Source organism: Blautia sp. MCC269, from assembly GCF_018785655.1.
Classification (GTDB): Bacteria; Bacillota; Clostridia; order Lachnospirales; family Lachnospiraceae; genus Blautia_A.
In genome coordinates this window covers 1-57671 of the sequence record NZ_WQQE01000026.1, presented here as the reverse complement: position 1 = coordinate 57671, position 57671 = coordinate 1, and the positions used below count along the sequence as shown (strand labels likewise).

52 protein-coding genes, 1 tRNA gene and 1 riboswitch (1 of these 54 running past the window's edge) are annotated in these 57671 nt (G+C 43.6%); of the genes, 52 read left to right on the top strand and 1 reads right to left on the bottom strand.

The features are described from left to right. The 40 genes from GPK88_RS09825 to GPK88_RS09630 form a co-directional block, all read left to right on the top strand. A protein-coding gene (locus GPK88_RS09825) for a zinc ribbon domain-containing protein (protein WP_215707751.1) crosses the window boundary here: on the top strand, window positions 1–449 show its 3' portion. It extends 319 nt beyond the left edge of the window; only the last 449 of its 768 coding nucleotides appear in the window; the start codon falls outside the window, past its left edge; its stop codon occupies window positions 447–449. A gap of 119 nt (window positions 450–568) precedes the next feature. Then, a riboswitch (FMN riboswitch) is annotated at window positions 569–683 on the top strand. 275 nt (window positions 684–958) lie between these two features. Next, window positions 959–2086: a bifunctional diaminohydroxyphosphoribosylaminopyrimidine deaminase/5-amino-6-(5-phosphoribosylamino)uracil reductase RibD gene (ribD, locus tag GPK88_RS09820; RefSeq protein ID WP_195656010.1), complete on the top strand. Its 1128-nt coding sequence runs from the start codon at window positions 959–961 to the stop codon at window positions 2084–2086. Continuing rightward, window positions 2068–2721, top strand: coding sequence for a riboflavin synthase (ribE, locus tag GPK88_RS09815; RefSeq protein WP_021977315.1), 654 nt, complete (start codon window positions 2068–2070; stop codon window positions 2719–2721). Before ribD ends, ribE begins: the two co-directional genes overlap by 19 nt. An 18-nt stretch (window positions 2722–2739) precedes the next feature. Continuing rightward, window positions 2740–3957 (top strand): bifunctional 3,4-dihydroxy-2-butanone-4-phosphate synthase/GTP cyclohydrolase II, encoded by a 1218-nt coding sequence (locus tag GPK88_RS09810; RefSeq protein WP_021977316.1) that lies wholly within the window; start codon window positions 2740–2742, stop codon window positions 3955–3957. A gap of 29 nt (window positions 3958–3986) precedes the next feature. Further along, window positions 3987–4460, top strand: coding sequence for a 6,7-dimethyl-8-ribityllumazine synthase (gene ribH, locus GPK88_RS09805; protein ID WP_006427673.1), 474 nt, complete (start codon window positions 3987–3989; stop codon window positions 4458–4460). Between the two features lie 15 nt (window positions 4461–4475). Continuing rightward, on the top strand, window positions 4476–5126 hold the full coding sequence (locus tag GPK88_RS09800; RefSeq protein WP_252197741.1) for an HAD family hydrolase: 651 nt from the start codon (window positions 4476–4478) through the stop codon (window positions 5124–5126). Between the two features lie 104 nt (window positions 5127–5230). Beyond that, complete coding sequence (locus GPK88_RS09795) at window positions 5231–6310, top strand: tetratricopeptide repeat-containing glycosyltransferase family 2 protein (protein ID WP_215707750.1); 1080 nt, start codon at window positions 5231–5233, stop codon at window positions 6308–6310. A gap of 122 nt (window positions 6311–6432) precedes the next feature. Further along, window positions 6433–6939 carry a collagen-like protein gene (locus tag GPK88_RS19770; RefSeq protein WP_215707749.1) on the top strand — a complete coding sequence of 169 codons (507 nt, stop codon included), beginning with the start codon at window positions 6433–6435 and terminating at the stop codon, window positions 6937–6939. A 126-nt stretch (window positions 6940–7065) separates the two neighbouring features. Further along, window positions 7066–8448: an MATE family efflux transporter gene (locus GPK88_RS09785; protein WP_334297579.1), complete on the top strand. Its 1383-nt coding sequence runs from the start codon at window positions 7066–7068 to the stop codon at window positions 8446–8448. Between the two features lie 140 nt (window positions 8449–8588). After that, entirely contained in the window at window positions 8589–9725 is a 1137-nt protein-coding gene (gene fliB / locus GPK88_RS09780) for a flagellin lysine-N-methylase (protein WP_173762309.1), read from the top strand. Between the two features lie 139 nt (window positions 9726–9864). Beyond that, window positions 9865–10347, top strand: a complete 483-nt coding sequence (locus tag GPK88_RS09775; protein ID WP_021978214.1) for a LeuD/DmdB family oxidoreductase small subunit — start codon at window positions 9865–9867, stop codon at window positions 10345–10347. Between the two features lie 3 nt (window positions 10348–10350). Further along, entirely contained in the window at window positions 10351–11601 is a 1251-nt protein-coding gene (locus GPK88_RS09770; RefSeq protein WP_118071372.1) for a 3-isopropylmalate dehydratase large subunit, read from the top strand. A gap of 44 nt (window positions 11602–11645) precedes the next feature. Further along, on the top strand, window positions 11646–12137 hold the full coding sequence (locus tag GPK88_RS09765; protein ID WP_021653000.1) for a LeuD/DmdB family oxidoreductase small subunit: 492 nt from the start codon (window positions 11646–11648) through the stop codon (window positions 12135–12137). A gap of 19 nt (window positions 12138–12156) precedes the next feature. Further along, entirely contained in the window at window positions 12157–13401 is a 1245-nt protein-coding gene (locus GPK88_RS09760) for a 3-isopropylmalate dehydratase large subunit (RefSeq protein ID WP_021652999.1), read from the top strand. A gap of 216 nt (window positions 13402–13617) precedes the next feature. Next, complete coding sequence (locus tag GPK88_RS09755; RefSeq protein WP_173771373.1) at window positions 13618–15057, top strand: L,D-transpeptidase family protein; 1440 nt, start codon at window positions 13618–13620, stop codon at window positions 15055–15057. Between the two features lie 434 nt (window positions 15058–15491). Further along, a complete protein-coding gene (locus GPK88_RS09750; protein WP_118515708.1) occupies window positions 15492–16286 on the top strand; it encodes a CoB--CoM heterodisulfide reductase iron-sulfur subunit B family protein in 795 nt (264 codons plus the stop codon). Next, window positions 16283–16672: a 4Fe-4S dicluster domain-containing protein gene (locus GPK88_RS09745; protein ID WP_015524685.1), complete on the top strand. Its 390-nt coding sequence runs from the start codon at window positions 16283–16285 to the stop codon at window positions 16670–16672. Before GPK88_RS09750 ends, GPK88_RS09745 begins: the two co-directional genes overlap by 4 nt. A 4-nt stretch (window positions 16673–16676) precedes the next feature. Continuing rightward, window positions 16677–18665, top strand: a complete 1989-nt coding sequence (locus tag GPK88_RS09740; protein ID WP_059085575.1) for a CoB--CoM heterodisulfide reductase iron-sulfur subunit A family protein — start codon at window positions 16677–16679, stop codon at window positions 18663–18665. Then, window positions 18656–19099 (top strand): hydrogenase iron-sulfur subunit, encoded by a 444-nt coding sequence (locus GPK88_RS09735; protein ID WP_015524686.1) that lies wholly within the window; start codon window positions 18656–18658, stop codon window positions 19097–19099. Before GPK88_RS09740 ends, GPK88_RS09735 begins: the two co-directional genes overlap by 10 nt. Beyond that, a complete protein-coding gene (locus tag GPK88_RS09730; protein ID WP_015524687.1) occupies window positions 19087–20061 on the top strand; it encodes a 4Fe-4S dicluster domain-containing protein in 975 nt (324 codons plus the stop codon). Before GPK88_RS09735 ends, GPK88_RS09730 begins: the two co-directional genes overlap by 13 nt. A gap of 3 nt (window positions 20062–20064) precedes the next feature. Beyond that, window positions 20065–21102 (top strand): 4Fe-4S dicluster domain-containing protein, encoded by a 1038-nt coding sequence (locus GPK88_RS09725; RefSeq protein WP_173771371.1) that lies wholly within the window; start codon window positions 20065–20067, stop codon window positions 21100–21102. After that, the gene (locus tag GPK88_RS09720) at window positions 21095–21949 is read left to right on the top strand and encodes an FAD/NAD(P)-binding protein (RefSeq protein ID WP_114002622.1); all 855 of its coding nucleotides are present in this window, start codon (window positions 21095–21097) and stop codon (window positions 21947–21949) included. Before GPK88_RS09725 ends, GPK88_RS09720 begins: the two co-directional genes overlap by 8 nt. A gap of 182 nt (window positions 21950–22131) precedes the next feature. Then, window positions 22132–22809, top strand: coding sequence for a 2Fe-2S iron-sulfur cluster-binding protein (locus tag GPK88_RS09715; protein WP_118071417.1), 678 nt, complete (start codon window positions 22132–22134; stop codon window positions 22807–22809). Between the two features lie 13 nt (window positions 22810–22822). Further along, the gene (locus GPK88_RS09710; protein WP_022426050.1) at window positions 22823–24433 is read left to right on the top strand and encodes an FAD-dependent oxidoreductase; all 1611 of its coding nucleotides are present in this window, start codon (window positions 22823–22825) and stop codon (window positions 24431–24433) included. Window positions 24434–24488: 55 nt separating this feature from the next. Beyond that, window positions 24489–25331, top strand: a complete 843-nt coding sequence (locus tag GPK88_RS09705) for a fumarate hydratase (RefSeq protein WP_021652988.1) — start codon at window positions 24489–24491, stop codon at window positions 25329–25331. Between the two features lies 1 nt (window position 25332). Then, on the top strand, window positions 25333–25896 hold the full coding sequence (locus GPK88_RS09700; protein ID WP_022426051.1) for a Fe-S-containing hydro-lyase: 564 nt from the start codon (window positions 25333–25335) through the stop codon (window positions 25894–25896). 249 nt (window positions 25897–26145) lie between these two features. Then, on the top strand, window positions 26146–27198 hold the full coding sequence (locus GPK88_RS09695; protein WP_173762306.1) for a Fic family protein: 1053 nt from the start codon (window positions 26146–26148) through the stop codon (window positions 27196–27198). A gap of 17 nt (window positions 27199–27215) precedes the next feature. After that, a complete protein-coding gene (locus GPK88_RS09690; RefSeq protein ID WP_173762305.1) occupies window positions 27216–28718 on the top strand; it encodes a class I SAM-dependent DNA methyltransferase in 1503 nt (500 codons plus the stop codon). Window positions 28719–28766: 48 nt separating this feature from the next. Further along, the gene (locus GPK88_RS09685; protein WP_173762304.1) at window positions 28767–29945 is read left to right on the top strand and encodes a restriction endonuclease subunit S; all 1179 of its coding nucleotides are present in this window, start codon (window positions 28767–28769) and stop codon (window positions 29943–29945) included. A gap of 16 nt (window positions 29946–29961) precedes the next feature. Further along, a complete protein-coding gene (locus GPK88_RS09680) occupies window positions 29962–30420 on the top strand; it encodes a DUF3990 domain-containing protein (protein WP_118064813.1) in 459 nt (152 codons plus the stop codon). Then, window positions 30421–30882 (top strand): hypothetical protein, encoded by a 462-nt coding sequence (locus tag GPK88_RS09675; protein WP_173762303.1) that lies wholly within the window; start codon window positions 30421–30423, stop codon window positions 30880–30882. A 260-nt stretch (window positions 30883–31142) separates the two neighbouring features. After that, a complete protein-coding gene (locus GPK88_RS09670) occupies window positions 31143–32060 on the top strand; it encodes a DUF6602 domain-containing protein (protein ID WP_173762302.1) in 918 nt (305 codons plus the stop codon). Window positions 32061–32090: 30 nt separating this feature from the next. Continuing rightward, window positions 32091–34229 carry a histidinol phosphatase gene (locus tag GPK88_RS09665; RefSeq protein ID WP_173762301.1) on the top strand — a complete coding sequence of 713 codons (2139 nt, stop codon included), beginning with the start codon at window positions 32091–32093 and terminating at the stop codon, window positions 34227–34229. Further along, window positions 34204–34512: a hypothetical protein gene (locus tag GPK88_RS09660; RefSeq protein WP_173762300.1), complete on the top strand. Its 309-nt coding sequence runs from the start codon at window positions 34204–34206 to the stop codon at window positions 34510–34512. Before GPK88_RS09665 ends, GPK88_RS09660 begins: the two co-directional genes overlap by 26 nt. A 98-nt stretch (window positions 34513–34610) precedes the next feature. Continuing rightward, window positions 34611–37958, top strand: a complete 3348-nt coding sequence (locus GPK88_RS09655; RefSeq protein ID WP_173762299.1) for a DEAD/DEAH box helicase family protein — start codon at window positions 34611–34613, stop codon at window positions 37956–37958. Between the two features lie 542 nt (window positions 37959–38500). Continuing rightward, window positions 38501–39895, top strand: a complete 1395-nt coding sequence (gene mgtE / locus GPK88_RS09650) for a magnesium transporter (RefSeq protein ID WP_173762298.1) — start codon at window positions 38501–38503, stop codon at window positions 39893–39895. Between the two features lie 248 nt (window positions 39896–40143). Further along, window positions 40144–41535 (top strand): alanine/glycine:cation symporter family protein, encoded by a 1392-nt coding sequence (locus GPK88_RS09645; protein ID WP_015524707.1) that lies wholly within the window; start codon window positions 40144–40146, stop codon window positions 41533–41535. A gap of 135 nt (window positions 41536–41670) precedes the next feature. Further along, on the top strand, window positions 41671–42273 hold the full coding sequence (thrH, locus tag GPK88_RS09640; protein WP_173762297.1) for a bifunctional phosphoserine phosphatase/homoserine phosphotransferase ThrH: 603 nt from the start codon (window positions 41671–41673) through the stop codon (window positions 42271–42273). Window positions 42274–42289: 16 nt separating this feature from the next. After that, the gene (locus GPK88_RS09635) at window positions 42290–43138 is read left to right on the top strand and encodes an alpha/beta hydrolase (RefSeq protein WP_173762296.1); all 849 of its coding nucleotides are present in this window, start codon (window positions 42290–42292) and stop codon (window positions 43136–43138) included. A 193-nt stretch (window positions 43139–43331) separates the two neighbouring features. Next, window positions 43332–44438, top strand: coding sequence for a DUF362 domain-containing protein (locus GPK88_RS09630; RefSeq protein WP_173762295.1), 1107 nt, complete (start codon window positions 43332–43334; stop codon window positions 44436–44438). A gap of 540 nt (window positions 44439–44978) precedes the next feature. On the opposite strand, the gene GPK88_RS09625 is transcribed toward GPK88_RS09630, so the two are convergent. Then, on the bottom strand, window positions 44979–45566 hold the full coding sequence (locus GPK88_RS09625) for a cytidylate kinase-like family protein (RefSeq protein ID WP_021650917.1): 588 nt from the start codon (window positions 45564–45566) through the stop codon (window positions 44979–44981). A 299-nt stretch (window positions 45567–45865) separates the two neighbouring features. Here GPK88_RS09625 and GPK88_RS19140 point away from each other — a divergent pair, with 299 nt between their 5' ends. The 12 genes from GPK88_RS19140 (at window position 45866) to GPK88_RS09570 (ending at window position 57552) form a co-directional block, all read left to right on the top strand. Further along, on the top strand, window positions 45866–45997 hold the full coding sequence (locus GPK88_RS19140; RefSeq protein WP_256442569.1) for a hypothetical protein: 132 nt from the start codon (window positions 45866–45868) through the stop codon (window positions 45995–45997). Between the two features lie 39 nt (window positions 45998–46036). Continuing rightward, on the top strand, window positions 46037–46267 hold the full coding sequence (locus GPK88_RS09620; RefSeq protein ID WP_173762289.1) for a hypothetical protein: 231 nt from the start codon (window positions 46037–46039) through the stop codon (window positions 46265–46267). Between the two features lie 165 nt (window positions 46268–46432). Continuing rightward, the gene (locus GPK88_RS09615; RefSeq protein WP_244092708.1) at window positions 46433–48478 is read left to right on the top strand and encodes a M28 family peptidase; all 2046 of its coding nucleotides are present in this window, start codon (window positions 46433–46435) and stop codon (window positions 48476–48478) included. A gap of 20 nt (window positions 48479–48498) precedes the next feature. Beyond that, on the top strand, window positions 48499–49134 hold the full coding sequence (locus GPK88_RS09610; RefSeq protein WP_118070498.1) for a GNAT family N-acetyltransferase: 636 nt from the start codon (window positions 48499–48501) through the stop codon (window positions 49132–49134). An 11-nt stretch (window positions 49135–49145) separates the two neighbouring features. Continuing rightward, window positions 49146–50822: an alpha-glucosidase gene (locus GPK88_RS09605; protein ID WP_173762294.1), complete on the top strand. Its 1677-nt coding sequence runs from the start codon at window positions 49146–49148 to the stop codon at window positions 50820–50822. 122 nt (window positions 50823–50944) lie between these two features. Next, complete coding sequence (locus GPK88_RS09600) at window positions 50945–51757, top strand: FAD binding domain-containing protein (RefSeq protein WP_173762293.1); 813 nt, start codon at window positions 50945–50947, stop codon at window positions 51755–51757. After that, window positions 51754–52224 (top strand): (2Fe-2S)-binding protein, encoded by a 471-nt coding sequence (locus GPK88_RS09595; RefSeq protein WP_173762292.1) that lies wholly within the window; start codon window positions 51754–51756, stop codon window positions 52222–52224. The genes GPK88_RS09600 and GPK88_RS09595 overlap by 4 nt, the downstream gene beginning before the upstream one ends. Beyond that, complete coding sequence (locus GPK88_RS09590; RefSeq protein WP_148446410.1) at window positions 52221–54515, top strand: xanthine dehydrogenase family protein molybdopterin-binding subunit; 2295 nt, start codon at window positions 52221–52223, stop codon at window positions 54513–54515. Before GPK88_RS09595 ends, GPK88_RS09590 begins: the two co-directional genes overlap by 4 nt. After that, entirely contained in the window at window positions 54512–55543 is a 1032-nt protein-coding gene (locus GPK88_RS09585; RefSeq protein WP_148446409.1) for a DUF6077 domain-containing protein, read from the top strand. Before GPK88_RS09590 ends, GPK88_RS09585 begins: the two co-directional genes overlap by 4 nt. 9 nt (window positions 55544–55552) lie before the next feature. Then, window positions 55553–56326: a hypothetical protein gene (locus GPK88_RS09580; protein WP_148446407.1), complete on the top strand. Its 774-nt coding sequence runs from the start codon at window positions 55553–55555 to the stop codon at window positions 56324–56326. A gap of 176 nt (window positions 56327–56502) precedes the next feature. Continuing rightward, a tRNA-Arg gene (locus GPK88_RS09575) sits at window positions 56503–56574 on the top strand. A gap of 57 nt (window positions 56575–56631) precedes the next feature. Next, entirely contained in the window at window positions 56632–57552 is a 921-nt protein-coding gene (locus tag GPK88_RS09570) for an SH3 domain-containing protein (RefSeq protein ID WP_244092709.1), read from the top strand. Window positions 57553–57671 lie beyond the last annotated feature (119 nt).

Here is a 57671-nt window from a genome sequence, read left to right as displayed (position 1 = left end):
ATAATGATATGGATGAATTGATTGATGTTTGTGTAAAGAATATGGTAAATGAAAGCTTTACCGAAGAACAGGCACGCACTTATCTGAAAGAAATGCTTCCAAAGTTAGATTACTGGAAAAGGTATGATGAACTTAGTGACAATGGGCAGTTTGAAGAGTTTAAAAAGCAATTGATAAATGAAATAAATGATTTACATATAGATGGACTTCCAAGGGTAGACAGACTGAATGCACTTGTAGGTAAATATGTAAATCTGGAATATGCACTGCCAAATGGACAAAAAGTGAAATTTCTGGATGACCAGAAAACTTATCTGGGAAATCAAATGGAGTCTGAATTCGGAGGGGACAGATACTTCGGTATTCTGGCAAATATGGATTTTATTATGATATGTACATATGAGAAAGACGGTGAAAATCCTGAATTGGTTATATACAAAAAAAGATGAGTATAGTATGCGGATTAGTGATTAGTTTCGTTACCGTTCACTGATAATATTCCGCATGGAATGAGTAAAATAAAAATTCCGCTTTACAAATAACAGATAAAGTATTAAAATAAACAAAAAGATATCTTCAGGGCAGGGTGAGATTCCCTACCGGCGGTAGAGCCCGCGAGCCGAAAGGCATGATCCGGTGAGATTCCGGGGCCGACAGTATAGTCTGGATGGAAGAAGATGATAGTACAGTTGATTTTTGTATGAATGAATGTAGTATCAGAGCTCTGAGATGGTGATCCATTTCAGAGCTTTTTATGTAGGAAATAATCAGACATTCATTTATTGATCATATGTAACAGATCAATTCCACCCTGCAGATATTTCTGCAGGCTTTTTTTGTATCTGGTATATCGTTTTCGAAATAACTATACCATTCACTTGTCGGTGAATCCGATTGCACAGGGTTAAAAGTCTCGGTGTACCAGACAAAGAACAGGAATAAGAAAGAAGGAATAGAAATGACGGATCAGGAATATATGCTTCGGGCGATCCAGCTGGCCAAAAAAGGAGAAGGCTGGACGAATCCCAATCCGATGGTAGGGGCAGTGATCGTAAAAGACGGAAGGATCATTGGGGAAGGCTATCATAAAAAGTATGGAGAACTTCATGCGGAACGTAATGCAATTGCTTCCCTCACAGAATCAGCAGAAGGTGCGGTGATTTATGTTACGCTGGAGCCTTGCTGTCATCATGGAAAAACACCTCCATGTACGGAAGCGATCATTGAACAGAAGATCAGAAAAGTGGTGATCGGTTCCCGGGATCCGAATCCGAAAGTGGCAGGAAAAGGTGTACAGATGTTAAGGGAAGCCGGTGTAACAGTAGTTGAAGATTTTATGAGAGAAGAATGTGATCAGCTGAATCCGGTGTTTTTCCATTATATTACTACGAAGACTCCTTATGTGGTGATGAAGTATGCCATGACACTGGATGGGAAGATCGCAACGAAGACAGGAGCATCAAAATGGATCACCGGAGAAGCGGCAAGAAAAGAAGTACAGCATATGCGGCATCAGTACATGGGAATTATGGCAGGCATTGGAACTGTGCTTGCAGATGATCCGATGTTAAACGTCCGGGTAGAAGGATGGAAAAGTCCTGTCAGGATTGTGTGCGACAGTAAGCTCAGGATCCCGCCGGACAGTCAGATCGTAAAAAGTGCGGAAAAGTACCGGACGATCGTGGCTTATGCAGATCAGAAAAATACAGAAGAAAAAATAAAAATATTACATACCATGGGAGTTGAGACCATTTACTGTCCGGATGAAAAGAATCAGATAGACCTTAAGAAGCTGATGACAGATCTTGGAAGCAAAGGCATTGATAGTATTCTCCTGGAAGGAGGCGGTACGTTAAATGACAGTGCCCTGCGAGCCGGAATTGTAAAGGAAGTACAGGCTTTTGTGGCACCAAAGCTGTTTGGCGGTGTGGCCGGGAAGACACCGGTAGAAGGTATCGGAGTTGAATTCCCGTCTGAAGCAGTGGAACTGAAATATACAGATATCTGCCAGATTGGTGAGGACATCCGGATAAGATGTCAGGTGTGTGAGAAAAAACAGGAGGAATCATGTTTACAGGAATCGTAGAAGAGAAAGGAAAAGTCCGTTATATACAGCTGACAGGAGAATCAGGGATCCTGGCAGTGAAAGCCCGGAAGGTCCTGGAAGGAACAAGGATCGGTGACAGTATTGCGGTGAATGGTGTGTGTCTGACAGTTACGTCGATCCAGCCGGACGGATTTACCGCCGATGTGATGGCAGAGACTATCAGAAGAAGCAGTCTTGGAAGCTGCAAGGCCGGAAGCCAGGTAAACCTGGAACGTGCAATGGCTGCAGACGGCAGGTTCGGAGGACACATAGTAAGCGGCCATATTGATGGGACTGGCGTGATACGTTCCATGCTCCGGGAAGAAAATGCCATCTGGGTATCGATTGAGACATCGCCACAGATTTTGCATCTGATCGTGGAAAAAGGATCCGTTTGTATTGATGGGATCAGCCTGACGGTTGCAAGGATTGATGAAGCTGGTTTTCAGGTGTCGGTCATTCCACATACAGGAGAAGAAACCACCCTTTTGGAAAAGGTGCCGGGGGATCTGGTTAATCTGGAAAATGATGTGATCGGAAAATATGTAGAAAAACTGCTTGGCATCAGAAAAAATGAAGAAGAGAAAAAAGAATCCGGAATTACGATGGAGTTTCTTGAAGAATTCGGGTTTTAAAACAGGAGGATATACAGTATGTCACAAAATTATCAGTACAACACAATTGAAGAGGCACTCAGGGATCTTAAGAAAGGAAAAATAGTTCTGGTCACAGATGATCCGGACAGAGAAAATGAGGGAGATCTGATATGTGCGGCAGAGTTTGCAACCCGGGAAAATATTAATTTCATGGCGACCTATGCAAAGGGTCTTATCTGTACACCGATGAGTGCGGAACTTGCGGCGAGATTGAACTTTCCTCCGATGGTTGCTGAGAACACGGACAATCACAGTACAGCATTTACCGTGGCAGTGGATCACGTAGATACAACCACCGGTATCTCTGCGGCAGAACGCTCCTATACCATTATGAAGTGTGTGGATGATCAGTCAAAACCGGAGGATTTCAGAAGACCGGGACATGTATTTCCGCTTATTTCCAGAAAAGGCGGGGTTCTGGTACGGAATGGCCATACGGAGGCAACAACAGATCTTATGAGACTTGCCGGATTGAAGGAATGCGGCGTGTGCTGTGAAGTTATGAAAGAAGATGGCACTATGATGCGTACATCACAGCTATGGGAAATGGCAAAAGAGCATAACCTTACATTTATTACGATCCGTGATCTGCAGGATTATATAAGAATACATGAAAAGCATGTAAAGGAGGAAGCAGCTGCAAACCTCCCAACGCAGTACGGTGATTTTAAAATGTATGGCTATATCAATGACATTACAGGAGAACATCATCTGGCACTGGTAAAAGGTGATATAGGAGATGGTGAGGATGTGCTTTGCCGTGTACATTCGGAGTGTCTGACAGGAGATGCATTCGGATCGCTCAGATGTGACTGCGGCCTGCAGCTGCAGACAGCGATGCGCCAGGTAGAGGCGGAAGGCAGAGGGATCATTCTGTATATGAGACAGGAAGGCAGAGGAATCGGACTGATCAACAAAATCAAAGCTTATGCGCTTCAGGAACAGGGATACGATACCGTGGAGGCTAATGTGAAGTTAGGGTTTGCACCGGATCTCAGAGAGTACTGGGTCGGGGCACAGATACTGTCAGACCTTGGTGTGAAATCATTAAGATTACTGACCAATAACCCGGATAAAGTCTATGGGCTTGGTGAATTCGGGCTGAAGATCAATGAGAGAGTACCTCTGGAGATTCCGGTACAAAAATATGACCGGAAATATATGAAGACGAAACAGGAAAAGATGGGTCATATTTTTAAAGAAATAAATTTATAAAAAACAGCAAATAGCAGGAGGAAGAAAAAATGAGACAGATCAATTTAGTAGAAGGAAAAGTAGTAGCACCGGAGGGAATGAAGGTTGGTATCGTGGCAGCGAGATTCAATGAGATCATTGTGAATAAATTATTGGGAGGAGCAGTCGACGGACTGGTAAGACATGGTGTAGAAGAAGAGAATATTACTGCAGCATGGGTACCGGGAGCATTTGAGATTCCGCTTACAGCACAGAAAATGGCACAGTCAGGAAAATATGATGCAGTTATCTGCGTGGGAGCTGTCATCCGTGGAGATACTTCACATTATGATCTGGTGTGCAATGAATCTGCCAAAGGGATCGCACAGGTTGAACTTGCAACAGGGATCCCTGTCTTATTCGGAGTGATCACGACTGAGAATATCGAGCAGGCTATTGCGCGTGCAGGAAGCAAAGCCGGGAATAAAGGCTATGACTGTGCGTTATCTGCGATCGAGATGGTTAATCTGATGAAGCAGCTCTAAAAGACAGGAAAATAAATGATGACAAAAACGATCATATTTGATTATGATGGAACGATCCATCATACCCTTGGAATCTATGAACCGGCATTTCGTGAAACCTATCAGTGGCTGACAGAACAGAAGGCTGCAGAAGAACGGGAGATAGGCTCGGCGGAAATTGCCGGCTGGCTGGGATTTAACAGTAAGGAGATGTGGAATACATTTTTGCCGGAGCTGGATCAGAGCTATAAAGAGCAGGCAAGCAGGATGGTAGGAGACCTGATGGTCAGACAGATCAGGAAACATAAGGCTGTGTGGTATCCGGGAGCAGAGGAGATGCTTACAGCTTTGAAGAACCGGGGATATCATCTTGTGATCTTAAGTAACTGTAAAGCTTCCTATCGTGAGGCGCACTGGAAGGAATTTGGGATGGAACGATGGTTCGATCATTTTTATGACTGCGAATCGTATGGATTCCGTCCAAAGACAGAGATTGTGCAGGAAATCATTCGGGAATATACAGGTCCTTATCTGGTGGTCGGAGACAGGAGGCAGGATCTGGAATGTGCCAGAGCCTGCAAAAGCCCATTTATAGGATGCCTGTATGGATATGGTGAGAGAGGGGAGCTGAACGGGGCAGATCATCTTGCAGAACATATAGAGGATATACCACAGTTGGTGATATGAGGATGAGCTCAGCTTTATCCGAAAGCAGAAGCTGTACACTGACAGAAGGTATAGGACTGATGGGAATGGCATAAATATTATAAAAATCCGAAGGATCCTGAAATATGATTTCCCTCAGTCTCTGTATGATCGTAAAAAATGAAGAAGCAGTTCTTGAGAGAATCTTGAAGCCGGTTTCTCAGGTAATGGATGCGATCCTGATCGCAGATACCGGTTCTTCAGACAGAACAAAAGAGATTGCGGAGCAGTATACGTCGCTGGTGTATGATTTTCCCTGGTGTGACGATTTTTCTGCTCCGCGTAATTTTCTTCTGGAAAAAGTCCGCACCGATTACTGGATGTGGATGGATGCGGATGATGTCCTGAATGAAGAAAATCTGGAAAAACTGAAGAGTCTTAAAGAAGCTCTGGATCCCGGAACAGATGTTGTAATGATGGAATATGCGGCAGGGTTTGACCAGAGCGGGAGAACAACATTTTCTTATTTTCGGGAGCGGATAATGAAAACATCCAGAAATTTCAGATGGAATGGGGCAGTTCATGAAACTGTGATTCCGGAGGGAAACATCATCTATTCAGATGTGGTGATCCGGCACCGGAAATGTGGAAAAGGTGATCCGGACCGTAATCTCCGCATTTATGAAAAAATGCTGGCAGGAGGAGAAAAGCTGGAACCCAGACATCAGCTTTATTATGGGAGAGAACTGTATTATCATCAGCGATATCCGGAGGCAGAGGCTGTGTTGGTGGAGTTCCTGAAAAATCCGTCCGGATGGCTGGAAAATAAGATCGATGCCTGTTTTGTACTTGGACAGTGCTACCGGAAAATGGGAGAGAAAAAGTCCGCACTGGAAGCTTTTTTGTACAGTCTGACTATGGATGTGCCGAGGGCGGAAATCTGCTGTGAGGTCGGTAAGATCTTTCTGGAAAGAGAGCTGCCCAGACAGGCTGCCTACTGGTACGGGCAGGCGCTTACTGTGCCTGTAGATAAGAAAAAGGGTGGATTTTTTATGGCTGAGTATCATGGGTTTGTGCCATATATGCAGCTTTGCGTTTGTTATGATAAAATGGGATGCCCGGAGCAGGCATTCTTTTTTCATAAGAAAGCAATGGAGCTGAAGCCGGAAGATTCGGGAGTATTGTATGACCAGAAATATTTCCGGGAAAAATATGGTCTGACATAAAAAGAAAGACATATTTATTATATTTTCCTGGCAGGGTACAGGCTTGCGGGGATCCTATGCACAGGTAAAAGCTGTTGTCATATACTGTAGGGAAAGTTATTTTCCTATGAGGTGATCGAAGAATGCTGTTCAGGCATCGAAAACGTAAGGAAATGGAAATGCAGCAGGACAGTCATGAGGATTTGTCCTGTATGTCCTGTTATGGAAATCATAGTTCCTGTGGATGTGACAGATGTGGAACAAGAGGCTGCCCAGGCCCTGTGGGACCTACAGGACCAACCGGCCCCAGAGGCTGTCCGGGAGTCCCTGGTCCTATGGGCCCTCAGGGGCCGCAGGGGGAACCGGGAATACAGGGATATACGGGAGCCACTGGTCCGGCTGGAACAACGGGAGCCACCGGTCCGGTGGGAGCAACAGGTCCGGCTGGTGCAATCGGAGCCACTGGCCCAGCGGGAGCAATCGGCCCAACAGGAGCCACTGGTCCAGCAGGAGCAGCGGGAGCCACCGGTCCTGCCGGAACAGTAACTCCGGCAGCTGCTGTGGGAAATGCAACAAGCGTAGATGATATTGTGGAGGATTTTAATGCACTTCTTGCAAACCTTCGTGATGCAGGACTCCTGGAAAGATAGTGAAATGATAAACACACGTTACTGTGCGGCTGCGTATTTTATGCAGCCGCTGCATATTCTCCATGAAAATATTTCATTGTAGCTTTTCGACGAAAGGTGCTATAATATTTTTATGTAAGTATGATTATGGGGGATGAAATCGTGAAAAAAAACAAGTATGAGATCGATATGTGCAATGGGTCGATCATGGACAAGCTGATCTCGTTTTCACTGCCGCTGATGCTGTCCGGTATCCTGCAGCTGATGTTCAATGCAGTGGATATCGTGGTAGTGGGACGTTTCAGCGGAAGTGAGGCACTGGCGGCAGTAGGCTCCACTACCGCACTGATCAATGTGTTTACCAACCTTTTTATCGGGATCTCTCTTGGTGCCAATGTGCTGGCAGCCAGATTTTATGCTGCCGGTAAGGATGAAGAAATGTCAGAAACAGTACATACATCGATCTTACTGGCTCTGGTCAGCGGGGTCATCATGGCATTTCTGGGAGTGCTCTTTGCCAGGATCTGCCTGGAACTGATGGATACACCGGACGATGTGATCGATCTTTCTACTCTTTATATGCGTATTTATTTCCTGGGAATGCCGTTTTTTATGCTGTATAACTATGGTGCGGCGATCCTGCGTGCTGTGGGAGATACCAAGCGGCCGCTGGTCTTTCTGATCATTTCCGGCTGTGCCAATGCGCTTTTGAATCTGTTTTTCGTGATCGTGTGTCATTTAAGCGTGGCCGGTGTGGGAATCGGAACGGTGATCTCTCAGCTGATCTCCTGCATTCTTGTCCTTCGGTGTCTGTATCAGACAGAGGGAAGCTATCAGCTGCGTTTTTCAAAACTGTCCATAAAGGGAGAGTACCTGAAGCAGATCTTCCAGGTGGGACTGCCTGCCGGGATCCAGAGTACAGTGATCAATTTTTCCAATGTACTTCTTCAGTCTTCTGTAAACTCCTTTGGTTCCATTGCTATGGCAGGATATACAGCAGCCAATAATATTTTTGGATTTCTGTATGTGTCCGTGAATTCGGTTACCCAGGCATGTATGAGTTTTACCAGCCAGAATTACGGTGTTCGGAAACCGAAACGTATGGACCGGGTGCTGGTGGATTGTCTGATCCTGTCCTTTGTGGTGTCCTTTGCCATGGGATGTGGAGCATATTTCTTTGGCCCGCAGCTTCTGAAAATCTATACGGAAGATCCGGAGGTTATCCAGTGCGGAATGGAGATCCTTGCCTATACCACAGTTACTTATTTCCTCTGCGGACAGATGGATCTGTTTCCGGGAGCACTGCGTGGAATGGGACGCTCCGGTGTGCCGATGATCCTGTCTATTATCGGAACGGTCGGCCTTCGAATTGTGTGGATCTTCGGAATTTTCCCGGCTCACAGATCACTGAAAGTACTGTTTATTTCTTATCCGGCATCATGGATCCTTACGATCATCATGCAGGTGACCTGTTTCTGGTTTGTAAGGCGGAAGGTGCACAGACAACTTTTGGGAGAGAATGCAGAATAAAAACGAATACACAGAATATCAGAGAAAGCGGATAGAATTCCGCTTTTCTGTGTTTATGGGGAAAAATAAAACATGTCAGCTCATGTCCATTTTGCAAACAGGAGACATTGGAGCTGAAAAATAAAGAATATGGAGGAAACATGGAATTATTAAAACCTGATTATTACGACGAATTTACCTGTATTGCAGACAAATGCACCATCAGCTGCTGCAGGGAATGGAAGATCAACATAGATGATGAAACCTACAGAAACTGGAAAACCATCCAGCCGCCGTCAGAGGTGCCCGGACACAGAAGCTGCCTGCAGGCCTATACCATGAAAAAGGACGGCAGCCGGATCATGAAGATGACGGAAGAGCACGACTGTCCTTTCCTGGCAAAGAACAGACTGTGCTATCTGGTAAGTGCTTATGGGGATTCGATGCTTTCAGAGACCTGCCAGATTTTTCCAAGGGAGATCCATGAATTTCAGGATCATAAGGAAGCGACCATGATGCCCTGTTGCCCGGCTGTCCTGGACATCTGGAAGGAGAAGAAAAGAATCGCTTTTCCGGAAACTCCAAAAGAAAAGGAACAGCCGCTTTTTCTTGTGCGCCGGAAGGTTATGGATCTTATAATGGATACTGAAAAAACACCGGAGGAAACCCTTCTTGAAAGTTTTTATGTTCTGAAGGAACTTCACCGGAACACGCCGCTTACCACAGAGCTTGTGGAAGATTATTTTTCAGAGAAGACAATTCACCAGCTGGAAAGAGCTATCAGCGAGATAGACCTGCCTGTTCTGGATACTATGGACGAATGCAATGAACTTTTGCAGGACCTGGCTGTAAATTACCGGAAAGAGGGACTTTACCGGAAGTATCTGGAGCCGGTGACGGAGTTGGCGGAGGAATTATCGGAAGAGTATGAGGAAGAGGAAATGACGGAAGCCTGGGAGGATTTTTACCGGGAACTTCGTGCATATGAAAATCTTCTCCGAAGCTTTCTTACCAACGAAGTATATTCGGATCTTCTGACATCAGAAGGAGATCTGGAAGATGCCCTGGTTCATATGCAGTGGATCGGTATGGAATATGCCACCATTCGCCAGGCTGTTTTTCTCCGGTGGCAGAAAGAGGGACGGGGATCTCTTCCCTACGAAACACTCCGGGATTATATGGTAGTGATCTCCAGAATGACCGGATATGAGGAAGACGATATCCGGGAATATCTTGAGAACAGTTTTGAAGAGCTTCTGTGGGAGTGGGGATATTTTGCGCTGATCACAGGGAAATGACTTTATAACCTAAAGTTATATTAAGTATTAAAAATATACATTTTAATTATATGACGTTTTGTGTTAGAATATAGGACGAAAAGGGTAACAGAGGAATGTTGACCCGGAAATGGATAACAATCAGAAAGGAACTTGTTTTATGGATAAGGGAACAATTTTTAAATTTCATAATGACCTCGATACCGATCAGATCATTGCATCCCAGTACCTGCTTCTGCCGAATCTGGATGAGATGAAGAGTCACACATTTGAGTCACTGGATCCGGATTTTTCCAAGAAGGTGAAACCGGGAGATTTTGTAGTGGGAGGAGAGAACTTCGGATGCGGATCTTCCAGAGAACAGGCACCGGGCGTTCTTAAGGCACTTGGAGTAAAGGCAGTCATTGCGAAATCTTTTGCCCGTATTTTCTTCCGCAATGCCATCAATATCGGACTTCCGGCAATTGTCTGTAAGGACCTCCCGGATGATGTGAAGACCGGAGATACCATGGAGCTTCATATGTCCGAGGGAACAGCGGTTGCCAACGGAAAGACTTATTCCTGCACAAAACTGCCGGAATACATGCAGAATATACTGAATCAGGGAGGACTTATCGCTTCTCTGAACCGTGAGGAGGAATAAGAGATGGGAATGACGATCGCAGAAAAAATCATCGCGGCAGCAGCCGGTGTGGACAGCGTAAAACCTGGAGATATCTATACGGTCCAGCTGGATCATCTGATGAGCAATGACGGAACCACACATCTGACTGTTGACATGTACAACAACAAATTAAAAAATCCACATATCGCAGATACAAAGAAACTGGTATTTATCGTAGACCACAATGTACCGTCTGACAGCCCGAAAACAGCAGCATCCCAGAAAAAAATGAGAGATTTTGCAAGAGAGAACAACATTGATTTCTGGGAAGGAAAAGGCGTGTGTCATCAGATCATGATCGAGAATTATGTCCGTCCGGGACAGCTGATCTTTGGTGCAGACAGCCATACCTGTTCTTATGGAGCACTTGGCGCTTTCGGTACCGGTGTAGGATGTACAGACTTTCTTTATGGAATGGTAACCGGAACTTCCTGGGTTATGGTACCGGAAACTGTGAAATTCAACCTGACAGGGAAACTTCCTGAGGGTGTTTATGCAAGAGATCTAATCCTTACCATTATCGGAGAGATCGGAGCAAACGGATGTAATTATCAGGCAATGGAGTTTACCGGCGAAGGCGCCAAAACATTAAGCATCAGCGACCGTATGGCTCTCTGCAACATGGCTGTTGAGGCCGGTGCGAAGACTGGAATCTTTGAGGCAGATGACAAGGCTCTGGAATATCTGAAAGAGCATGGCCGTGAACCAAAAGCTGTATATCACAGCGATCCGGATGCTGTTTACGCAAGAGAGTACACCTTCGATCTTTCCAAAGTACGCCCGGTTGTAGCGAAACCGGACTTCGTTGACAATGTAGTTCCGGCTGAGGAAACCTGCGGCATCAAGATCAACGAGGCATTTCTTGGCTCCTGTAACAACGGCCGTATTGAAGACCTCCGTGTAGGCGCAGAGGTGATCAAGGGTAAAAAAGTTGCAGAAGGCGTTCGTTTCCTGGTCGTTCCTGCAAGCCAGACCATCTACCGCCAGGCATTAAAAGAAGGCCTGATCGATATCTTCATGGAAGCAGGCGCTATTGTGATGAACCCGAACTGCAGTGTATGCTGGGGAAGCTGCCAGGGTGTGATCGGTGAGAACGAGGTTCTTATCAGCACCGGAACACGTAACTTCAAGGGACGTGCCGGACATCCGAGCTCCAAGGTTTATCTGGGATCTGCGGCAACGGTTACCGCATCTGCCATTGCAGGTGAGATCGCAACTGCAGACAGAGTATAAAAACCTCAGAAAAGATATTCAGGAATAAACAGGAGAATATACATATGGAAGCATTTACAGGAAAAGTGTGGGTACTGGGCGATGATATTGACACCGATATCATCATTCCGACCGAGTATCTGGCGCTGAAAACCATTGACGATATGAAACAGTACGGATTCAGTCCCCTTCGCCCGGAGCTGGCAGGACAGATCCAGAAAGGTGACATTATTGTAGCAGGAAAGAACTTCGGCTGCGGTTCCTCCAGAGAGCAGGCACCGGAGATCATTAAAGCACTGGGCGTACAGTGTGTTATTGCGAAATCTTTTGCCCGGATCTTTTTCCGCAACTCCATCAACAACGGCCTTCTTCTTATCGAACAGCCGGATCTTCACGACAATGTGAAAGAGGGAGATGAAGTTACAGTTGTGATGAACGAGCATGTAGACCATAACGGAAAACAGTACCCGATTGCTTCTCTTCCGGAGAATCTGATGGATATTATTCAGGCTGGCGGACTTGTAAAAGCCATGCGTAAACTGAACGGTCTGGACTAAGACGGAAAGGAGAGAAATAATGGGTGAGACGATCATTGAGAAAATTATCAGACATAACACAGGCAAAGCAGTAAAGCCTGGCGATATCGTGACGGTCAATGTTGACAGAGTGATGATCCATGATATCTTTATTCCGTTTGTAGCGGACAAATTCGAGGAGATGGGCTTTCAGAAACTCTGGGATCCGGACAAAGTTGTTCTGATCTATGACCATCTTGTACCTGCAAGCCAGCAGGACGACACCAGACATTTCCATGTGGGAGATGCTTTTGCAGCCAAATATGGTATGAAAAACGTGCACAGAAGTGACGGTATCTGCCACCAGTTGATGACAGAGGCCGGTTACGTAAAACCTGGCAATATCGTATTTGGTACAGATAGCCACACTACCACTTACGGATGTGTCGGTGCATTTTCTTCCGGTATCGGATATACAGAGATGGCCAGCATCCTGGGAACAGGAACCATGTGGATCAAAGTTCCGGAAACCATTAAAGTTGTGATCGACGGAGAACTTCCGGAGAATGTGATGTCCAAGGATATCATCCTCCGCCTGATTGGCGACCTTCGTGCAGATGGTGCGACTTATCGTGCACTGGAATTTTCCGGAAGCACCATTGAGAACATGTCTGTGGCAAGTCGTATGACCATGGCAAACATGGCGATCGAGGCAGGTGCAAAATGTGCACTTTTCACACCGGATGAGAAGACTGCTGCTTACTGTGAGACAGAGCTTGATGAGTTCCAGAAGAGTCTTGTAGGCGATGAGGATGCCGTTTATATGAAGACCATGACTTATAAGGCAGAGGATTTTGTACCGGTTATGGCTTGTCCGTCACAGGTGGACAAGATCCGTGATGTCAGCGAGCTTCAGGGTGAGACCATCGATCAGGTATTTATCGGTTCCTGTACAAACGGACGTCTGGAAGATCTGATGGCAGCAGCAGAAGTCCTGAAGGGCAAAAAAGTTGCAGACTTTGTAAAACTGATCGTAACTCCTGCAAGCCGCAAGATCTACCGTCAGGCCATTGAACTTGGTATTCTGGATACGCTTGCTGAGGCAGGTGCCATCATCACACATCCGGGATGCGGACTTTGCTGTGGAAGAACCGGCGGAATCCTGACAGACGGGGAGAAGGTTGTGGCAACCAACAACCGTAATTTCCTGGGACGTATGGGAACTTCCAAGGTTCAGATCTATCTGGCATCTCCGAAAACTGCAGCAGCCTGTGCGATCGCAGGTAAGATCGTAATGCCGGAATAAGCAGCAGAAGATCCGTTCGAAAATACTGCTGACAGAAACATAAAAAAGAAACGTATGAAAGGACAGATTTTCGCGAGGAGCGGCAGTCTGTCTTTTTTACCGGTTCAGGCGGATCCTGGATAAATCATTTTTACAGAAGAGGGGGATTCGTTGTATTATAATAACAGCCAATGTGACAACATAACATATAATACATAAGACTCGAGGGATAAGGGTATGGAGAAAAAATTAACCATCAGTAAAAAGACACTGAAGATCATACTTGGGATCTGTATTGCCGCAGCAATCCTGGCTGTGGCCGGGTTATTTGGCTACACATACATGGCAGATCACAACACACTGGGCCGGAAAATTTCCGTGTGGGGAGTGGAGGTTTCCAGGCTGGACGCAAAGCAGGCAGAAGAAAAAATTGCTGCGGAATTTGAAAACCGGCCGGTATCTTTTCAGGAAAATGACAAGGAGGTTTACAGCACGACGCTCAAAGATCTGGGGTACAGCCTCAATGAGGAAGATCTTCTGAATAAGCTTACAGACCTTCAGAAACAGAGAGAAGAGAACCGGAAGATTTTTCCAAAGGAAGAAAACGTAAATCTGGAATGCCAGATCGAGGAAGATGAAGAGCAGGAAAAACAGGCTCTGGATCTTTCCAATTTCGGAACGGAAGAAAGAAAATCTTCCACCGATGCATCCATTCAGTACAATGAGGAGAAAAAAGAATTCATCCTTGTGAAACAGGTACAGGGCACGGAGATTGATCCGGATAAACTGGAGACCACCGTGGACACAAATCTGAATGCGGCATTTGATACAGCTCTTCTTGGAGATACAATCACAATCCCGTTGAACAAACATGTATATATCAGCCCGGCAGTGACAGCAACAGAAGATATGGAAAATAAAGTTACAAGTCTGAACAGTCAGCTGAAAAAATACCGGAGTACTACAGTTACATACACATTTGGAAGTGAAACGGTTGTGCTGGATGCAGACACCATCAGTTCCTGGCTGAAAGTGGAAGGTGAGACCCTGACTCTGGATGAAGATGCCATCAAAACCTATATCAGCGATCTTGCCAACAAATACAATACCATTTATGTTCCCCGTACTTTCCATACCTCAACGGGAACGGACGTGACCATTGAGGGGAATGAGTATGGATACCGGATCGACCAGGACGGAGAGTACGCACAGCTTGTGGAAGATCTGAAAAGTGGTACTGCAGTTACCCGTGATCCCGTTTACAGCAAAACCGGTTATCAGAGAAACGGAACTGACGATCTTGCAGGCAGCTACATAGAAGTCAGCCTGGATGCCCAGCATCTGTGGCTTTATAAAGATGGAAACCTTGTGACAGAAACGGATATTGTCAGCGGAAAACCGGTGAAGGGCCGGGAAACATACCGTGGTGCATGGCCCATTGCCTATAAGGCAAGTCCTTTTAATCTGACCAGCGCGGAATATGGATATGATGTAAAGGTCAATTACTGGATGCCTTTTGTCTACGGACAGGGCCTTCATGATGCTTCCTGGCAGTCTTCTTTTGGGGGAAACCGGTATAAGACCAACGGAAGCCACGGATGTATCAACCTGCCAAAGGATCAGGCGGCACTGATCTATGAGACGATTGATGCGGGATACCCGATCATTATTTACTGATTGAAAAAGAAAACAGTCACCTGGTCTAAAGCCGGGTAATCTGGCCGGATGAGTCAGATAGACTGAGATTATATTAAAAAAGCTTCGGAGAAATCCGGAGCTTTTTTATGCCACAGGAAATTACAACACCGTGTCAGTAATGAGAAGAATTTTTAAAAGTGTGTTAAAAAAAACACAAGAAATTACTGGAAATGACTTGTAGAAATAAGAATATCGTGTTATGATGGTTTAAGAAATCGAGCTAATACACTTCTTAATTGCGGAGGAAGAGTGTTTTACCTCTTTTATTTGAGCACTTTTAAGAAAAAATCTCAAGTAAGTGTTAGTCAGGTTTCCTTTTTTTATGTATATATTGTTAAAAAATAAACAATATTTAGATAAAAAAGATGCATTTAAACCGTCAGATTTTAGACTAAGAAAGGATAATGAAAAGTATGAAGTACAGTTATTATCCGGGTTGCACCCTGAGAACAAAGGCCAAAGATCTGGATGAGTATGCCAGAGCCAGTGCCGCAGCCCTTGGGTTTGAGCTTGAGGAGATCGAGGACTGGCAGTGTTGTGGTGGTGTTTATCCGCTTGGCACAGACGAGATCGCAACAAAGCTTTCTTCCGTCCGTGCGTTAAACCAGGCAAAAGAAAAAGGCCAGGATCTGGTGACGATCTGTTCAGCCTGTCATCATGTGATCAAGCGTGTCAATGATGATATGAAAAATGTGGAAGATATCCGGACCAGAGCCAACAATTATATGCAGTTGGAAGCTCCCTATGAAGGAGAGACAACCGTTCTCCATTATCTGGAGGTTCTCCGGGACAGAGTCGGTTTTGATAAACTGAAAGAAAAAGTAGTAAATCCTTTTACCGGAAAGAAGATCGGAGCCTATTACGGATGTCTGCTTCTGAGACCTGGAAAGATCATGGCATTTGATGATCCGGAAAATCCAAGGATCATGGAGGATTTTATCCGTGCCCTTGGCGCTGAGCCTGTGATCTATCCTTACAGAAATGAATGCTGTGGAGGATATATATCCCTGAAAGAAAAAGAAATGTCACAGAATATGTGTGAAAAGATCGAAGAAAGTGCAGCCGGATTTGGCGCAGATATGCTGATCACTGCCTGTCCACTGTGCAAATATAATCTGAATAAAAATGCCGGAAACAGACTGCCGGTTTACTATTTTACAGAGCTTCTGGCAGAAGCCCTTGGCGTCAAAGAGGAGGTGGCAAAATGAGAGATAACCATTCTGCTGCGGAAAAAATAAAGGAGATCAGCGGGACCAATCCTCTGAAATGTATGAAGTGTGGCAAATGCTCTGCTACCTGCCCATCCTTTGACGAGATGGATATCAAGCCTCATCAGTTTGTGTCCTACGTGATCAATGAAAATATCGAAGCACTTGTAAATTCAGCATCCCTGTGGAAATGTCTTTCCTGTTTTGCCTGTGTGGAGCGCTGTCCGCGAGACGTAAAACCCGGAAAGATCATTGACGGGGCAAGACAGCTGGTTGTCCGGGAAAAAGGCGGAGACTATCTTTCACCAAATGAAATTCCGGAGCTTCTTGATCCGGAGCTTCCTCAGCAGCTGCTTGTAAGTGCGTTCAGAAGATACAGGAGGTGAGAAAGTGCAGAGAATCGGTGTATTTGTCTGTCATTGCGGAAGTAATATTGCCGCTACGGTAGACGTGAAAAAGGTTGTGGAGATCATTGCAAAAGAGCCAGGAGTTGTCCATGCAGAAGATTATCAGTATATGTGTTCTGAAGCAGGACAGTCCAGGATCCAGGAAGCCATCCGTGAAAAAAATCTCACAGGAGTGGTTGTCTGTTCCTGTTCTCCGCGTATGCATGAGGCTACATTCCGCAAAGCGGCGGAAAAGGCCGGCCTGAATCCATATATGGTGGAGATCGCAAACATTCGTGAGCATTGTTCCTGGATCCACAAGGATATGCAGGAGGCTACGGAGAAGGCAGTGATCCTTGCAAGAGCAGCAGTAGCAAAGGTAAATTTAAACGCTCCTCTTCAGCCGGGAGAAAGCCAGGTTACAAAGAGAGCCCTGATCATCGGAGGCGGTATCGCCGGAATCCAGACGGCTCTTGATATTGCCGATGCAGGCTATGAAGTTGATATTGTGGAAAAAACGCCAAGTATCGGCGGAAGAATGTCACAGCTTGACAAAACCTTCCCTACTCTGGACTGTTCCGCATGTATCCTTACCCCGAAAATGGTAGAGGCTGCAGCTCATGAAAAGATCAATATTTATACATACAGTGAAGTAGAAAAAGTTGCAGGTTTTGTAGGAGATTTTACTGTTGATATCCGCAAAAAAGCGCGAAGTGTCAACATGGACAAATGTACAGGCTGTGGAGTCTGCCAGGAAAAATGTCCTTCCAAAAAGATCCCAAATGAGTTCAACAGAGGGTTGAACAACCGGTCAGCTATTTATACTCCGTTTGCACAGGCGATTCCAAATGTTCCTGTGATCGACAGAGAGCATTGCCTGAAATTTAAGACAGGCAAATGTGGTGTCTGCTCCAAAGTATGTCAGGCAGGAGCCATTGATTACGATCAGCAGGATGAGATCGTAACACAGAAATACGGAGCAATCGTGGTGGCAACCGGATTTGATACCATCAAGCTTGACAAATATGATGAATACGCATACAGCCAGAGCAAGGATGTGATCACATCTCTGGAGCTGGAGCGTATCATGAATGCTGCAGGACCTACAAAAGGACATCTTGAGCGCCTTTCCGATGGAAAAGCACCGAAGGAGATCGTATTTATCCAGTGTGTTGGAAGCCGTTGCTCCGATGACCGTGGAAAGCCATACTGTTCCAAGATCTGCTGTATGTACACAGCTAAGCATGCCATGCTGATCCGTGATAAATATCCGGATACCAATGTGACGGTATTTTATATTGATGTCCGTACACCTGGTAAAAACTTCGATGAGTTTTACAGAAGAGCAGTTGAGCAGTATAACGTAAACTACATCAAAGGTCAGGTAGGAAAAGTAATTCCGCAGCCGGATGGAACACTTCTTGTTCAGGGCTCGGATCTTCTTGATAATAAGCAGATCTTCAAGAAAGCAGATATGGTAGTTCTTGCAACAGCCATTGAACCGAATCCGGATGTACGTAAGATCGCTACCATGCTTACTGCAAGTATTGACACCAACAATTTCCTTACAGAAGCCCATGCAAAGCTTCGTCCTGTAGAATCACCGACAGCAGGAATTTTCCTTTCCGGTGTATGCCAGGGACCAAAGGATATCCCGGAGACAGTTGCCCAGGCAGGAGCTGCGGCTGTAAAGGCCATAGGGCTTCTTGCAAAGGATAAGCTGACCACCAATCCATGTACGGCAAAATCCGACGAGCTTCTCTGTAACGGATGCTCTACCTGTGCAAATGTATGTCCTTACGGAGCGATTTCCTATGAGGAGAAACAGGTCAACGATCACGGTATCCGTGAGACAAGAAGAGTTGCGGTTGTCAATACAGCACTTTGCCAGGGCTGCGGTGCCTGCACAGTAGCCTGCCCGTCAGGAGCCATGGACCTTCAGGGCTTCTCCAACAGACAGATTATCGCGGAGGTGGATGCAATATGTCGATAGAAACAAAGGAAGAATTCAGACCAAAGATCGTGGCATTCTGCTGTAACTGGTGTAGTTACGCCGGAGCAGACCTTGCAGGAAGCAGCCGTTTGAGCTATCCGGCGGATGTAAAGATCATCCGTGTTCCATGTTCCTGCCGTGTCAATCCCATGTTCATCCTCCGTGCCTTTGAAAAAGGAGCCGATGGTGTGATCATGTGCGGATGCCATCCGGGAGACTGTCATTACAGTACCGGAAACTATTATGCAAGAAGACGTATGACCCTTCTGTTTTCAATGCTGGATTATATTGGTGTGGAAAACGGAAGAACACGTGTGGAATGGGTATCTGCCGCAGAGGGCGTGAAATTTTCACAGACTATGAATGAGTTTGTTGAGAAGATCCATTCACTTGGTAAAAACGTGAGATTGGAGGATATAAGATGCAGGAGCTGATAAAACGTGCAAAAGAACTGCTTGCAGATGGCACGGTAGTCCGGGTTCTTGGGTGGAAAGCCGGAGATCTTGCCTTTAATCCGGAACCAGCCTATTTTGAAACACCGGAATCTCTGGAGGATTTTGTCTATGATGGATTCTGCGGTGCCAATTTAAGCAAATATATGATCGAAGCTTCCAAGCTGGAAGGAAAAACCATGGTCTGTCTGAAGCCCTGCGATACATATAGCTTTAACCAGCTTTTGAAAGAGCATCGTGTAGACAGAGAAAAAGCCTATATCGTAGGTGTTGGCTGTAAAGGAAAGCTGGATATTGAAAAGATTCGCAAAATGGGGATCAAGGGTATCCGGGGAATTTCCGGAGCAGAGATTACCGGAGATGCAGAGACATTGACTGTGGATACTGTTTACGGAGAAAAAACCTGTGCATACAAAGATGCCATGCTGGAACGCTGCCATGTATGTAAAGGAAAAGAGCATAAAATTTACGATGAACTGATCGGTGAGTCAAAGGAGACAAAGGACGCTGACCGTTTCGCAGAAGTTGAGCGGATCGAGGCGATGAGTCCGGAAGAAAAATTTGCATTCTGGCAGAGCGAGCTGAGTAAATGTATCCGCTGTAATGCCTGTCGTAATGTATGTCCGGCCTGCAGCTGCCGCAAATGCGTTTTTGACAGCAACAAATTCGACAGCGCCCAGAAGGCAAATGTGGATTCCTTTGAGGAAAAAATGTTCCATGTGATCCGTGCCTTCCATGTAGCCGGAAGATGTACGGACTGTGGTGAGTGCAGCAGAGTCTGCCCGCAGGGAATTCCCCTTCATCTGTTTAACCGTAAGTTTATCAAGGATATTGATGCGTTTTACGGTGAGTATCAGGCAGGCGAGGATGCGGAGTCAAAGGGTCCGCTTACCAGCTTTACCTTTGAGGATGTAGAGCCAGGGATCGTGGCAGAAAGGGGATAATGTATGTATAAGATCGCAGTAGAAAATCTGCCGGCATTATTCCGGAAAATTGCCGCAGACCAGGAATTATATTTACCGGTAAAGGTAAGTGAGCAGGTGAACTTCAAGGCATGGAGCGAGGATGCAGAAGTTTCCCTTGAAACACTGAAAACCGTGAAATCACCGAAGGATGCTTTTTTTCCACAGAGTGAAAATCTCTATACCTGTAAAAAAGATGGGAAAAATATCAGCATTGAACCTCAGGCGCTGAAAGACCAGAATTTTGTCGTATTCGGAATGAGAGCCTGTGATGTACAGGGTGTGAAGGTTCTCGACAATGTGTTCCTTGGGGATCCGGTGGATACTTTTTACCAGGCAAGAAGAGAACATGGAACTATCGTAGCTCTTGCCTGTCATGAACCGGAGGAAAGCTGTTTCTGTAAAGTATTTGGCATTGATGCCGCAGATCCGGAAGCAGATGTTGCAGCCTGGATCATCGAGGGAGAGCTTTTCTGGAAGCCTCTCACAGAAAAGGGAAATGCTCTGACAGAAGCTGTGAAGGAGCTTTTGGCAGATGCTGATGAGACAAAGGTAGAAGAGGAGAAGAAGGCGATCCGTGATATTATCGAGCTTCTTCCATATACACATCTTTCACTGGAAGGATGGGCGCAGGAAGAATACATGGACCGTTTCAATTCTCCTGTATGGGAGAAACTGTACAAGCCTTGTCTTGCCTGCGGAACCTGTACCTTCGTATGTCCGACCTGTCAGTGCTATGACATTAAGGATTACGACACAGGGCACGGTGTTCACCGTTACCGCTGCTGGGATTCCTGCATGTACTCTGATTTTACCATGATGGCTCACGGAAACAACCGTACCAGCCAGATGCAGAGATTCCGTCAGAGATTTATGCATAAGCTTGTTTATTATCCGTTAAATAATGACGGCATGTTCTCCTGTGTTGGCTGCGGCCGCTGCGTGGAGAAATGTCCGGAATCTTTAAATATCGTAAAAGTTATCAAGGCCTTTGAAAAACAGGGAGGTGAAAAGAATGAGTGAATGTACCTGTCATAAAAATTATACACTGGATACGCTGATCCCCAAGGTTGGCGTGATCACAGATATCCGTCAGGAGACACCGGATGTAAAAACCTTCCGTGTGGAAGCTCCGGAGGGTGGAAAGCTTTTCGAGCATATGCCAGGACAGTGTGCCATGGTCTGTGCACCGGGAGTCAGTGAAGGTATGTTTTCCATTACTTCTTCTCCGACTGTAAAGGATTATCAGGAATTCAGCATCAAAAAATGCGGATCCCTTACCGATCATCTCCACAGCCTTCAGGTTGGAGATGAGATCGCAGTCCGCGGACCATACGGAAATCATTTTCCGGTGGAAGATAAGTTAAAGGGAAAAAATCTCCTGTTCATCGCAGGTGGAATCGGTCTGGCACCTCTCCGTTCCGTGATCAATTATGTGCTGGATAACCGTGAGGATTACGGAACAGTAGATATTCTCTATGGTTCCCGTTCCGCAGATGATCTGGTGCAGCTTAAGGAAATCCAGGAAGTATGGATGAAAACAGAAGGTGTAAATGTATATCTTACCATTGACCGCGAGCAGGAAGGCTGGGACGGTCATGTAGGATTTGTTCCGAATTATCTGAAGGAGATTGGTTTTGATACCAATAAGACCGCTCTGGTCTGCGGCCCGCCGATCATGATCAAATTCGTTCTGGCAGGACTGGAAGAGCTGGGCTTCTCCAGAGATCAGGTATATACCACACTGGAGCTTCGTATGAAATGCGGTGTCGGAAAATGCGGCCGCTGCAACATCGGAGACAAATACGTCTGCAAAGACGGCCCGGTATTTAGGTGTGATGAGGTTGATGAACTGCCTAATGAGTATTGATAAGCAATGAGCAGTGCACAGACGTTGATAAAAACAGATGCGTCATGCTTGCATGTAAGCAGCTGTTTTTATCGGCGGCTGTATAGGGCGAACGCCCTCAAGCGAGATGAAGCGAAGCGGAATCGAGCCTGGCACTGCGGTGTACGGTTTGAATAAGTAAAAGAAAGGACTGGTAATCTCAAATGGAAAATAATATGGTAAACGTATATTTTTTCGGTAAAAAATACAGCGTTCCCGGTGATCTGACCATTATGACAGCTATGGAATATGCCGGTTATACATTAAAAAGAGGATGCGGCTGCAGACACGGATTCTGCGGTGCCTGCGCGACCATCTACAGGATCAAGGGACAGAATGAGCTGAAAACCTGTCTCGCCTGTCAGACACAGGTGCAGGAGGGAATGTATGTGGCAAGTATCCCGTTCTTCCCTACAGACAAGAGACTTTATAATATAGAAGATCTTAAGCCGAACCAGCAGGTAATGATGGAGCTTTATCCGGAGATCTACAGCTGCATCGGATGCAATGCCTGCACAAAGGCCTGTACACAGGACTTAAATGTCATGCAGTATATTGCATATGCTCAGAGAGGCGAGCTTGAAAAATGTGCAGAGGAATCCTTTGACTGCGTAAGCTGCGGCTGCTGTTCCGTAAGATGTCCGGCAGGAATTTCCCATCCGATGGTAGGCCTTCTGGCAAGACGTCTCACCGGAAAATATATTGCGCCGAAAAGCGAGCATCTGGAGAAACGTGTGGAAGAGATCCACGAAGGTAAATTTGATGACATGATTGAGCAGATCATGCAGAAGCCGATCACAGAGATGCAGGAACTTTACAACAGCAGAGAAATCGAGAAGTAGGAGGGCGTAAAACATGTATGCACCATATCCAGAAAATATGATGGAATCCATCAAAAAGGTAGAGGCTACAAGAGCGGAGCGTATGGCAACAGAGCCAAGACGTCTGAGTGCAGATGAGAAAGATGCTCTTCTCAAAAAATTCCATCCGGATTATAACCCGGATGCATTTGCAGAGATCAAGGTAGGACCGAACAAGGGACAGAAAGCACCACTGGAACTGACAAAAATGCTCCATTCAGAAAGCCGTCTGCTCAACGAAAAAATCGATCTTACAAAAATCGATTATGATGTAGATGTACTGATCATCGGCGGTGGTGGAGCAGGATCTTCCTGTGCCATAGAGGCCCACAACGCAGGTGCCAACGTTATGATCGTTACAAAGCTCCGTATCGGTGATGCCAACACCATGATGGCAGAAGGCGGGATCCAGGCAGCAGATAAAGAAAATGATTCCCCGGTACAGCATTATCTGGACTGCTTTGGAGGCGGACATTTTGCCGCAAAACCGGAGCTTGTAAAAAGACTGGTAATGGAGGCGCCGGATGCGATCAAATGGCTCAACGACCTTGGTGTTGAGTTTGATAAAGCAGAAGACGGAACCATGGTCACTACACATGGCGGCGGTACCTCCAGAAAGAGAATGCATGCTGCAAAGGATTATTCCGGATCAGAGATCATGCGTACTATCCGTGATGAGGTCTTAAATCTTAAGATCCCGGTAGTGGAATTTACATCCGCTGTAGAACTTCTGAAGGATGAAAAAGGTCAGACTGCCGGTGCAGTCCTTCTCAACATGGAAACCGGAGACTATTCCGTTGCAAGAGCAAAAACAGTTGTAATTGCAACCGGTGGTGCAGGAAGAATGCATTATCAGGGATTCCCGACCTCCAATCACTACGGAGCAACTGCTGACGGACTCGTACTTGGATACAGAGCGGGCGCTTCCCTTCTTTACCAGGATTCTATCCAGTATCATCCAACAGGTGCGATCTATCCGTCACAGATCCTTGGTGCCCTGGTAACAGAGAAGGTTCGTTCCGTTGGTGCACAGCTTGTAAATGCAAACGGAGAAGCTTATATCCATCCGCTGGAAACCCGTGACGTAAATGCTTCCGGTGTTATCCGCGAGTGTGAGGAAGGCCGTGGCGTTGAAGTTCCAGGTGGACGAAAAGGTGTATGGCTGGATACTCCGATGATCGAGATCCTGGGCGGTGAGGGAACTATCGAAAAGAGGATCCCTGCCATGTTCCGTATGTACATGAATTACGGCATTGATATGAGAAAAGTCCCGATCGTGATTTACCCGACCCTTCATTATCAGAACGGCGGACTTGAGATCAACGGAGACGGCTTTACAAAAGAAATCCCGAACCTTCTGGTTGCAGGAGAGGCAGCAGGCGGAATCCACGGAAGAAACCGACTGATGGGCAACTCTCTTCTTGATGTAATTGTATTCGGACGAAATGCAGGTAAAAAAGCAGCTGCCAAATGCAAAGAGGTAGAGCTTGGAACTATGAATCTGGATCATATCAGAAAATATGAAGAGGAACTGAAAAATGCAGGAGTTGATACAGGAGACGTATCTCCTATGCTTCTGCCGAAATATGCCCGCCACGAACGTTAAGTTAAAAATATGTTATGATAATAAAAACATATGAGATAAGCGAAAGGAGTCTATTATGAGAGAAATCGAAGTAAGCAGACTTACAGAGGTTATCGAAAAACTCTGTATCGAAGCCAATGAACATCTCCCGGAAGATGTGAAGGATGCTATCAAAACCTGCCGTGCCTGCGAGGACGGCGAGATCGCAAAAGGTGTCCTTGATAACATTATCGAGAATTTTGATATTGCGGACAGTGAGAATGTTCCGATCTGTCAGGATACCGGAATGGCATGCGTATTCCTTGAAATTGGTCAGGATGTCCACTTTACAGGCGGAGATTTAAATGATGCCATCAATGAAGGTGTACGCCGCGGATACGATAAAGGTTACCTGAGAAAATCCGTTGTCAAGGATCCGGTACGCCGTGGAAACACAGGTGACAATACACCGGCTATGATCTATACAGAGATCGTTCCTGGAGATCAGGTGAAAGTAACTGTAGGACCAAAAGGCTTCGGAAGCGAGAATATGAGCCAGATCCGTATGTTCAAGCCATCTGCAGGCCTTCAGGGAATCAAGGATTTCATTCTTGAGGCTGTAGAAACTGCAGGTCCGAACCCATGTCCGCCTATGGTAGTTGGTGTTGGTATCGGAGGAACTTTTGACAAATGTGCACTTCTTGCAAAGAAAGCGCTGATGCGTCCTCTGAATACAGAGAACCCGGATCCTTACTATGCAGATCTTGAGAAAGAGATGCTGGAGAAGATCAACAAGCTTGGTATCGGACCTCAGGGCTTTGGCGGAAAGACCACAGCTATCGGTCTGAACATTGAGACTATGCCTACTCATATCGCTGGTATGCCATGTGCAGTTAACATCAACTGCCATGTAACACGTCATAAAACGGAGGTGCTTTAATATGGAAAGAAGAAAGATCACACTGCCTCTGACAAGAGAGCTGGCAAGAACTCTCCATGCAGGCGACCAGGTTTTATTGACAGGAACCATCTATACATCCCGTGATGCAGGTCACAAGAGAATGTGTGAGGCCCTTGCAAAAGGAGAAAAAATTCCTTTTGACCCTACAGATGCTACCATTTACTATGTAGGTCCGACTCCGGCAAAACCAGGCGAAGTCATCGGCTCCGCAGGCCCTACAACCAGCGGCCGTATGGATGCTTATGCACCGACCATGATGTCCGTAGGTGCCAGAGGAATGATCGGAAAAGGTGCCCGCCTTCCGGAAGTCGTAGATGCAATGAAAAAATATGACGGCGTATATTTCGGAGCCATCGGCGGTGCAGGTGCACTTCTTGCAAAATGCATCAAAAAAGCAGAGCTTATCGCTTACGAAGACCTTGGAGCAGAAGCACTCCGCAAGCTTTATGTGGAAGACATGCCGCTTGTAGTTATCATTGACAGCGAGGGAAATAATCTATACGAAGAGGGGCGTGCAGAGTACCTGAAAGACCACGCAGAATAATCTTTTGCTCTACAATATGATATTGTGATATATTTCAAAAAGGAATAAAAAGGATAAAAGTCCGACAGTAAATGCTGAAGATCCGTGCAGAAGCATTTATTGTTGGACTTTTTAATTTTATCATTTCACTTTCAATTTAATCATTCTTACGAAAATGATTAAATTAAAGTTGACAATGATAAAATTGATTTATATACTTGAAGTAAATAAAATCGAAAAAAGAGTGATAAAGAAGGTGATGGAAAATATATGAGACGGTTTGATTATCAGGAAAAGTGGAAAAGTCTGTTGACTCCTGAAATTGTATCTTATCTGACACAGATACATGAATTTAAGGGAGAACAAACTCTTTTTATTGAGGCCAAAGCAGATACTCTTACACAATTAGTTGAAATCGCTAAAATTCAAAGTACGGAAAGTTCCAACAAAATAGAAGGTATTTATACATCAGACATCAGATTGCGGGAATTGGTAAAAGACAAAACAAGGCCAAGGACAAGAAATGAACAGGAAATTGCCGGATACAGAGATGTATTGAATACAATTCATGAAAGCCATGACCATATCCCACCAAAGTCTGCGATTATTTTACAGCTTCACAGAGATTTGTATAAATTTGAAAGCTACAATATTGGAGGAAAATATAAAACTGCAGATAATGTCATTGAGGAAGAAGATTCTCAGGGAATAAAAAAAATACGGTTTAAACCAGTACCGGCCCGGGAAACACCGGAAGCAATGGAAGAACTATGCGGAGCATTTGAAGAGGCAATGGCAACAGGAGAAATAGATCCGCTTCTTTTGATTCCAATGTTTATTCTGGATTTCCTATGCATACATCCGTTTAATGATGGCAATGGAAGAATGAGCCGTTTACTTACACTGTTACTTTTGTACAGATCTGGCTATATTGTGGGAAAATATATCAGTATCGAGAGAATGATAGAAAATTCAAAGGAATTATACTATGAATGTTTAAGGGAAAGTTCTGAGAACTGGTATGAGAATAAGAATGATTATACACCATTTGTAAAATATATGCTTGGTGTTATCGTAGGAGCATACAGAGAGTTTTCTTCAAGAATAAAATTGCTGATAACGCAGAATATATCAAAACCGGAGCGAATAGAAGAGATTATAAAAAACACTCTGGGAACAATTACAAAAAAGGAAATTGCAGAAAAGTGTCCGGATATTAGTGTGGTAACGATACAGAGAACACTGGCAGAATTACTGACAGCAGAAAAAATTTTAAAAATCGGCGGCGGAAGGTATACGAAATATACCTGGAATAATGAGTAATAGATGGGAGATAAAAAATGATCACTGGTGAATTAAAAAACAAAATAGATGGTTTATGGGATATATTTGCGGCAGGAGGACTTGTCAATCCACTGGAAGTAATCGAACAGATTACATACCTGATGTTTATTCATGATCTGGATGATTCCGATAATATGCGTGCAAGAGAAAGTGCAATGCTTGGCTTGCCATTTCAGAGTATTTTTTTCGGAGAAGTAAAAATAGGTGAGAGAACAATTGACGGAAGTCAGCTGAAATGGTCCGTATTCCATGATTTTCCGGCAGACAGAATGTATATAATCATGCAGGAATGGGTGTTCCCGTTTATAAAAAATCTTCATAATGATAAAAACAGTGCATATTCCAAATATATGGACGATGCGATCTTTAAACTTCCGACACCACTCCTTTTATCCAAAGTGGTGGATTCTCTGGATGAAATTTACAAACTTATGAATGAAATCCAGACAGCAGATGTCAGAGGAGACGTATATGAATATCTCCTTTCTAAAATAGCCCAGTCCGGACGGAATGGACAGTTCCGTACACCAAGACATATTATCCGGATGATGGTTGAGATGATGGATCCGTCCAGTGATGAGATTATCTGTGATCCGGCATGTGGAACCTCCGGATTTCTGGTTGCAGCAGGAGAATATCTGAAAGAAAAAAGAAAAGAAGAAATTTTTTATGATAAGCAGAAAAAAGATCATTACATGAATCATATGTTCCATGGATACGATATGGACCGCACCATGCTTCGTATTGGAGCCATGAATATGATGACTCACGGAATAGAAAATCCTTATATTGAGTATCGGGATAGCTTATCTGATCAGAATGCAGATAAAGATCAGTATTCCCTTGTGCTGGCAAATCCTCCTTTTAAAGGAAGCCTGGATGCAGAGTCCGTTTCCGGAGATCTTCTTAAGGTTTGTAAGACAAAGAAAACAGAACTTTTATTTCTGGCTTTGTTTTTGAGGATTATGAAAATTGGAGGAAGATGCGCTTGTATTGTACCAGATGGTGTACTCTTTGGATCATCACGGGCGCATAAATCCATCCGTAAGGAAATTGTTGAAAATCAGAGACTGGAAGCTGTAATATCTATGCCTTCCGGTGTATTTAAACCCTATGCAGGAGTATCCACAGCAATCCTTATTTTTACAAAAACAGAACACGGCGGAACTGATCAGGTATGGTTCTACGATATGGAAGCAGACGGATTCAGCCTGGACGATAAACGTACTCCTGTCACAGAGAATGACATTCCGGATATTGTAGAGCGTTTTAAAAACCTTGATAAAGAAGCAGAACGGAAACGAACAGACCAGTCATTTATGGTACCGAAAAAAGATATTGTAGAAAATGACTATGATCTCAGTATTAATAAATATAAAGAAATCGAATACACTCCGGTGGAATATCCGCCAACATCAGAAATCATGGCCAATATCCGGGAATTGGAGCTGGAGATTGGAAAAGAAATGGATGAGTTGGAGAGGTTGTTGGGATTATAGAAGAAAGGATGGCAGATTCGAAAATTCGGGTTTGTAGGGATGATGTAGATGGCAAAAGTAATTGATATAATAGGAAAAGTTTTATCTGGTGAATGGGGAACTGACGATGAAACTGGTGACGGAATCCCAGTACTTAGAACAACCAATTTTACCAATGAGGGCGTGGTAAATTACAATGATGTAGTTACTAGAATGATTACTAAGAAAAATATTGAGGAGAAGTACTTACGCAAAGGAGATATTCTTATTGAGAAGTCTGGTGGAAGTGTTAAGTTTCCCGTAGGCAGGGTTATATATTTTGACGGTGAAGATAATACATATCTTTTTAACAATTTTACAGGATTACTTCGAGTGAAAGACCGAGAAATATGGTATCCGAGATATGTATTTTATTCGCTGTTTGCAAATTATAAGCGTGGTGGTACAAGAGCATTTGAGAATAAAACCACGGGACTCCATAATTTGAAAATTGATGATTATGTATCACGATATGAAGTTGCAGAAATTGGTTTGACAGAACAGGTTTTAATTTGTGATAAACTTGACAAATTGTATGAAATTATAAAGTTAAGAGAGCAGGAATTGCAGTTATTAGACGACCTCATCAAAGCCCGATTTGTCGAGATGTTTGGGGATCCAGTTTCTAATCCTTATGGATATGATAAGATTGCACTTTCTGATTTGGCAGATATTAAGATTGGACCTTTTGGTTCGCTACTACATAAGGAAGATTATATTGATGGTGGACATCCGTTACTAAATCCTTCGCATATTGTTGATGGTAAGGTTTCTCCAGATGATAAACTTACAATTTCTGATGAAAAATATGAAGAATTATCAGCGTATCAGTTAAAAACTGGGGATGTTGTAATGGGTAGAAGAGGTGAAATGGGTAGATGCGCAGTTGTTCCTGAAGATGGATTCTTGTGTGGAACAGGAAGCATGCTTATCAGAACTAAAGGGGAAGTTACTGCTGATTATATTCAAAAAATAATATCGTTTCCATCATTTAAGAAAACTATAGAAGATATGGCTGTAGGACAAACAATGCCCAATCTTAATGTTCCAATAGTATCTGGCTTTCAAATAATTAAGCCACCGATGGAAGTACAAGATAGATATTATGCGTTTGCAGAACAAGTCAACAAATCAAAAGTTAAAGTACAAAAAGCACTGGATGAAACACGAAAGTTATTCGATAGTCTGATGCAACAATACTTTGGCTAGAAAGGGGAGAAGCTGAATGGCGATAATGACGGTGTACCATGGTGGATATCAGGCTGTAGAGAAACCGGAAATCAGAAAAGGTCGTAATACAAAAGATTTTGGAACTGGTTTTTACTGTACGATTATAAAAGAACAGGCTCAAAGATGGGCCAGGAGATATGATACGAAAGTTGTATCTGTCTATGATGTGCGTTTAAAATCGAATCTGAAAATAAAAGAATTCAAAGATATGACAGAAGAATGGTTGGATTTTATAATTGCATGTCGTAGTGGGAAAGACCATGAATATGATATTGTAATCGGTGCAATGGCAGACGATCAGATTTATAATTTTGTTTCTGATTACATGGACGGTACGATTACCAGAGAACAGTTCTGGGTTTTGGCAAAGTTCAAGTATCCAACTCATCAGATAGCATTTTGTTCCAAAGAATCATTGAAATGCCTGAAGTATAGAGATTGTGAGGTGCTATAAATGGCAGGAGAAGGACGTGAAAGCAAAAAAGATAACGATTTATTTTACACATGCAGCCTGATCGATTACATTGCCAGGAAAACAAAGAATACACGGGCAGATGTTGTAAATAAACTTGGAAAGCAGAGACTTGATAAAATTTATGATCTGGCAGATGTATATCATTGTGACAACATTGACAGAGTCAGTGCTGATTTTATCGAAGAAGCAGGAATACAAGAAGGAGATTTTGACAATGTGGGTGATTGTAAATACAGCATTCCATCACATTGGGACATTGGAAAAGTATATAAGCGGCTGATAAAAATGGTTGCTACAGATGAAAATATTGGGATCGTAGATGCTTTAATAAAAGTATACAATTCCTTTATCAGTGCAAAGATTGATGACTACAACAGCAGTGTATATTACGAAAATCCGTCATATATATTTGAATCGTATCGGGAAAACAGAATGCTATAAATGAAATAACAGAAAGATACTGGCGTAGCTTGAGACATAAAATAAAAAGTCAGTTATCAAGGAATTTTTGATAACTGTGGTTGATGAGGATAATTATAAAATAAAATGCTATGATTGCATTTGTACGAATTTATTGTTTGTTGAAATAATTTGTTTGGAAATAGATTTTGCATAAATAAAAAGTTAAATTGCAAAAGCGTTGGATAAAAAAATATATATAATGATTAAAATAAGTATAGCAGGAATGAAGGGAAACGAATATGAGTACTTCGACACATGATTTATTTGATTTTTTTAAAAAGGCAAATAGGAATATTTCAGATGAATATATGAGAATTTGTAGAAGAGTAAATGAAGATCCAGGAACTGCAGGGGATCAGGGTGAAGAAAACTGGAAAGAACTTTTGGAATCTTGGATTCCACCTTATTTTCAAATAGTTACAAAGGGAAGGATATTAAGTGATTCAGGGGAAACAAGTCCGCAAGTGGATGTGATTGTTTTATCACCAGATTATCCCAAAAGCTTGTTGAATTGTAAGGAATACTTATCTGGAGGAGTAGTGGCTGCATTTGAATGTAAAACTACATTAAGGCGTAAACATATTGGCGAATTTATAGAGCATTCAAAGAAGATAGAAAAATTAGCTATTAATGAGAATGGAACACCAAGAAAAGATTTGCAAAGCAAAATTTATTATGGATTATTGGCACATTCACATGAATGGAAAAAAGAAAATTCGAATCCGAAAGAAAATATTGAAAAATCTATTTGGGAATATAATGAAAAATATGTTACACATCCTAGGGAAATTCCAGATATCATATGTGTTGCTGACTTAGGAGTATGGAAATCTCAAAAGATGATAGTACCAAACTATGATAACGGTAAAGGATTAAAAGGAAATTATGTTATGAGTGGGTATATAGCATCAGATAATAAAGAAGAATTTTTTACTCCTGTGGGAGCATGTGTTTTTGATTTGCTTCAAAAGATTGCGTGGAGATATCCAAGCGCAAGAGATATTGTAACTTATATGAGAAAGTTAAATATTTTTAGTAGCGGTAGTGGGTATTCAAGACCATGGGAATGGAATGTATTATCGGAAGAAACACAAAAAAATATATACAAGTTAAAAAATGGTGGATTTTGGGATGAATGGGGTATGGTGATATATTAAAAAAATTTATACCTGAGATGGGAGGCAATTATGAGAATTGATTTACATTGTCACACAAAGAAGGTAAAAACAGGAGATGCGTATACAAGAAATGTTACCAAAGACAAATTTTTTCAAAAGATTATTGAAGCGAGGGTTGAAATTGTTGCAATAACAAATCACAATCAATTTGATTATGAGCAGTACAAAGAATTTAAAGATATTACGGCGGGAAATTGCGACATATGGCCGGGAATAGAACTTGATATTTTAGGAAAAGCAGACCAAAAGGGAAATCGTAAAAGAGGTCATTTGATAGTAATTGCTAATCCTAAAAATGTTGAGCTGTTTAATACTCAAGTACAAAAATTGATTAAAGATGAAGATGTAAATACATTTCAAATTAGTGTAAAAAAAGTGTATGAAGTCTTTGGAAAATGTGATTGTATTTATATACCACATTTTCATAAAGAACCCAAACTTTCAGATGAAGATATTCAGGAATTAGAGGAGTTATTACCCGATTCTAGTCGGTTATTTAAAGAAACATCTGATTATCGAAGTCTTGGAGTTTTTTCCAATTTTGATTATAGTGTTATTATAGGAAGTGATGTACAGGATTGGGACAAGTATGAAACTAGTAAGTTTGCGGATATAAGATTACCAGTACAAACATTTGAGCAATTTTGTTTGTTAGCGAAAAAAGATGTACAAATAATAGATACATTGCTCAATCAAAAACGAAAAAAGGAGATTCCTGTATCGCCATATAAAAGAGTAAACTTTAAATTACCTTTCTATGAAGATATTAATATTATTTTCGGTCAGAAGGGAACGGGAAAAACAGAAATTCTTGAATCTTTGAAGAAATATTATATTGAAAATGGAATCGTAATGGAAAGTTATAAAGGTAGTGAAAAAGATGTGGATTTTTCAAAAATGTTAAAGATTAATGATGTAATAGCTACACCTGAGAAGCTTCGATTGGATAGTATGGGACAACAGTTCTTTGACATTTATAGCTGGAAAGAGGCATTACCAACATCTTTTGAAAAATATATAAGTTGGATGGAAACAAAAGATAACAATAAAAATAAAGGGAGAATGAAAATAACAGAGTGCGTGCATATAGAGAAAGGAATATATGAGCGAAAACTTGAATTAGATTATAAATATTTGAAAGAATTCACAAAATCTACATTTCAAAAAATTGATATAGGAAAATATTTGGATGAGCAAGACAGTACAACTTTAATGTTGCTATTGGAAAAATTATGTGAAAATATAAATGATGCAATAATGCAAATGTGGAACAGTGATAAAAGCATTAAGCTTACAAACTGGAGCATTGATAAGATAAAAGCAATAGCGGATAAATGTTCTGATACAATATCTAAACCTAGCAGTGTGGGGTTTTATGATTTTGCTATAGAAAGGTTTAAGTTGTTTGAAAATGTGGAAGAAATATGTAGTGCATTTTCTGCTACGGACAAGGTTGAAAAAGAATATTTGGGAAACCTTGAGGAAAAAGGTGATATATACATTCAAACACGATACAGAATGTTAGCCAAAGAATCACGTACAGATGAATTTAAACAGGGAATAACTATATTAAGAAATTGTAAACATGTAATAGAGGGGATAAAGAAAGCTATCTTAGCGGAGAATATATCGGAAGAAGTATCAAAGTTTCAAGAGTTCTATGATGATGGAATTAAAGACATAGGCGCATTTATAGGAGTGTCTAAAGAAACAGCATTAGAAAATGGAGAAATTTACAAACCGTCTAATGGAGAACGTGGAATTCTATTGATGCAAAAGTTATTGGATTCAGAAAGTGATGTATATATTTTAGATGAACCGGAATTGGGAATGGGAAATTCATATATAACATCTAATATACTTCCCAAATTAACTGATCTTGCAAAAAGGAGAAAAACAGTAATTATAGCAACACATAATGCTAATATTGCAGTTGGTACGCTTCCGTATATTAGTATATTAAGAACTCATGAGAATGGAGTATATAAAACGTATGTTGGTAATCCTTTTTATGATGAACTTAGAAATATAGATGATGAAACAGACATTAAAAACTGGACTCAAGAAAGTATGCATACTCTTGAGGGCGGTAAAAATGCATTTTATGATAGGAAGGATATTTATGAATCAGGAAAGCAAAGTGATTAATGTATATTTGGAGAAAAGAGAAAACAAAGATTATTTAGTGTTTGGCTTTGAAGAAGTTGCAGAAGTATGTCTTAATGATGACGAAAGCCAAAATAATTTGAAAAGTATATTTGTAAAGTTACTTACAGAGATTACAAAGAATCCCGTTGAATTACAGTTTTTGGAAAAACCAGAATATAAAACAGGGTTATATATAGATGTGTGTAAAGAATATATAAAAGATTTAAATAAAGAGATTACGAATGTGAGAAAAAATATGCCAGAAAAACTAAAAATGCAGTGATGACAAAATACGGAAAAACCACACGGATACAGTGGAAAACCTGGAGTTTTCCTCATAAATCACACGAAAAATTGAAAGTAAAAGAGGGAGGTTTCACAATGGTAACAAACTTTGATTATTTAAAAAATGAATCAAAATTCTCTGCATTTGCAAATGTTGCCATATCTGCGGAGAAGATCATATTGGCAGATCCGGATGCGAGTATTCTTAACAGCCGGCGGGCTATGGAATTTGCTGTGAAATGGTTGTATTCTGTGGAGAACAGTTTGCAGATTCCGTACCAGGATAACCTTCACACTTTGATGAATACAGAGGAATTCAGACAGTTAGTGGGACCGGATCTTTGGAAAAGGATGGATTATATCCGCAGATGTGGAAATAGTGTGGCACATAGCAATAAAAAACCTGGCAGAGATGCAGCGATGCTCTGTCTTGAAAATCTGTCGATTTTTTTAGATTACGTTGCATATTGTTATGGAGAACAGTATCAGGAACATCCATTTGACAAATCGATTATTGATGGCAGAATTGAGAAGGCAAAGGCATCCAGGGAAACAGCCAGAAAAGCAAAGGAAACACTTCTGAAAGAACAAGAAAAAACTGCCCAGCAGGAACTGGATCTACAAAAACTGATGGCAGAAAATACTTTTCTCAGGGAAGAACTGTCCGCACGCCACGAGAAACAGCAGCAGACATATGTTCCGAAACCTCTGGATCTGTCTGAATATGAAACTAGAAAACTTTACATAGATTCCATGCTCATTGATGCAGGATGGACACAGGGAAAAGACTGGTTAAATGAGATGACTGTGACAGGAATGCCGAATAAATCAGGGATTGGACATATTGATTATGTTCTCTATGATGATATGAATAAACCTCTGGCAATTATAGAAGCAAAACGTACCTGCAAGGATATTGCTGAGGGCAGGCAGCAGGCGAAACTTTACGCAGATCTGCTGGAAAAGAAATATGAACGGCGTCCGGTAATTTTCCTTACCAATGGTTTTGAAACCCGGATCATAGACGGACAATATCCAGAAAGAAAATGTTCAGTTATTTATTCCAAACGGGATCTGGAGAAATGGTTTAACCTTTTGAGTATGCGGACAAGCCTCCAAAATATTTCTGTAGATAAAAAGATAGCAGACCGCTATTATCAGGAAGCCGCGATAAAAGCAGTATGCCAGAGCTTTGATGAAAAGAATCGGAGAAAAGCCCTGCTTGTTATGGCCACAGGTTCCGGAAAAACCAGAACAGTAATGGCTTTGTGCAAGGTACTGGTTGATGCGGGCTGGGTAAAGAATATACTTTTTCTGGCGGACAGAAATTCACTGGTAACACAGGCGAAAAGAAGTTTTGTAAACTGGATGCAGGATTTTTCCTGTACAAATCTGGTTGAAGAAAAGAATAATTATATGTCGCGATGTGTTTTCTCCACATATCAGACCATGATAAACTGTATTGATACGATAAATGACAAAGAAGGAAAAGTTTTTACCAGTGGTCATTTTGATCTGATCATTTGTGATGAAGCGCACAGATCCATTTATAATAAATATAAAGATATTTTTACATATTTTGATGCACTGCTTGTAGGACTTACCGCAACACCGAAAGATGAGATTGACAAAAATACATATGAAGTATTTGAACTGGCAAACGGAGATCCCACTTATGGATATGATCTGGCGCAGGCGGTTAAGGATGGATATCTGGTTGATTATCTTTCGGTGGAATCCAGGGTGAAATTTATTGATCAGGGAATTGTATATGATGAACTTTCAGAAGCAGATAAAGAAATCTATGAAAATACTTTTGAAGACGAAAATGGAAAGCTTCCGGAAGCGATAAATTCGGCTGCATTGAATACCTGGATTTTTAACGAAGATACCATTAAAAAAATTCTTCATGTCCTGATGAGAGATGGGATTAAAATTGAATACGGACAGAAGATTGGAAAAACAATTATTTTTGCGAAAAATCATGATCATGCGGAAAAAATTCTTGAGATTTTTAATAAGGAATATCCGCATTTAAAGAATTATGCTATGGTGATCGATAACAGAATGAAATATGCACAGAGTGCAATTGATGAGTTTTCAGATCCGAAAAAACTACCGCAGATCGCAATTTCTGTAGATATGTTAGATACCGGAATTGATGTACCTGAAGTTCTTAATCTTGTATTCTTTAAGAAAGTTATGAGTAAAGCAAAATTCTGGCAGATGATCGGACGAGGAACAAGACTATGTCCGGGATTGTTGGATGGGGAAGATAAGAAAAAGTTTTACATTTTTGATTTTTGTGGAAATTTTGAGTTTTTCCGAATGAATAAAGGAAAAGCAAGCGCAAATCTGATGGCGTTGCAAAGTGCAGTTTTTAATCTTCAGTTTGAGATTTCGTACAAGCTTCAGGATATTAAATATCAGACAGATAAATTAACTGCGTACAGGACTGCACTTGTAAAGCACATGACTGAAAAAGTAAAAGAGCTCCCAAGAGATAGTTTTACAGTTCGCCAACATTTGAAATATGTAGAATTATATTCAGAAGAGTCGAACTATCAGATGCTTACTTATGAAGATACTTTACTTGTACGGGAAGAGGTTGCACCCTTGATTTTGCCTGAAAGTGATGAAGTAACAGCAGTACGTTTTGATGCACTTATGTATGGAATAGAACTTGCATCTCTGGTTGGAAAGAAATATACAAGTGCGCGAAAAGATCTTTTAAAAAAGGTTTCCGGAATTGCCGGAGTGGCAAATATACCGGAGATTCAGGCACAGACAGAGCTGATCGATCAGATTTTGCATACAGATTATGTGGAAAATGCAGGAATTGATGAATTTGAAAATATCAGGAAAAATCTGAGAGATCTTATGAAGTATATTCCGGATAAGAGCAGGAATAAATATATGACCAATTTTACAGACGAAATTCTTTCAACGGAATGGAAAGAAGCAGAATTGGAAAACAATGATCTGGAAAATTACAAGGTACGAGTAGAATATTATGTCCGACAGCATCAGGATAACCATGTAATAGCTAAGCTGAAAAAGAATCAGTCACTTACAGAAAAAGATGTAGCTGAACTGGAAAAAATTCTCTGGAGCGAGCTTGGTACAAAAGAGGATTATGAAGCAGAATTTGGCAGAAAGCCATTGGGAGAATTTGTCAGAGAAATGGTAGGTCTTGATATGAATGCAGCAAAGGAAGCTTTTTCAAAGTATCTTGAGGATGTAAATCTGGACAGCAGGCAGATTTATTTTGTAAATCAAATCATTGAGTATATTGTTCATAATGGAATGATGAAGGATCTTTCTGTTTTGCTGGAATCTCCGTTTACGGATCGTGGAAGCATTTCGGAAATCTTTACAGATATGGGTGTTTGGCTTGGAATAAAAAAAGTCATTGATACGATCAACGCAAATGCTGCTGCATAAACATCCTCCTCTGTGAAGCATAAAAATTTACCCGGATTTACAATAAATTTAACCATAAATCCGGTTGACAAAACCCGGCCGGGAACGTTATAATGGCCGGGTTGATAAAAAGAATTAAGAAAAAAAGGCAGGTGAACAGAATGGACAGTTGTGATTCTCATGGGCGAAGTTGTAGCTCTCAGAGTGAAAGATGGAAAGAACAGAGCGGGATGAGACTGTTCCATTCTGTTTTAAGTGTACAGAATGTCTGTGAGAATATTATGTCTGTATATCAGAAGGATATATATGACAGGATATATAGGTGACACCAGAATCTGTACGGTATTATTACATTATAATTGTAGCAGGATTATAATAGATATCTTTTTCATTCTTCTCATTCTGAGAATCTTACAGTAAGGCGATCATGTATAAATTCATTTCGCTTTATAATCAAATCCCAAGGAAACACAATCGAAAATCAAACAGCACATAGACATGCTTTAACATGTCTGTTTTTGGTGTGCGTGTTTTGTGCGAAACTATGTGAGGAGGATGAGAAAATGACAAAAAGAAATCAGGATTTTTCAAAAGATATTCTGAGTCTGATCCGAAGCAGTGTTTCTCCGGCAGTTTTAAGTGAAAGGCTGCAGGATTTCCACGAAAACGATCTGGCGGAAGTATTAAGAAAATTAAGCACTGCGGAGCGCAGCAGACTATACCGTATCCTGGAAAGCAGTATGCTGGCAGATGTTTTTGAATATCTGGAGGAAGAAGAAACTGTACAATATCTGGAAGAGATGGATGTAAAAAAAGCGGCAGCCATTCTTTCCAAAATGGAAACCGATGCCCTGGCAGATGTTTTAAAGCAGATCGATAAAGAAAAACGCAAGCTTCTGATCCAGCTTCTGGATGAACAGGTGCGGAAAGATATTGAAATGATCCGCTCCTTTGATGAGGATGAGATCGGAAGCAGAATGACAACGAACTGCATTGTGATCCGTGAAAACCTGACCGTAAAGCAGGCCATGAGTGAGCTGGTTTCCCAGGCGGCAGATAATGATAATATTTCTACGATCTTTGCAGTGACGGACAGAGGGGAGTTTTATGGAGCCCTGGATCTGAAGGATCTGATCACAGCAAGACAGGACCACCCTATGGAAGAGCTGATCGTAACTTCCTATCCATATGTGTATGGTACTGAGCAGATCGACGACTGTATGGAACGGCTGAAGGATTATTCTGAAGATTCCATTCCTGTACTGGACGATGACAATCGTTTCCTTGGAGTGATCACATCCGCAGGGATCATCGATCTGGTAGACGATGAGATGGGAGAGGATTATGCAAAGCTGGCCGGTCTGACTGCAGAGGAAGATCTGAAAGAACCTCTTTTTGAAAGCATGAAAAAAAGAATGCCCTGGCTGATCGTTCTTCTGGGCCTTGGTATGGTGGTATCTTCTGTTGTGGGAATGTTTGAAAAAGTAGTTACTTGTCTGCCGATCATCATGTGCTTCCAATCGCTGATCCTGGATATGGCAGGAAATGTTGGAACTCAGTCCCTGGCTGTAACCATCCGTGTACTGATGGATGAGACGCTGACGGGCAGACAGAAAGCAGAGCTTGTGCTGAAGGAAATGCGGATCGGTCTTTGCAACGGTGGTCTGCTCGGTATTCTGTCTTTTGTACTGATCGGATTGTATATTTTCTTATTCAAAGGAAAAACACTCGTATTTGCCTATGCGGTATCCGGCTGTATCGGATTATCCCTGCTGGTGGCCATGCTGGTATCCAGTGCAGTGGGAACCTGCATACCGCTGTTTTTCAAAAAGGTTGGTGTGGACCCGGCAGTAGCCTCAGGTCCTCTAATCACTACGGTGAATGACCTTGTAGCCGTGATAACATACTATGGAATGAGCTGGATATTCCTGATCGAGATGTTCCACCTGGCTGGCTGAGAGTAAAATGCAGCTATGCTCATAAAAACAGACAGATACCAGAAATCTGTCGAATAACAGAAAAGTTACCAATACAAAAAAATTCCGGATCGAAAGATTCGGGATTTTTCTTTACATACAAACAGAAAGCTATTATAATGAAAGACACGCTTTGCCCGTTTAAAACGTTGCAGAAATAAATACAAACAACGGGCAGAAAAAGAGAACAAAACGATCACATGGGGTGATTGGGGAAAGGAAACAGTAACATGATAGTAACAATGATCGAAAAGGTCTATACATTTCTGTGGGGAGATCTGATAAGGATCCCGCTTCCGGGAGGAAGTACGCTGGGAATCTCACTTCTGATCCTGCTTCTGATTCCGACCGGTATCTATTTTACCATCAGGACAAAGCTTCTGCCGATCCGTCTTTTTCCGGATATGGTACGAGCCCTGTCAGAAAAGAAAAGTGACAAAAATAATCTTTCAGCATTTCAGACGCTGATCGTATCTACAGCTACCCGTGTGGGAATGGGAAACCTGGTCGGTGTGGTAGCTGCGATCTCGGCAGGAGGTGCAGGAGCGGTATTCTGGATGTGGATCACGGCGCTGATCGGTTCCTCCACTGCTTTTATCGAAGCAACCCTGGCACAGCTCTATAAAGAAAAGGATCCTCTTTACGGTGGATACAGGGGCGGTCCTGCCTACTATATCCATCGCTACTGGGAAGAAAAACAGGGCAGAAAACGAAAAAAGGTTCTGCTTTCCGTTCTGTTTGCCATTTCCGGCCTGATCTGCTGGTGTGGGATCAGTCAGGTTATCAGCAATTCCGTCACGGCGTCTTTCAAAAATGCTTTTGATATTCCGCCGCTGTATACTACCATTGTGCTGGTAGTGATCGCAGCTGTGATCGTGCTTCGGAAGAATGCAACGGTTAAAGTTCTGGATCTTCTGGTGCCGGTGATGGCAGTGCTTTATTTTGTGATCACGCTGTTTATTATATTTACAAATCTCGGAAGTATGCCGGGAGTATTTAAACGGATTTTTGAAGAAGCTTTCGGATTTCGTCAGGCTGTTGCCGGCGGATTTGGCGTCGTGCTGATGAACGGAGTAAAAAGAGGTCTTTTTTCCAATGAGGCGGGAAGCGGCTCCGCTCCCTGTGCAGCAGCGGCAGCAGAATGTGACAGTCCGGTAAAAGCCGGATTTGTCCAGGCCCTGGGTGTATTTGTGGATACGATCGTGATCTGCAGCTGTACAGCTATGATCATGCTTCTGGCCCCGGAAGATCTGGTACAGGGGCTTTCCGGAATGGAACTTCTTCAGACTGCCATGCATTATCATATGGGGCAGTTTGGAGTGATCTTTATTGCTGCAACACTGTTTATGTTCAGCTTTTCCACATTCCTGGGAATCCTGTTTTATGCAAGAGGCAATGTGGCTTATCTTTTTGGTGATAACTGGGGTTCACAGACAGGATATAAGGTGCTGGCACTGGTGATGCTGTTTATCGGTGGGATCGCGGCTTACACATTTGTATGGGATCTGGGAGATGTAGGAATCGGCCTGATGACGATCTTTAATATTTTCATGCTGTATCCTCTTGGGGAAAAAGCACTGAAAGAGCTGAAAATCTATGAATCGGAAAAGAAGAAAAAATAAAACTGTTTACAGACCTTGAGAGCATATGGTAATATCAGGGTAAAGCGCTAAAAGATTAAAGAGTTCTGACAGCCGGAAGAAGTCAGACTCTGTGAAATATCAACGGTAAGTTGGATCAAGAGGAGGATATGAAAGATGTATATTACATGTCTGGACGTAGAAGGTGTACTGGTACCGGAGATCTGGATCGCATTTGCAGAGGCAAGCGGAATCCCGGAGCTCAAGAGAACAACCCGTGATGAGCCGGATTATGATAAGCTGATGAACTGGAGACTTGGAATTCTGAAAGAACATGGTCTGGGACTGAAAGAGATCCAGGAGACTATTGCAAAGATCGATCCCCTTCCGGGAGCAAAGGAATTTCTAGATGAGCTGAGATCCTTTTCCCAGGTGATACTGATCAGTGATACCTTTACACAGTTTGCAACTCCACTGATGGAGAAGCTTGGACGGCCGACACTTTTCTGTAATTCCCTGGAAGTAGCAGAGAACGGAGAGATCACAGGCTTTAAGATGCGCTGTGAGAAATCCAAGCTGACAACTGTGAAGGCGCTGCAGTCCATGGGATTTGAGACTATCGCAAGCGGAGATTCCTACAATGATCTCGGAATGATCCAGGCAAGCAAAGCAGGCTTCCTTTTCCGCAGTACAGAACAGATCCGTGCAGATCATCCGGAAGTTCCTGCTTACGAAGAGTACGATGAACTTCTTGCAGCGATCAGGGAAGCAATGAAATGAAGAAGGGAAAGTCGGAATGATCAACGAAAGAATTGTGATCGAAGAAAAAACAAAGGACTATAATGAGGCATGGATAGAGACCTATTTCTGGCAGGAGTCGGAAGAACTCTATCCGGGACAGAAGCGTCCGGTCATAGTGATCTGTCCGGGCGGAGCTTATTGCATGACTTCAGACAGAGAGGCAGAAGCCATTGCTGTCCGGTTTATGGGAATGGGCTATCACGCAGTGGTGCTTCGTTACAGTGTGGCACCTGCCAGATATCCGGTGGCTCTCCGTCAGCTGGCAAAAACAGTAGCTCTTCTCAGAGAGAACAGCGATAAGTGGCATATTGAAAAGAATAAGATCATTGTGTCCGGCTTTTCAGCAGGTGGCCATCTGGCAGCTTCTCTGGGAGTATTCTGGAATACGGAGGAGCTTGCCGGAATCACGGGAATGGAAAACGAGAGGATCCGTCCCAATGGTATGATCCTGAATTATCCGGTGATCACTTCAGGGGAAGCTGGTCATGAAGAAAGCTTTCGAAATCTTCTGGGAGATCGTTATGAGGAGCTGAAAGATCGGATGTCTCTGGAATTTCAGGTTACGGAAGATACACCCAGAACCTTTATCTGGCATACCTTTGAGGATCAGACGGTGCTGCTGGATAATACACTTCTCTTTGTTCAGGCACTCTATAAAAAGGGCATTCCAGTGGAGTATCATGTTTTTCCGCAGGGACCCCATGGGATCGGCCTGGCAAATGAGCTGACTGCCAACGAAAACGGCAGAGGGATCGCAAGAGCCTGTGAACCATGGAGTGAGCTTGCAGGAAAATGGCTGAACCGAGAATTCCCATGGTGGAACGGGGCAAAGATCGAAAGATAATACGAGACTGCTGTGTCGGATAAAATATCCTTTTTACCGGGAAACCGGTAGAGAGGGTATTTTTTATGATTGTGATGACTGCTGTATTTGTCGGCTGTTTTGTCTGGCTTATCTGATGATAAAAGCTTTGCAGGGTTTTGATGTGGATCTGGATCAACATTCACATTGCAGAAAGAAAGGAATTTTGATAATTATGGATAAAAATCAGATTTTTATTACCAGTGGTACGGAATATAAAAGAATGACAAAGGAGCTTCTGGAAAAAGCGGATCTTCAATCTCATATCGGGGACAGAAAGAAAAAGATCGGGATTAAGCCGAATCTGGTTTCTCCTTCAGAGGCTTCCTGGGGTGCAACGACTCATCCGGAAGTGGTTGCAGGAATTATCGAGTATCTGAAGGAGCATGGCTTCCGGGATATGGTGATGCTGGAGGGATCCTGGGTAGGAGATAAGACAAGGGAGGCTTTTGAGACCTGTGGCTTTGACAGGCTTGAGGAAGAGTATCAGGTGCCGTTCTGGGATATGCAGAAGGATAAGGGTATTTCTGTGGACTGCGGCGGAATGGAGCTGAATGTCTGTGAGCGGGTAAAGGAGCTTGATTTTCTAATCAATGTGCCGGTTCTGAAAGGCCATTGTCAGACAAAGATCACCTGTGCCCTTAAGAATATGAAGGGGTTGATCCCAAATAAGGAAAAGAGACGGTTTCATTCTCTGGGGCTTCATAAACCCATTGCTCATCTGAATATGGGGATACAGCAGGACTTTATTGTTGTGGATAATATCTGCGGGGATCTGGATTTTGAGGATGGCGGAAATCCTGTCGTGATGAACCGGGTGATGGCTGCCTGTGATCCGGTTCTTGTGGATGCATATGTGTGTCAGATGATGCATTATGAGGTAGCTGAGGTTCCTTATGTGAAGCTGGCAGGTGAGCTTGGCGTGGGCTGCTCAGATATTTCCAAAGCAGATGTCAGATTTCTGGAGGATGGTGCGGATCAGAGGATGCCGGTATCCAGAAAGGTTGTGGAGCTTGCGGATGCCGTGGAGGAAGTGGAATCCTGCAGTGCCTGCTACGGGTATCTGATCCCGGCATTGGAGATGCTGAAGGAAGAGGGGCTTTTTGAGAAGCTGGATGAAAAGATCTGCATCGGACAGGGGTATCGTGGTAAGACGGGAGTGCTTGGTGTGGGACACTGTACCTGTAAGTTTCAGAATTATGTGGAGGGGTGTCCGCCGTTGGAGGGGGATATATATGAGTTTTTGAAGGGGTATATTGGTGAACGGACGCCGGGGAAGTGACAGTCCTCCGGGCCGGACTCCGTCGGGGGATGCTGCTAAGGTTCCGTGAGCCGGCTAAAACCATTGCGGAAGGGCCCAGAACTCGCCTTCGGCTCAAACAGCTGGGCCCTTCCGCAATAACGCCGTCTCCCGCAACCTAACCATCATCACCCCTCCTCCGTAGCAGCTCGGAGGACTGTCACTTCCCCGGCTGACGTTTCAGCCGGAGAGGTAGAAGCGGACGCGTGGTGTCCTGTTCTTACGTTTTGATGAGTTGAGCGTCCGCAGTTGGAGGTGTGGGAAGGATACGTCTTCTTGTTGAAAGGTGTTATGCCGATGAGATCGGCACAGCCTGGCGTTTTAAACAAACGCAGAATCCATCGCCCTGTCAGTAACGTAACATGACCAAAACGTACGATTTCTAGCGGGGCCAGAGGGAAGGGGTGCAGGGGAGGGGAAACGGCCTTTCGCAACTACGAGTGCTTCCCCCCCTGCGGTTTCACTTACGCTTCCAAAGCGTAAAAACATTTTTCAGAAAAAAATTTTCAGAAAAAAAGAATCCTAAAGACATCTCTTTACAATCTCAATAATCTGCTCCATAGAAAACCGGCTGCTGTCAATACAGAGATCATACTGTGTCATATCCAGCCATTTGCTGTCTGTAAAGTATTCATAGTAAGCCTTTCTCTCTTTATCCATTTTTTTGACCAGCTTCCGTGCGCTGGCTTCTTCTCTGCCGGTACGGCGTATCACATTCTGAACTCTTTCCTCAAAAGGTGCATGGATAAAAAGTTTAAGTGATTTATCCTTCAGGATATTGGTCGCACAGCGGCCGACAATTACGCAGTCCTCTCTCTGCGGAAGGGACAGGATGATCTTTCTCTGGAGATCATAGAGCACATCGTTCATTGGTACAAAAGAGAAATTATCTGTAAACTGCAGCTCACTGTCAACGGGAAATACCCACTGACTGGCTTTTTTCTCGTCTACCTTTGCCAGGGTGTCGAAGGGGATATTGTTTTTCTTGGCAGCCATGTCGATCAGTTCTTTATCATAAAAACCGATGTCCAGGTTTTCAGCCAGAGTCTTGCCGATAAGGCGTCCGTTGCTTCCAAACATACGATTGATGGTGATAATACGTTTTGCCATAAAGATACCTCCTTTATTTCGGACCGGAAGCAGGAATATCTGATTTCCGGTAGTTTTTCTTACTTCTTTTATAACATATTTCAGTAAAAAATACCAGAAAATAATACATAATATTTAAAATAATATTTAATATATACAAAAACGACGGTAACAGACAGAAAATATGATTAATTATCCGCATTTACATGTGAAAAATATCATACCTTTTTCACAGATCACACAAAGTCTTTACACATTTTTCTTTTAAAATATTTTTAAAACAGAGAGAACATACATAACATATTTGGAGATTAAGGAAAATGAAACGACGGCGTAAAAGGCTTATGGTGATCATCCCGGTGGCGACTGTCTGTGTGGCAGGTGCGGGAACTGTGGGATATTTTAAAGTGGCGCATACGAAGCCGGCGCAGAAAACAGCAGCGAAAACGTAATCGGCGGAGGCGAAAAAAGGGAACCTTTCCAAGACAATTGTGGGTACCGGTAATCTGGACCTGGCAGAAAATGCGTTTACAGAGCTCCTGATGGAACGCTTTGAGCAGGACGAAGATGCTTTTTCCATTGTGGATCAGTCAGAGATCATGGAAGCCATGTCCGGTGTCACCAACACCATGTCTCTGATGATCGGTGTGCTTTTTGGTCTGTATCCGGCTAACAAGGCAGCATCCAGGAAGCCTATTGATGCGCTTCGGTATTCCGGTTAAAAAGAAATTATAATAACGTGATTTGTGAGATGGATTTTTCCGTCAGAACAAATCGCGTTTTTTTTATCTGGAAATCCGCACATTGATAAGGTATAATCTATAACAGTTAGAGGAATATCTCTGCCGGGAGGACGGAACTGCCGGCAGGGAACTGCCGAGAAAGGGATGACAGTAAATTTGAACATCGTGGAGAAATGTGTTTCATGCCTGGATGTAAAAGAATCCTATGATCTGGCCAAGCGCATGGAACAGGAAAAAACAAATCCGGTTCTGGGATACCGCACCGCAGGTTCCCTGGCAGAACGGAAAACCGGAGATATGCTTTTAAAAGAAATGAAAGAAGCAGGCCTCACCGAGGTAGAGAAAGACAAGATCCGTGTGGATGCATGGGAATTTAAAAAAGCGGTGATGCGCTACCGTGACCAGGAGGGAACCGTGCATGAGATCCAGCTTGGTGCATACCAGACGGATTTTAAGACCGATGACTTTCAGAAATTTGACCTTGTATATCTTGGAAAAGGTACTGCTGACGAATATAAAAATATCGATGTAAAAGGAAAGCTGGTTCTTATCGAGATCAACCAGAGAGAAGAGTGGTGGATCAATTATCCGGTGTATCAGGCTCACTTAAAAGGCGCGGCAGCTCTCATTGCCGTACAGAGCAGAGGGTACGCACAGATCGACGATACGGCTTTGAATGCACAGGACATTGCAGGACCTTCCAGTGCTCCGGCTTTTTCCATGTCCAGAGCAGATTTTCTTAAGATCCGCCGTCTGATGGAAGAAAAAAATGAGGACGGAAAGAAGATTCCGGAGATTTCCGTGGAATTTGACGCGGACACAGAGGTGATTAAAGACCAGTATACCTATAATATTGTAGGAAAAATCCCGGGAACCAGTTCCGATTCCATGATCCTTTTAAGTGCCCATTATGATTCCTATTTTGAAGGATTTCAGGACGATAATGCGGCCGTAGCAATGATCATCAGAATTGCCCGGGCACTGATCCGCGGTGGATACAGACCTCGCCATACCATTGTAGTATGTGCGCTTGCAGCAGAAGAATGGGGGATTTCTGACACGAAATATGACTGGTCCACAGGCGCTTATCGTCAGGTGTTTGAGGCAAGACCGGAGTGGCCGGGACACGTGATCGCAGATCTGAATTTCGAGCTTCCGGCTCACGCACACAGTACCAGAGACGCAATACGATGTACCTATGAATATGCGGATTTTGTGCGTAGCTTCGTGGATACTGTGCAGATGCCGGAGGGGATTTATCCGGAGGGTATGACTACACTGTATCCCATTGAGACCTGGTCGGATGATTTTACCATGGCGATTTCCGGGATCCCGTCCATGGTCAATGATTTCAGCGGTGGTCCGTTTATGGAAAATTATTATCATTCCCAGTATGATAACCAGGATGTTTATGAGGAAGAAGTATATAAATTCCACCACGAATTTTATCTGAGGCTCCTTCTTGCTATTGACAGTCTTGCACTGCCGCCGATGGATTTCGGACGGGCACTGGCCGGTAGTATTGAGAGCTTGGATCTGGATCTGTGTATGCAGACCGGCGCCAACGGTGTTCTCCTTCTGGAAAAAACAGAAGAAGCGAAAAAAGCAGCTGCCATTCTTTCAGAGCAGGTGCGCCGCTTCAACAGCATTCCGGAAGAAAAACGTGACTGGAAAAAAGCCGATGCCATCACCGAAAAGCTTCTCGGTGTATTTCGGAAATCCCAGGATTATCTGGTGCGTCTGGACTGGGATGACAATGTGATCTTTCCCCAGCAGGCCGTACAGAACAATCTTTATGCACTGAAAGAAGCCATGGAATATCTGGAAAAAGGAGAGATTGCGCCTGCGCTGGAATCCTTTTACAGTATTGATAATAATTGTTATGCATTTCAGTTTGAACGGGAAGTTTTTTATCATTTTACAGAATATATCATGAAACAGTCTCCGGACCGTCTGATGTGGGGAAAAGGCAGGATCATCCATCATGAGAACCTTTATGATCTGGTGGAAAGCCTGAAGGAAAAGAAACCGGGTGACAGTCTGGAGGCAGAAAAACAGAGCCTGAAAGAAGCCTGGGATAGGCAGAAACATTGCTATGTGGATGATGTTGAATATCTGATCCGCGCAGCGGAAAAACTTACAAACCTGATCTGCGAGGTCAGCGATATGTTTGAAAAAGGAACAGAATAAAACCATACCTGGAGGAAAGAATGGAAAGCCATAATTTATACCGAGTGAAAGAAGAAGATCTGGACAGGTTGATCCGGATATTGACCGTATGTTTTTCGGAGGATCCTCTGTATCATGCACTGATCCCAGACAGGGATACCAGAGAACGTCTGATGCCGGAGCTTTTTACCTGTGATCTTACGGAGTTTTTTGAGACCTGTGAGATCTATGCAGACAGCAGTGAGCTGAACAGCATCCTGGTAGTATCCGACGGAACGGAGCATGAAGCAGCCTTACATAATCTGATGGTGGATTTTTTTGCCCTTCTGAAAACAGATGGCTATCTGATCAAAGAGGATCCAAGTCTTGCGACCCTGCGGAAATTCATCCAGGGAAAAGATTATCTGAATTCCAGCTGGACTTCCCAGCTTCATACAGCAGAAAGACTTCATGTGATCTATCTGGCTGTGGCGCCGAAGATGCAGCATCATGGTCTTGCTGAGAAGCTGATGGATGAGGTGATCGATTATGCGGACAGGCATAAGCTGATGATCTCTCTGGAAACCCATAATCCGGCAAATGTTTCCATGTATGAGAAATTCGGATTTAAATTATACGGCATTGTACAGAAAAAAGGATTTGATCTGAAGCAGTACTGCATGATCAAACAGGCATAGGAGGAATTACGATGGAACGAAAATGGTGGCATGACAAGGTGGTATATCAGATATACCCCAAGAGCTTTTATGATTCCAACGGAGATGGGATCGGGGATATCCCGGGAATCATCAGCAAGCTTGATTATCTGAAGGAACTGGGAGCAGATATCCTCTGGCTTTCCCCGATCTATAAATCTCCTCTTGCAGACCAGGGATATGACATTGCAGATTATTATGCGATCGATCCGCGGTTTGGGACCATGGAGGATATGGACCGGCTGATCGCAGAAGCGAAAAAAAGAGAGATGTACATCCTTATGGATCTGGTGGTAAATCACTGCTCCGATGAGCATGAGTGGTTTCAGCAGGCCATTAAGGATCCGGACGGAAAGTATGGAAATTTCTTTTATATCCGGGACAAAAAGGATGACAAGGCTCCCTGCAACTGGAGGAGCTATTTCGGTGGTCCGGTATGGGAAGAACTTCCGGGACATCCGGATAAACAGTATCTCCATGTATTCCACAAGAAGCAGCCGGATCTCAACTGGGAGAATCCGGAGGTAAGAGAGGAAGTCTACAAAAACATCCGTTGGTGGATGGAAAAGGGGCTTGGAGGATTCCGTATTGATGCTATTATCAATATCAAGAAGAAGCTTCCGTTTTCCGATTATCCTGCCGATCGTGCAGACGGGCTTTGCAGTATCGAAAGGATGCTGGAGGAGGCAGAAGGGATCGGAGAATTCCTGGGAGAGATGGCAGAAAAATGCTTTCATCCCTATGATGCTTTTACTGTAGGAGAGGTCTTCAATGAAAAGGAAGATGAGATCAAAGACTTCATCGGAGAAAACGGATACTTTTCGTCTATGTTTGATTTTGAGGAAACCTGTTACGGAAAGAGCGAGGATGGCTGGTATGCATCCAAACCGTACCTGACCCCGGAAGAGTACAAGAAGTGTATTTTCCATACTCAGAAAAAGATCGGGGATACCGGTATGATCTCCAACATTATTGAGAATCATGATGAGCCAAGAGGTGTCTGTCACTATATTTCTCCGGAAGACCGCTGTCCGGATTCCAGGAAGCTCCTGGCAGGTGTTTATTTCCTGCTGAAGGGAATTCCGTTTATTTATCAGGGGCAGGAAATAGGTATGGAGAATATGGAGTTTACTTCTATGGACCAGATCGATGACATCAGTACCATCGATGAATACCAGGTAGCGCTCCGTGCCGGATGCAGTGAAAAAGAAGCGCTTGATGCTGCTTCCGCATTTTCCAGAGACAATGCCAGAACTCCGGTACAGTGGAGCGCAGAGAAAAATGCGGGATTTACAGAAGGAGAGCCGTGGCTTGGTGTCAATCCCAATTATAAGGAAATCAATGTAGAGACCCAGTTAACGGACAGTGACTCCCTCCTTTCTTTCTACAAAAAGCTGACTGCACTGAGAAAAGCTCCGGAATATAAAGAAACGCTTGTATACGGAACATTTGCTCCATATCAGGAAGAACAGAAGAATCTGATCGCATATACAAGAAACGGTGAGAAAAATCTTCTGATCCTGGGAAATATGCAGGCACAGTCACAGAAGGTATCTTTGCCGGGAGAAGTAAAAGAGGTGCTTCTGAATAATCAGAAAGCTGTGGAGATCACAGAAAAAGAGATCATTTTGAAACCGTATCAGTTTATCGTTCTGGAGACCGCTGTCTAATGCGGCGTCAGAACAGCAGAGAAAAAAACAATAGCTATTTAGCGGACAGTCTGTTAAAATAAATGTTCGGCTGAAAAAACAGCCGTAAAGAAAGAGAATGAGAATTCAGAAGGGAATAAAGTATGCTGAAGATAAAGAATTACGTAAAGGCAGAAAGCCTTGAACAGGCATATGAACTGAACCAGAAAAGAACAGCCTGTGTGCTGGGCGGTATGGTCTGGCTGAAAATGGGAAACCGGAACATCATGACAGCCATTGACCTGTCAGGTCTTGGGCTGGATACTATTACAGAAACGGAAGACGCATTTGTGATCGGCTGCATGACACCACTTCATGCGCTGGAAACCCATAAAAAGCTGAATGCCTATACAAACGGTGCTATCCGGGAAAGTGTACGGCACATTGTGGGTGTGCAGTTTCGAAACTGTGCCACAGTGGGCGGAAGTATTTTCGGAAGATTCGGATTTTCCGATGTACTGACCATGTTTCTGGCGCTGGATACCTGGGTGGAGCTGTACAATGGCGGAACCATTCCGCTGGCACAGTTTGCATCCATAGAAAAGGATAACGATATCCTGGTAAATATCATTGTAAAAAAACAGCCGCTGAACAGTGTGTACTTAAGTCAGCGGAACAATTCCACAGATTTTCCTGTGCTCACCTGTGCGGCCGCTCTTATTGGCGGAAAAGCAAGAACTGTCATTGGGGCCAGACCCGGAAAAGCAATGATCGTGGAAGATGAAGAGGAAATCTTAAAAGATTTTGTACAGATGAATGCACAGCAGAAAAAGGATGCAGCAGCATCTTTTGCCGCATATGCGGCGGAACATGTTTCTACAGACAAGAACATGCGTGCTTCAAAAGAATACAGAAGTCTTCTTGTGAAAGTCCTTACAAGAAGAGCCTGGGAAGAGATCGGAGGGAGAGCAGAATGAATATCACTTTCTGGCTGAATGGTGTAAAACGGCAGGCAGAGGTACGTCCGGATGAACTGCTTCTGGATTTCCTGCGGAAAAACAGCTGTTACAGCGTAAAACGTGGCTGTGAGACTGCAAACTGTGGTCTCTGTACTGTGCTGATGGATGAACGTCCGGTACTGTCCTGCTCCATGCTAGCTGTCCGCGCAGACGGGAAACGGATCGTGACTCTGGAGGGAATGCAGGAGGAAGCAAAGGAATTCGGCGCTTTTATGGCAAATGAAGGAGCAGAGCAGTGCGGCTTCTGCAATCCGGGATTTATCATGAATGTATTTGCCATGTTAAAGGAACTGGAAGATCCCACAGAAGAGGATATCCTGGAGTATCTTTCCGGAAATCTGTGCCGTTGCTCGGGATTTGTGGGACAGACCAGAAGTATCCTGAAATTTCTCGACTATAAAAAAGGACAGGAGGAAGGAAAATGAAATACGTAAACAAGCCGGTGCCAAAAACAGATGCAATGTCGCTGGTAACCGGAAAACCGGTCTATACCGATGATCTTGCACCTTCTGACTGCCTGATCGTCAAGATCTTAAGAAGTCCTCATGCCAATGCTTGGGTGGAAGAGATCAAGACAGATGCTGCAAAGAAGATCGAGGGGATTGCCTGTGTTCTGACCTATGAGGATGTTTCCCACAAAAGATTTACTCTGGCCGGGCAGACAGCGCCTGAGATCAGTCCATGGGATCGTTATATCATAGATAAGCATGTGCGTTTTGTAGGGGATCCGGTTGCCATCGTAGCCGGTGAGACAGAAGAGGCAGTAGATAAAGCCCTGAAACGCATTAAGGTAAAATATCGTGTGGAGGAAGCAGTTCTGGATATCCACACAGCCAAGGATAATCCCATTCTGGTGCACCCGGAGGATGACTGGTATATGCCGATCCCGGCCGGTGGAGATAATAAGCGTAATCTCTGTTCCTCCAATGTAGAAGAAGTGGGTGATGTGGATGCCATGCTGGAAAAATGTGCGTATACAGTAGACCAGGTTTACCACACAAAGGCAAATCAGCAGACCATGATGGAGACCTTCCGTACCTACTGTTATATGGACCATTTTCAGAGACTGACGGTGGTTTCTTCCACTCAGATCCCGTTTCATATCCGAAGGATCGTAGGAAATGCGCTGAACATTCCGTCTTCTAAAGTTCGTGTGATCAAGCCTCGTATCGGAGGCGGCTTTGGTGCAAAACAGTCTTCTGTCAGTGAGGTTTTCCCGGCACTGGTAACATGGGTTACCGGGCGTCCGTCCAAGATCGTTTTTTCCAGAAAGGAATCCATGATCGCGTCTTCTCCGCGTCATGAGATGGAAGTCCATATCCGTATGGGTGCAGACGAAAACGGCATTGTAAAGGCGATCGATCTTTATACTCTTTCCAACACCGGTGCCTATGGAGAGCATGGGCCTACAACCGTAGGACTTTCCGGCCATAAATCCATTGCGCTGTATCGTCATACGGAAGCCTACCGTTTTGCCTATGACGTTGTTTACACCAATATGCAGGCAGCTGGCGCATATCGTGGCTATGGTGCCACACAGGGTATTTTTGCTGTGGAGTCCGCAGCAGATGAGCTGGCTCATAAGATGGGTATGGATCCGGTAAAATTCCGTGAGCTGAACATGCCAATGGAGGGAGAGGCACTTCCGGGATATCCGGATGTACCGATCAACGGCAGCTGTACCATGGATAAATGTCTTGCCCGTGCAAAGGAAATGATCGGATGGGATGAGAAATATCCGTTCCGTGATATGGGTAACGGCAAAGTACGGGGTGTCGGCATCGCCATGGCCATGCAGGGCTCATCTATTGCAGGGATCGATGTCGGCGGAGCAGACATTAAATTAAATGAGGATGGTTCCTATACCCTGGCACTTGGCTGTTCTGATATGGGAACCGGCTGTGATACCATTCTTGCCCAGATGGCAGCAGACTGTCTGGATACAGATATGAAAAATATCGTGGTATTCAGTGTGGATACAGATATTTCTCCTTATGATTCCGGTTCTTATGCATCTTCTACAACCTACGCTACCGGAAATGCCGTGATCCAGGCATGCGGAGAACTCAGAAAGAGAATCCACGCTTTTGGCGCACAGATGCTTGGGGTATCTGCAGAGGATTCTGATTTTGACGGAGAAAAAGTCCGCACAGAAGACGGAAAAGAGGTAACGCTGCAGCAGATCGCAGGAAAAGCAACCTGTGGAGTCTGCAGTGAGCTTCAGGTTGTAAAAGAATATTCTTCTCCGATCTCTCCGCCACCGTTTATGGTAGGTGCAGCTGAAGTGGAGATCGATAAGGAAACCGGACAGATCGATGTCGTTGATTATGTGGGCGTGATCGACTGTGGAACCCCGATCAATCCAAATCTTGCCAGAGTGCAGGCAGAAGGCGGTATCGGTCAGGGTATCGGAATGGTTCTGTATGAGGATATCCAGTATACAGATAAGGGAAAGATCCGTAACAATTCCTTTATGCAGTATAAGATCCCCAACCGTATGGATATTCCGAAGGTACGGATCGAGTTTGAAAGCAGCTACGAGAAGACAGGTCCTTTCGGTGCAAAATCCATTGGTGAGCTTGTGATCGATACACCTTGTCCGGCCATTGCCAATGCGGTTTATAATGCAACAGGTGTACGTGTCAGAGAGCTCCCGATCACTCCGGAAAAAGTTGCGATGGGAATTCTTGAGCAGGAAGCCGGAGAGAAGAAATGAATATGGTGATCAAATGTCTGCTGGCAGCTTTGTGGCTGCTGGCAGTTCCGTGGGCAGCCGGAGGGACAGTCTTTTACAAAAGTAAAAAGAAATCCATGGGCATGTATCTTCTTGCCGGGTATCTTCTGATGTTTTCCGTTGCGGAACTGATGATACTTCCGATGATGTGGGCAAAACTTTCGCTGCATATTCTGGAATACAGTTTTGCGGGAGTTATGGCTGTGGCAGCTGTGGCAGGATTTATTTTTATGTGCAGAGAAAAACGTATGTCCGGAAACGGTGAAAAAAAACACATGGAAACATCGGTATATTTCTGGATTGCGGCAGTGCTGATCATTTTTCAGCTGGCGGTTGCATCATTTCTGGCACATATGGATGCCGACGATGCTTTTTATGTGGCAACTGCCACAACGTCTGTACATACAGATACGATTTTTTCCATAAATCCATATACCGGTTATGCATATGCACATCTGCCAAGCAGATACGTTCTGTCGCCGTTTCCGGTGTTTCTTGCAGTGGTGAGTTCTCTCTGCGGATTTCATCCGGCGATTGTGGCACATATGATATTTCCGGCAGTATTTATTTTTATGGCTTATGTGGTCTTATATCAGTATGCAAAAAAATGGTTCCCTGAACAAAAGAACGCCAGGGGAATTTTTATGATATTCTGTGCAGTATTGATCTGGTTTTCGGGATATTCCATTTATAATTCAGAAAACTTTCAGATGATTCGTATCTGGCAGGGAAAAGCCTGCCTGGCTTCTGTTTTTCTTCCATTGCTTCTGTATCTGGGTTGCTGCATTATTCTGGAGAAGCAAAGGGAATATACGTGGCTTTTGCTTCTGATGGCAGATATTTCCTGTTGTCTGCTTTCTTCCATGGGGATTATTCTGGCATGTATCATGCTGGTGGTTCTTATGGTGATGGGACTGGTGCGGTTTCGAAGCCTTGAAAAAGCTGCATGTACGGCACTGTGCTGTCTGCCATCCCTGATTCTGGGAGCAATATATATTGTGATCCGATAGGAGAAGAGAATGAAAGAAATCGTTACATGGGCTGTTACCATATGGGATATGTACTGGGGCAATGGATGGGTACAATATCTGCTGGCGCTTAGTGGAATTGGTATACTGATTCTGGGAAGAAAGAAAGGGATCGCACTCAGACTGTTTTTTTATACGGTTCTTCTGCTGGGGTTGTTTTTCTGTCCTGTATCCGGACGCGTGATTATGCGTTGTATAGGAGAGAGCGTATACTGGAGAGTTCTCTGGCTTTTGCCTACAGTACCTGTAATTGCAGGCGGTTTTACAGAAGTTGTGAGCAGGTCGAAAAATGGAATTTTGCAGGCAGTTCTGACGGCGGTTCTTGTGGGGGCAGTCGTTATTTCCGGAACAGGCATGATAAAAGCTGGGAATTTTGAAAGAGTTTATAACCATCGGCAGGTTCCGGATGAAATTGCAATGATTTGCAACAAAATCAATGCTGACAGAAACAAAAGGGAAGTAAGAATTGCAGCAGATGAATATGCGGCATCTTATATCCGGGTTTATGATCCGTCACTGAAAATGGTATATGGACGAAGAGGATATGGGGCTGCGGATAAAACTATAAAAAATCTGTATAAACAGATTACTTCCGAGATTCCGGATGGAAAAACAGTATCCGATCTGGCGAATACTGCAGAATGTACCTATGTAGTTATGGTACCTCCGAATGAAAAATTTCTTCAGGATATGGAGAATGGAGGGTACCGTATTCTGGATACGGTGGATCTGTATTATATTTTTGTATGTGAGCAGTACAGATAAAGGATTTCAGGCGTGGATATCATTGCAATCTGCGCCTGAAATAACACAAAATGTATAATGAATGTACACTGTTCAAAAAAATCTTTACAATTTCAGGCTTTTGTGCTAAAATCAAAGACAGTGTAAACCTACTTTGATAATTTCATACCTGATTTAGAAGTTATGTTTTTCATTATGCACCTGTAGCTCAGTGGATAGAGCAGTGGTTTCCGGTACCATGTGCGGGGGTTCGATTCCCTTCAGGTGTGTTACCCGGGACAGTGGGAATTGTTCCGGCGTGTTGTTATGATAAGGAGGACAAGAACTTGGATGATTTCAGAGAATGGTTATCAGATAACCTTCGCTATTTTATGCTAGGCGGAGCAATTCTGGTGATCGTGCTTGTTCTGATCTTTGGCGTCCGCGCCTGTGTTGGAGGTAAGAAGGGGAATTCCAATGAAGATCAGAAAACAGCCCAAAGTAACCAGGAAAATGATCCTTCTTCTCCGGCAAATGATGGGGAGACAGACGAGAAGAAAGACGCCAGTCCCGCGACAGATACGAATGCGGAGACAACCATGGAAAAAGCCAGCACGGAAGTAACCGAGCTGATTCAAAGCTATTATAAAGCTTTTGGGGAAAAAGACATTGCAACACTTAAGACGATTGAGGACGGATTTACACCGGCCGATGAGTCACAGATTAATTCAAGGGATTATATTGATGGGTATGAAGTACAGGATGTTTATGCGAAAAAAGGATTAACGGACGATTCGTATGTCGTTTATGTGGTCTTTAATTATATCTGTACAGGTATTGAGACTCCGGTTCCGGCGCTGAGTCAGTTTTATGTAGAAACGGACAGTGACGGCAGCCTGAAGATCAAAGGTGGTGCTGATGAAGATGCAGATATCAGTGCCTATGTAAAAAAACTGGAATCTGGAAAAGATGTGCAGGATCTCATCACAAAAGTAAAAGCGGATTATGAAGCAGCGCAGGCGAGTGATTCGGCCTTGGCAGAATTTCTTCAGGGACTTGGTGATGATGCAAGTGCTTCCGCAGATGTGGGAACAGTACTTACAGTTACAGAGGACTGTAATGTTCGTGCTTCAGCAGATTCAGAGGGTGAGGTTATCGGTGGACTTTCTGCAGGAACGGAAGTTGAGAAGAAGGGGCAGGAAGGCGACTGGATACAGGTTGATTATGATGGACAGACCGGATATATATACAGTGGTCTGTTAGAGTAGTAAGGGTAATAAAAATGCAGGTTCTTTCTGGAACCTGCATTTTTTGAGTTTGCGCGCCATGGGCGCGCTCTAACGGGTGTAAGTCCCGAACATGCCCAGATAGTGGGAAGTGTATAGCT

Excerpts from the sequence above, each read along its gene's own strand:
- GPK88_RS09590 (WP_148446410.1), top strand. The coding sequence starts at position 52,221 with ATGAAATACGTAAACAAGCCGGTGCCAAAAACAGATGCAATGTCGCTG.
- GPK88_RS09750 (WP_118515708.1), top strand. The coding sequence starts at position 15,492 with ATGAAGTACAGTTATTATCCGGGTTGCACCCTGAGAACAAAGGCCAAA.
- GPK88_RS09745 (WP_015524685.1), top strand. The coding sequence starts at position 16,283 with ATGAGAGATAACCATTCTGCTGCGGAAAAAATAAAGGAGATCAGCGGG.
- GPK88_RS09760 (WP_021652999.1), top strand. The coding sequence starts at position 12,157 with ATGGGTGAGACGATCATTGAGAAAATTATCAGACATAACACAGGCAAA.
- GPK88_RS09610 (WP_118070498.1), top strand. The coding sequence starts at position 48,499 with ATGGAAAGCCATAATTTATACCGAGTGAAAGAAGAAGATCTGGACAGG.
- ribH (WP_006427673.1), top strand. The coding sequence starts at position 3,987 with ATGAGACAGATCAATTTAGTAGAAGGAAAAGTAGTAGCACCGGAGGGA.
- GPK88_RS09755 (WP_173771373.1), top strand. The coding sequence starts at position 13,618 with ATGGAGAAAAAATTAACCATCAGTAAAAAGACACTGAAGATCATACTT.
- thrH (WP_173762297.1), top strand. The coding sequence starts at position 41,671 with ATGTATATTACATGTCTGGACGTAGAAGGTGTACTGGTACCGGAGATC.
- GPK88_RS09605 (WP_173762294.1), top strand. The coding sequence starts at position 49,146 with ATGGAACGAAAATGGTGGCATGACAAGGTGGTATATCAGATATACCCC.
- GPK88_RS09690 (WP_173762305.1), top strand. The coding sequence starts at position 27,216 with ATGATCACTGGTGAATTAAAAAACAAAATAGATGGTTTATGGGATATA.
- GPK88_RS19140 (WP_256442569.1), top strand. The coding sequence starts at position 45,866 with ATGAAACGACGGCGTAAAAGGCTTATGGTGATCATCCCGGTGGCGACT.
- GPK88_RS09680 (WP_118064813.1), top strand. The coding sequence starts at position 29,962 with ATGGCGATAATGACGGTGTACCATGGTGGATATCAGGCTGTAGAGAAA.
- GPK88_RS09700 (WP_022426051.1), top strand. The coding sequence starts at position 25,333 with ATGGAAAGAAGAAAGATCACACTGCCTCTGACAAGAGAGCTGGCAAGA.
- GPK88_RS09795 (WP_215707750.1), top strand. The coding sequence starts at position 5,231 with ATGATTTCCCTCAGTCTCTGTATGATCGTAAAAAATGAAGAAGCAGTT.
- GPK88_RS09645 (WP_015524707.1), top strand. The coding sequence starts at position 40,144 with ATGATAGTAACAATGATCGAAAAGGTCTATACATTTCTGTGGGGAGAT.
- GPK88_RS09615 (WP_244092708.1), top strand. The coding sequence starts at position 46,433 with ATGACAGTAAATTTGAACATCGTGGAGAAATGTGTTTCATGCCTGGAT.
- GPK88_RS09675 (WP_173762303.1), top strand. The coding sequence starts at position 30,421 with ATGGCAGGAGAAGGACGTGAAAGCAAAAAAGATAACGATTTATTTTAC.
- GPK88_RS09580 (WP_148446407.1), top strand. The coding sequence starts at position 55,553 with ATGAAAGAAATCGTTACATGGGCTGTTACCATATGGGATATGTACTGG.
- GPK88_RS09625 (WP_021650917.1), bottom strand. The coding sequence starts at position 45,566 with ATGGCAAAACGTATTATCACCATCAATCGTATGTTTGGAAGCAACGGA.
- GPK88_RS09810 (WP_021977316.1), top strand. The coding sequence starts at position 2,740 with ATGTCACAAAATTATCAGTACAACACAATTGAAGAGGCACTCAGGGAT.
- GPK88_RS09665 (WP_173762301.1), top strand. The coding sequence starts at position 32,091 with ATGAGAATTGATTTACATTGTCACACAAAGAAGGTAAAAACAGGAGAT.
- GPK88_RS09670 (WP_173762302.1), top strand. The coding sequence starts at position 31,143 with ATGAGTACTTCGACACATGATTTATTTGATTTTTTTAAAAAGGCAAAT.
- GPK88_RS09600 (WP_173762293.1), top strand. The coding sequence starts at position 50,945 with ATGCTGAAGATAAAGAATTACGTAAAGGCAGAAAGCCTTGAACAGGCA.
- ribD (WP_195656010.1), top strand. The coding sequence starts at position 959 with ATGACGGATCAGGAATATATGCTTCGGGCGATCCAGCTGGCCAAAAAA.
- GPK88_RS09685 (WP_173762304.1), top strand. The coding sequence starts at position 28,767 with ATGGCAAAAGTAATTGATATAATAGGAAAAGTTTTATCTGGTGAATGG.
- ribE (WP_021977315.1), top strand. The coding sequence starts at position 2,068 with ATGTTTACAGGAATCGTAGAAGAGAAAGGAAAAGTCCGTTATATACAG.
- GPK88_RS19770 (WP_215707749.1), top strand. The coding sequence starts at position 6,433 with ATGCTGTTCAGGCATCGAAAACGTAAGGAAATGGAAATGCAGCAGGAC.
- GPK88_RS09775 (WP_021978214.1), top strand. The coding sequence starts at position 9,865 with ATGGATAAGGGAACAATTTTTAAATTTCATAATGACCTCGATACCGAT.
- GPK88_RS09660 (WP_173762300.1), top strand. The coding sequence starts at position 34,204 with ATGAATCAGGAAAGCAAAGTGATTAATGTATATTTGGAGAAAAGAGAA.
- fliB (WP_173762309.1), top strand. The coding sequence starts at position 8,589 with ATGGAATTATTAAAACCTGATTATTACGACGAATTTACCTGTATTGCA.
- GPK88_RS09710 (WP_022426050.1), top strand. The coding sequence starts at position 22,823 with ATGTATGCACCATATCCAGAAAATATGATGGAATCCATCAAAAAGGTA.
- GPK88_RS09630 (WP_173762295.1), top strand. The coding sequence starts at position 43,332 with ATGGATAAAAATCAGATTTTTATTACCAGTGGTACGGAATATAAAAGA.
- GPK88_RS09765 (WP_021653000.1), top strand. The coding sequence starts at position 11,646 with ATGGAAGCATTTACAGGAAAAGTGTGGGTACTGGGCGATGATATTGAC.
- GPK88_RS09785 (WP_334297579.1), top strand. The coding sequence starts at position 7,066 with ATGGGGGATGAAATCGTGAAAAAAAACAAGTATGAGATCGATATGTGC.
- GPK88_RS09735 (WP_015524686.1), top strand. The coding sequence starts at position 18,656 with ATGTCGATAGAAACAAAGGAAGAATTCAGACCAAAGATCGTGGCATTC.
- GPK88_RS09705 (WP_021652988.1), top strand. The coding sequence starts at position 24,489 with ATGAGAGAAATCGAAGTAAGCAGACTTACAGAGGTTATCGAAAAACTC.
- GPK88_RS09715 (WP_118071417.1), top strand. The coding sequence starts at position 22,132 with ATGGAAAATAATATGGTAAACGTATATTTTTTCGGTAAAAAATACAGC.
- GPK88_RS09585 (WP_148446409.1), top strand. The coding sequence starts at position 54,512 with ATGAATATGGTGATCAAATGTCTGCTGGCAGCTTTGTGGCTGCTGGCA.
- GPK88_RS09770 (WP_118071372.1), top strand. The coding sequence starts at position 10,351 with ATGGGAATGACGATCGCAGAAAAAATCATCGCGGCAGCAGCCGGTGTG.
- GPK88_RS09635 (WP_173762296.1), top strand. The coding sequence starts at position 42,290 with ATGATCAACGAAAGAATTGTGATCGAAGAAAAAACAAAGGACTATAAT.
- GPK88_RS09730 (WP_015524687.1), top strand. The coding sequence starts at position 19,087 with ATGCAGGAGCTGATAAAACGTGCAAAAGAACTGCTTGCAGATGGCACG.
- GPK88_RS09595 (WP_173762292.1), top strand. The coding sequence starts at position 51,754 with ATGAATATCACTTTCTGGCTGAATGGTGTAAAACGGCAGGCAGAGGTA.
- mgtE (WP_173762298.1), top strand. The coding sequence starts at position 38,501 with ATGACAAAAAGAAATCAGGATTTTTCAAAAGATATTCTGAGTCTGATC.
- GPK88_RS09695 (WP_173762306.1), top strand. The coding sequence starts at position 26,146 with ATGAGACGGTTTGATTATCAGGAAAAGTGGAAAAGTCTGTTGACTCCT.
- GPK88_RS09655 (WP_173762299.1), top strand. The coding sequence starts at position 34,611 with ATGGTAACAAACTTTGATTATTTAAAAAATGAATCAAAATTCTCTGCA.
- GPK88_RS09720 (WP_114002622.1), top strand. The coding sequence starts at position 21,095 with ATGAGTGAATGTACCTGTCATAAAAATTATACACTGGATACGCTGATC.
- GPK88_RS09800 (WP_252197741.1), top strand. The coding sequence starts at position 4,476 with ATGATGACAAAAACGATCATATTTGATTATGATGGAACGATCCATCAT.
- GPK88_RS09725 (WP_173771371.1), top strand. The coding sequence starts at position 20,065 with ATGTATAAGATCGCAGTAGAAAATCTGCCGGCATTATTCCGGAAAATT.